The following is a 48,022-nucleotide window of genomic DNA, read 5'->3' as shown; positions in this document are numbered from 1 at the left end:
GCCGCACCCGGCCCCGGCCTGCCGGACCCCTGGTCCCTCTAGCAGATCGGTCCTAACAACAATTTTTCGTTCTTGTCAGGGCCCCCCACCCCGGCGAGTACCGCGCACGGGGTGGGCGCCCTTCTGCGTGCCGGGGCGGCCCGGGGCGGGGCCGTCCCGGCGCGGTCATCTCACGCTCTCCCACAGGACGACGGCGACACCGACGGCCGCGGTGAGTGCGCCGATGCTCGCCAGCGGCCAGCGGGACCGCTCCAGCGTGTCGAGGCGGACCTCATGGTCCGCCAGCTGCTTGTCGGTCTGGTCGCTGCGCTGCACCAGCAGCGCCAGTTGGCCGTCGGCGCGGGCGAAGCCGGCCTCCAGCGTGCCGCGCAGGCGCTCCAGCTCCAGGGCGACGGCGACCGGGTTGTTCGGATCAGTCTCGTTCACGGGCGACTCCTGGCCGTCGGGCCTCGGGCAGGTCGGCGCGCAGCCACGTCGGAAGCAGCGTCTGTAGTCCGGGCACGGCCATCACCCTGGTGACCGCCCCCGCGACGGCCAGGGCCCCGGCGACCCGGGGCAGGGTCGCGGAAAGGCCGGCCGCGTCGACAAGCGCGGGCAGGAGCAGGGCAAGGGAGAGGGACGTCTGCACGAGGGTGCGGACGGTACGCCGGGCGGCGTCGGACACGGCAGGCTCCTCACTTCGTACGGGGGACTTTCAGGGCGTTCCAGGAGGTGCGGCCGGGGATGCCGTCGGCGTCGCCGCCCCGGAAGCCGAGCTTGCGCTGCCAGGCGGCGTACGAGCGACGGTCCGCGTCGCTCCAGCGGGGGCCGGGCCCGACGGCGTACGACGAGCAGCCCTCGGCGACGAGCCGGCGGCCCATGGCGGTGATCACGGGAGAGCTGGTGCGGGCGCTGAAGAAGGAAGCTCCGGGGAACGGCTGGTGGCGGGGGGCGGGAGAGCCGTCGGCCGGCCGGCTCGGGGCAGCTCCGCCTGCCGCAGCGGCCAGCCGGGTGGCGACCCGGCCGCGCATTGACGGCATGGTGAAGCCGCGCGGGTCGACCTTCCAGTCGGACCACTCCAGGTGGCCGATGACGCTGCGGGCGCTCCAGCCGTGGGCGCGGCAGACGGCCGCGGAGACGCGTTCGACCGCGTCGAGCTGAGCGGTCGGCCACGGGTCCTTCCCGTCACCGAGGTTGACGCACTCGAATCCGTAGAAGCGGGCGTTGCCGTCGACGGAACCGGCGCTGCCGTCGTGCTCGCGGGGCGTCGGCGGGCGGTCCCCGTAGTCCTCCGCGATCACCCGCCGGAGCACGGCCGGGTCGCCGCCCCCGGCGTGGTTGGCGCGGCCGTGGCCGATCAGGCGCACGGTGCCGGCCTTGTCGATGACGCCGTGGCAGAGAGGGCCGGGCAGGCCGGCGTGACCTCGGCGGCAGAGCTCCACCGACGTGGCGGCGCCGGTGCTGACGGTGTGGTGGACCATCACGCCGTTCACGGGGCCCCAGTCGCCCTTGTGGTCGCGGTTGTGGGTGCGCCAGCCCGGGTACTCGACGACGGTGACGCCCTCGGCGCGCAGCGCGGCGAGCAGCCGGTCGGGGCTCAGGGGAGTGGCCATGGGTGGGTTCCTTTCGGTGTGGAGCGGGGACGGGGGGGGGGCCCCCCCCCCCCCCCCCCGGGGGCCCCCCCCCCCCGGGGGGGGGGGCCCCCACGGGGCACTCAGCTGCTCAGCCGCTCAGCGCGTGCGACACCGTGTAGATCGCCAGGCCCGCCAGCGCGCCGACCACCGTGCCGTTGATCCGGATGAACTGGAGGTCGCGGCCGATGTGCGCCTCGATCTTCTTCGAGGTCTGGTCCGCGTCCCAGCCGGCGACCGTCTCGCTGATCAGCGAGGTGATCTCCGTACGGTACGTCGTCACGACGTACACCGCGGCGTCCTCCAGCCAGCCGTCCAGCTTGCCCTGGAGCCGTTCGTCGCTCGACAGCCGCGCTCCCAGCGACATCAGCGAGGCGCGTGCCCGCAGCCGCAGTTCGCTGCGCTCGTCCTCCGCCGCCGAGAGGATCATCGTCCGTACGGAGGACCAGGCCGAGGCGATGACGTCCTGGACCTCGCCGCGGCCCAGGATCTCCGACTTCAGCCGCTCCACCCGCGCCCGGGTGTCGGCGTCGCTCTGGAGGTCGGACGCGAAGTCGGTCAGGAACGTGTCGATGGAGCCGCGCGCCGGGTGCTCCGGCATGTCCCGCATCTCCGTGACGAACCGCAGCAGCTCCTTGTAGACCCGCTCCCCCACCCGCTTGTCCACGAACCGCGGGGTCCAGCCGGGGGCTCCGCCCTGCACCGCGTTCATCACCGAGTCGCCGTGCTCCACCAGCCAGTCGTGCGCCCGGACGCAGACGAGGTCGACGACCTTGCGGTGGCCGCCGTCCGTGACGACCTTCTCCAGCATCTTGCCGAGCCCCGGGCCGACCTCCGCCGCGTCCGCGCGCCGGGTGATGGCCTCGCCGACCACCGCCTGCACATCGGAATCCCGCAGGACCGTGAGCGCACCGCGCAGGGCCGTCGCCAGCTCGGCGGTGACCCGGTCGGCGTGGGCCGGCTCCGCGAGCCACACACCGAGCCTCCGGCCGACTCCCAGAGCGTGAATTCGGTCACGAATGACGTCTCCGGAGAGAAAGTTCTCGCCAACGAAGGAACCGAGTGACTGTCCCAGTTGATCCTTCTTGGTGGGGATGATGGCTGTGTGCGGAATGGGCAGGCCGAGCGGGCGCCGGAAGAGCGCCGTGACGGCGAACCAGTCCGCCAGCGCGCCCACCATCCCCGCCTCGGCAGCCGCCGCGACGTAGCCCGGCCAGCCCCCCACGCCTGAGTTCTTCGCCCAGGTGGCCAGGACGTAGACGAGCGCGACGAGCAGAAGGAGGCCGGTGGCCGTGAGTTTCATGCGCCGTACGCCGCGCTGCTTCTCCTCGTCGGCGGCGGTGTACGCGAACGAGGCCAGCGGGCCCGCACCCGCCCTCGCCCCTGGCGCCTGCGCCTGCCCCGCCCCCGGCGCATGCCCCTGCGCCTCCGCCTCCGCCTGCGGCAGCGCCGCGCGCTCCGATCGCTCCGACTTCTGCACCGCGTCCTCGCCCTGCTCCTGCTCGCCGGATCCGGTCCGTTCCATCCGCTCCACCCGTCCGCGTGCGCCTCGCCCCCGTGACGTACGCATTGTCCCTACCTCCCCTACTCCCGGGCCGCACGCCGAGTTCCCGACGGCCTGTCGCATCATGGGACCAGCACGATCATCACAAGGAGAAACACCGCACATGCCCAGGCGCCAGGGGTACGCCCTGCTCATCGCCCTAGTGGCGGGCACAGCCGTACTCGCCGCCGCCGTCGCCTTCGGCACGACGCTGCTCTCCGGCCACCGGTCGACACCGCTCCCGCCCGCCGAGACCCAGGCGGCGGCCCGTAACCCGGTCGCCCCCGCGATCTCGGGCGGCAGGTGGGTCACCACCTGGGCCGCCGCGCCCGTCCGCGCCGAACCGGGCACCGAGGACGGGCTCCCCGGGCGCACCATCCGTAACGTCGCGCACACCAGCATCGGCGGAGAGGTCGCCCGGATAACCCTGTCGAACCTCTTCGGCACGGGCCCCCTGGTCGTCGACCAGGCCACCGTCAACACCCGGCCGGTCACCTTCAAGGGCTCCGCCGCCGTCACCGTCGCGGCGGGCGGACAGGTCATCAGCGACCCGGTCGTGGTGCCCGTGGCCCCCGACTCCGACCTCCAGGTCGGCTTCCGCACCCCGCGGGCGGGCGGGCCGGTCACCTACCACCCCAACACGCACCAGACCTCGTACCTGATCGACGAACGCGGCACCTGGAGCACCACCCGCTGGCGCTATCTGACCGCCGTGGACGTCCGCAGCGACAGCGCGCGCGGCGCGATCGTCGCCTTCGGCGACTCCCTGACCGCGGGCAGCGGCTCCACCACCGACGCCAACGCCCGCTGGCCCGACGTCCTCGCCGACCGGCTGGGCGGCCGGTACGGAGTCGCCAACGCGGGTATCGCGGGCAACCGGGTCGTGGGCATCGGCCGCGGCACCGGGGGCCAGTCGGGCACCGACCGGCTCGACCGCGACGTACTGGCGGTCGCCGGCGTCCGGACGGTCATCGTGGCGCTCGGCATCAACGACGTACAGCAGCGCCCCCAGGAGGCCGACCCCCAGCGCATCGTGGACAGCCTGCGCGCCCTCACCGACCGGGCGCACGCGCGCGGGCTCACGGTGATCGGCGCGACGCTGACCCCCTTCGAGGGCTTCGCCACCTGGACGCCCCAGCGCAACGCCGTGCGCCAGGCCGTCAACGAGCAGATCCGGGCGGGCACGGTCTTCGACGCGTACGTGGACTTCGACGCGGCGGTACGCGACCCCGCCGCACCGAACCGGATCCTCGCCCCGTACGACTCCGGCGACCATCTGCACCTCAACGACGACGGGTACCGCGCGCTCGGCGACCGGCTGGACCTGAAGGTCCTGGACCGGGCCGGCGCACCCCGGTCCGACGCCCTGTGAGGCGCTGAGGGGCCGGGGAGGGGCCGCCGAGGGTGCGCTGAGGGGCCGGGGGGCGCTGAGGAGCCGGGGGGCTGAGGAGCCGGGGGGGCTGAGGAGCCGGGGGCGGCGCTGAGGAGCCGGGGGGCGAAGAGCTCCATGCGGACGGCCCGGGCCCCGGCCTCTCAGAGTTTCTTGCGGCCACCGGTGTCCGGGCCGCTGTCCGGGCCACCGGCCGCACCACCGTCCGGGCCGCCCAGCTCGCGTCGGCGGCGCGCCTCCCGTTCGGCCTCCTTCGCCTCCTTCAGGCGGCGGCGCTCCGCCTTCGTCCGCTTGCGGTCCACGCCGACGCCGCCCATCAGGGCGAAGCCGGTGATCCGCACGTACGGGGCGTCCGGGGCGGGCTCGCCCTCCTCGTGGGAGCCCTCCCCGAAACCGCCCATGATGCCGACGCCCCTGACATCGACGTTCAGCTCGGGCGGCACGGTCACATGGATGCCGCCCATGATGGTGATGCAGCGGATGACGGTCTCGCGGTCCTCGAAGTGCGCCTCGCGCAGATCGATCTCGCCGCCGCCCCACATCGCGAACGCGGTGAACATCCGGCCGACCGTCCAGCGGCCCTTCCGGTTGAAGCCGCCCCACAGGGCGAACGCCCCCTTCGAGGTGGCGTTGCCGCCGATCCTCGCGGGCCAGTTCGCGGCGGAGCCGCGCAGCGGGGCGGGCGCGGACGAGCCGACCGGAGCGACTACCGAGCCCGGTGCCGGAAGGTCCTGGACGAGCGGCTCCAACTCCCGGTGCGTACGGGCCTTGTAGGCCGTCTCGAGGCGCTGGTCGAACTCCTCCATGTCCAGTCGGCCCTCGGCCACCGCCTCGCGCAGCAGTTCCGCGATCCGCTCGCGCTCGGCATCGGAGGCACGCATGTCCGGACTCTCACTTGTCATATCGCGCAGCCTATTGAACGCACCCGTTCCCGGCACAGACATGCAGGCTCATGACCTGCGCGCGCCGCTGCGGCGTCTTGCCCGTCGCGCCGCTGCCGCGGAGTGCCCGTCGTGCCGCTGCGGCGGAGTGCCCGTCAACGCCGCCGCTGCGGCGTCCTGCCCGTCGCGCGGCCCCGCGTGGATGCGCACGTCACGGCGCGGACTCGTACATCCTGGCGATGACAGCCTCGATGTCCGGTTCCCGTACCGACAGGTCGACCAGCGGGTAGTCCGCGGCGATCCGCGCCACCAGCGGGGCCGCCGACGAGGCGGCGGGGAACGCCAGCCACTGGCGCGGGCCCTCCACCTTGACCGCCCGCAGGGCCGGCCCGCCGCCCGCCTCCTCCGACTCCAGGACGATCGGGGGGAGTTCGCTCTCCAGGTCCACCACGAGCATGCGTTCGCTCTCCCCCACCTCGTGGAGGCCCGCCAGCGAACCGTCGTACATCAGACGGCCGTGGTCGATCACCATCACCCGGTTGCAGAGCTGCTCGATGTCGGTGAGGTCGTGCGTCGTCAGCAGGACCGTCGTCCCGCGCTCGGTGTTCAACTCCTTCAGGAACTGCCGCACCTTGGCCTTGGAGATCACATCGAGGCCGATCGTCGGCTCGTCCAGATAGAGCACCTCCGGATCGTGCAGCAACGCCGCCGCGATGTCGCCGCGCATCCGCTGCCCCAGCGAGAGCTGCCGTACGGGGACGTCCAACAGCTCGCCCAGGTCGAGGAGTTCGACGCAGCGGTCCAGGTTCTCCCGGTAACGCCGGTCGGGGATCCTGTACATGCGGTGCATCAGCCGGTACGAGTCGCGCAGCGGCAGGTCCCACCAGAGGGTGGTCCGCTGGCCGAAGACGACACCGATGCGGTGCGCCAGGCGCGTACGTTCGCGGGAGGGGTCGATCCCCGCGACCCGCAGCCGGCCGCCGCTCGGGGTGAGGATGCCCGTCAGCATCTTGATCGTGGTCGACTTCCCGGCCCCGTTCGGGCCGATGTAGCCGACCATCTCGCCGCGGGCCACCCGGAAGCTGATCCCGTCCACCGCCCGCACCTCGCGGCGCTCGCGGCGCAGCAGCCCGGCGCGGCGGCGGACCTGGAAGACCTTCTCGACGCCGTCGAGAGTGATGAAGCCGTCGCTGTCGCCGCCCATGCCCCCGGCCGGGCTCGTAGTCGCGCCCACACCTGTACCCGTGCCTGTGCCCGTGCCGTTGCCCATGCCCGTACCCTCTCCTCCGTGATCGTTCCCGCTCAACTGCCCGTGCTCCGGTACGCCCGCAGGCCCGCCCGCCACGCGATCCCCGCCAGCCCCCAGCAGGCCACCGCCACCAGCGGCGGCAGGAACGCCACCCACTCCGGCAGATCGACCGGGTACTCCCGGTCCAGCACGTACAGCGCGGGCAGCCAGCTGACGAAGGCCAGCGGCACCACGAACGTCACCCCGCGCACGAGATCCTTCGCGAAGATCGTGGGCGGGTACTGGAGCAGCGTCGTCCCGCCGTACGTGAAGGAGTTCTGCACCTCCGAGGCGTCCTGCGCGACGAACTGGAACGCCGCCCCCGCGACGAAGATCGCGCCGAAGATCGCCGCACCGCTCACCACCATCATCGGCAGCATCAGCACCTTCAGCGGCGTCCACGCGATGTCCAGCGAGACCAGCGCGTAGCCGAGGACCAGCAGCCCCTGCGTGATCCGCCCCAGCCGGCGCAGCGCGAACCGGTCCGCCGCGACCTGTGCCAGCACCGGGACCGGCCGCACCAGCAGGGTGTCGAACGTTCCGTCCCGGACCCGGCGGCCCACCCGGTCCATCGAACCCAGCAGCAGGTCGCACAGCCCGAACGCGGTGGCCGACAGCCCGTACAGCAGGGCGATCTCCTGCAACGTGTAGCCGCCCAGGGCGTCGACGTGGGAGAACATCAGCAGGATCGTCACGAAGTCGAAGGCCGTCACCGCGAAGTCCCCGAACACCGTCATGGCGAACGAGGCCCGGTACGCCATCGTCGAGCGCACCCACATCGCCATGATCAGCCCGTACGCCCGCACGCCCTCCAACAGCCGGGGCCGCTCCGGGAAGGGAAACGCCTCCGGCGCCCCCGGCGCCCCGGCCCTCTCCTCCGTCCGCACCACGCTCTCAGCCACCCTGCACCACCACCCTCCTGGTCGCCGCGGTCTGGAGCAGACGGCCCGCCAGCAGCAGCACCACCGCCCAGCCGCCCTGGAACGCGTACGCCTCCACCAGCCCCCACCCCGTGTGCTTGCCGAGGAACACATCGGCCGGGACCTGGAGCAGCGAGGACCACGGCAGCGCCCGCGCCACCTCTCCCAGCAACCCGGGAAACAGGTTCAGCGGCAGCAGCATCCCGGAGAAGAACAGCCCGGCCAGCGACACGATCCGCATCGCGCCCGCCCCGTCCATCAGCCAGAACGCCGACATCGCGACCAGAAAGCGCATCGCGAAGCTGACCACCACGCCCAGGAACACCGAGACGAGGAACGCCGGCCAGGTCCACGGCGATCCCGGGAGCGCCAGATCGAAGGCGAGCGCCCCGAGGAACATCGGCACGACACCGCGCCCCAGCAGATGGAACGCCGCCCGGCCCAGGTCGCCCGCCATCCACCACAGCTGGAGGTCGGCGGGACGGTACAGATCGACGGCGATGTCCCCCGTACGGATACGCTCCGCCAGCTCGTCCTCGAAGCCGCCGCCCATCATGGCGCAGGCCATCAGCAGGGCCTGCCCTAGCCAGACATAGGTCAGCGCCTCGGACGTGTCGTACCCGCCGAGCTGCGGACGTACGTCCCACAGCGCGATGTAGGTGTACGCCACGATGAAGCCGAAGACCGTGTTGGTGAACACCCCCGCGGCCGTGGCCGTCCGGTAGGTGGCGTAGCGCCGGAACGCACCCCCCGCCACCAACGCGTAGAGCCGCACGTCGTCCCCCTCTTCCCCGGCACCACTGGCCCCCGACACCAAAGCGTCCGACCCTAGTGCAGCCGTACCGGCCGCCGCGACCGGATTTCGGAACATCCGGAGGAGGGAACGATCCGATCCAAACCGAAGATTTCCCGGCGAAACGGGCACTATGGGAGAACTGACCACGCCCGCCGAGGAGCCCCACGGACATGAGCGACGAGTCACAGCACTGGGCCCCCCGCGACCCCTCGGGCGCGGCGGCCGCACCCGGCAGCCACCGGGGAGAGCCGCCGGGGAACAGCGGGAAGAACCGGAAGAACCGGAAGAACGCCAGGAAGCCACGCACCGGCTGGCGGCGTGCCGTCCCCACCTGGCGGATGGCCCTCGGGACCGTCCTGGGCCTGGCCCTCCTCCTCATCGGAGGGTTCGTCGCCGGATACCAGTTCGTCGACATCCCGGCGGCCAACGCCGCGGCCACCGCCCAGTCCAACGTCTACCTCTACCGCGACGGCAGCGTCATCGCCCGGGACGGCGACGTGAACCGGGAGAAGGTCAAGCTCTCCCAGGTCCCCGCGACCGTTCAGCACGCGGTACTGGCCGCCGAGGACCGGGACTTCTACTCCGAGCACGCCGTGGACGTGAAGGCGATGGCCCGGGCCGGCTGGAACACCGTGACCGGCAAGGGCAAACAGGGCGGCTCGACGATCACCCAGCAGTACGTGAAGAACTACTACCTCGGCCAGGAGCGGACCGTCCTGCGCAAGGCCAAGGAGTTCTTCATCGCGATCAAGCTCGACCGCGAGGAGACCAAGGACCAGATCTTCGAGGGCTACCTCAACACCAGCTACTTCGGGCGCAACGCCTACGGCATCCAGGCCGCCGCCCAGGCGTACTACAGCAAGAACGTCGAGGACCTCACCACCGCCGAAGGCGCCTACCTCGCCTCCCTCCTGAACGCCCCCAGCGCCTACGACGTCGTCGCCCACCCCGACAACGAACCCGCCGCCCGGCACCGCTGGAACTACGTCCTGGACGGCATGGTCAAGGAGGACTGGCTCGATGCGGCCGAACGGGCGACGACGGAGTTCCCCACCCCCGGCGAGGCCAGACCGTCGACCGGCCTCTCGGGACAGCGCGGCTACATCGTGCAGGCCGTCGAGGACCACCTCGACCGGCGCGGCATCCTCGACGGGAAGACCCTCGCCACCGGCGGCTACCGCATCACCACGACCCTCGACAAGGCCAAGCAGGACGCCTTCGTCAAGGCCGTCGACACCAACGTGATGTCCAGGACCAGCGCCGAACGCGAGGCCGACCGCAACGTCCGCGTCGGCGGGGCCTCGATCGTCCCCGACACCGGCGAGGTCGTCGCCCTGTACGGCGGCATCGACTACACGAAGCAGTACGTCAGCAACGCGACCCGCCGCGACTACCAGGTCGGCTCGATCTTCAAGCCGTTCGTCCTCACCTCCGCCGTGGTCAACGACTCCACCACCCAGGACGGCCGGCGCATCACGCCCAACACCGTCTACGACGGCGCCAACAAACGCATGGTCGTCGGCGCGCAGGGCCCCACCGACTACGCCCCCGCCAACGAGGACGACGTCGACTACGGCGACATCACCGTGCGCACCGCCACCGACAAGTCGGTCAACTCCGTCTACGCGCAGCTGGCCCAGGACGTCGGCCCCGGAAAGGTCCGGGACACCGCGGTCGCCCTCGGCATCCCCCCCGACACCCCCGACCTCACCGCCTCCCCCTCCATCGCGCTCGGCACCGCCAACGCCAGCGTCCTGGACATGGCCGAGGCGTACGCCACCCTCGCCGACCACGGCCGGCACGGCCGTCACGTCCTCGTCGAGAAGGTCACCAAGGACGGCGCGGAGATCGAACTGCCCGAGCGCACGACCGACCAGGCCGTCAGCCGCGAGGCCGCCGACACCACCACCGCCGTGCTGCGCGGCGTCGTGGAGGGCGGCACCGGCACGGCGGCCCAGGCCGTGGGCCGCCCCGCCGCGGGCAAGACCGGCACGGCGGAGGAGGACCGCGCCGCCTGGTTCGCCGGGTACACCCCGGACCTCGCGACCGTCGTCGCCGTGATGGGCCAGAACCCGAAGACGGGTGCCCAGACCTCGCTGTACGGGGCCCTCGGCCTGCCCCGCGTCAACGGCGGCGGCGCCCCGGCCGAGACCTGGGCCGCCTATACGGAAGCGGCGCTGCGCTCCTCCCCTGCCCAGGAGTTCGACCTGGAGACGGCACCCGGCTCCGAAGAGGAGGACGAACCCCCGGTCGACGAGAACCCCGACGGCAGCACGGCCCCGCCCTCCTCGTCGGAACCCACCACCGGCCGCTCCGGCACCACGGAGAGCAACCCGGCCGGCAGCAGCCCGCCGACGTCCGGCACGGACACCGGCGGGACGAACGGCGGAACGAACGGCGGGACGAACGGCGGGACGAACGGCACCGCCGGCGCCAACGGCGGCTCCGGAGGAACAAGGAGCACCGGCGGCACCGGCGGTGACGGCGACACGGGAGGGAACGGTGACGGCGGGGGCGGGGGCGGGGGCGGCTGAGGCTCCGTCGAGGGCGTTCGCGGCCCAGGCCCGCCGGGGGCGCCCGGTATGACCGAGGCCCGCCCGAGCCCGTACGTCAGTGCCCGGAGGTCGCCTTCAGGCCGACCACGGCCACCAGCAGCAGACAGACGAAGAAGATCCGGGCAGCGGTCACCGGCTCGTTCAGCGCGACCATGCCCACAACCGCCGCACCGGCCGCACCGATCCCGACCCACACGCCGTACGCCGTACCGATCGGCAGCGTCTTCGCCGCCTGCGACAGCAACACCATGCTCGCCACGATCCCGAGGCCGGTGAACACGCTCGGCCACAGCCGGGTGAACCCCTCGGTGAACTTCATCCCGATCGACCAGCCCACTTCGAGCACACCGGCAATGATCAACAGAACCCACGCCATGACGGGCACCTCCAACGACGAACCACGTGAACAGAAACGGGTGCGTCGTCTTTGCAGGCCCGGTACGGCGCGTCTCGTCGGGGTGGTCCCACCGTAGCAAAAAACAGGGAAAGGGCCTGGTGACACCGGTCACCAGGCCCCGGAGAGCCCTACAGATACAACCCGGTCGAATCCACCGAACCCTCGAACCGGTCGGCGGCCACCGCGTGCAGATCGCGCTCCCGCATCAGGACGTACGCCACGCCCCGCACCTCGACCTCGGCACGGTCCTCGGGGTCGTACAGCACCCGGTCACCGGGCTCCACCGTCCGCACGTTCTGCCCGACCGCGACGACGACGGCCCAGGCCAGCCGCCGGCCCACCGCGGCCGTCGCCGGAATCAGGATGCCGCCGCCGGAGCGCCGCTCGCCCTCGGACGCGTCGTTCCGCACCAGCACCCGGTCGTGCAGCATCCGGATGGGCAGCTTGTCGTCGTCGGCGGAGCCGGTGGCGCCGCGATGGCCCTCGTGGGTGTTGTCGCTCACGCCCGCAACCTACCTGCCGGGCCCCGGACCGTACGCCTCCGGGTGGGCAACACCACCGAACGCCCACCGGCCGACCACCACCGGCTACGTGCGGCGACGCCTGGACACGGTGAGCAACCCCACCACACCGACCACCAGCAGAGCCGCGGGAATCACCCGCTCCAGCCGCGGGGAGCCGTCCTCCGCGACGAACTGCGCCTTCACCTCCGACACCGAACGGTTCACCGCGACGAAGGCGCGGCCGGCCGTCCGGTCCACGGACTGGGCCGCCTTCGCCTTGGCGTCTCCGATGATCGTCTTCGGGTGTACCCGCACCCCGATCTCGTCGAGCACCACAGCGAGCCGCTCGCGCCTGCTGATGATGTCCGCCTCGATCTGCGCAGGGGTCCTGGCATCCGACACTGCGCCGCCTCCGTGGTCGTCGTCCGGTAAACCTTCGTGCACCTTCGTGAACCTTCATCGACAGTCTGTCAGCTCGAACCCCCGCACACCCGGCGGCACCCCTATTACCCTCGGTCCCGTCCGACCCGCGCACCACCCGAGGAGAACCACATGAGCGAGCGACTGAAGCCCGGCGACACCGCTCCCGCCTTCACCCTTCCCGACGCCGACGGCAACGAGGTGTCGCTCGCGGACCACAAGGGCCGCAAGGTCATCGTGTACTTCTACCCCGCCGCGCTTACCCCCGGATGTACCAAGCAGGCCTGCGACTTCACGGACAACCTCGACCTCCTGGCGAGCGCCGGGTACGACGTCATCGGCGTCTCCCCCGACAAGCCGGAGAAGCTCGCGAAGTTCCGCGACACGGAGAACCTCAAGGTCACTCTGGTGGGCGACCCGGCCAAGGAAACTTTGGAGGCCTACGGCGCCTTCGGCGAGAAGAAGCTCTACGGCAAAGTGGTGACGGGCGTGATCCGTTCGACCGTCGTCGTCGACGAGGACGGCAAGATCGAGCACGCGTTCTACAACGTGAAGGCGACCGGCCACGTAGCCAAGATCATCAAGGATCTGGGCGTCTGACACCCCCCGACGCCCGCCGGAAACCGCCCCTCCCGCGCCCGGTCTTGACACGCTCCCCGACGGGAGAACGTGTCGAGATCGTGTGATGGACATCGCATCGCCCCCCGAAGTCGGTTTGCGACCGCCATGACCGCGCAGAAGCCTTTCCTGGAACACACTCCGAGGAAAGGACCCGGCCATGGCGGCCTCCGACCCCCACCAGGCGGCCGACCCCGAAGCGGTCAAACGCCACCCCACGCTCTTCCGGGCCATCCGGAAACGGCGGAACCCGCCGCTGCGCCGGACGGACATCACGGTTACGGACGACGCGGCGGTCAAGCGGGCCGTGAAGGCCGCCTCCCTGGGTAACGCCATGGAGTGGTTCGACTTCGGGATCTACTCCTACCTGGCCGTGACGATCGGACACGTGTTCTTCCCGTCCGGGAACGACACCACCCAGCTCCTCTCCTCCTTCGCGACCTTCGCGGTGGCCTTCCTCGTACGGCCGCTCGGCGGCATGTTCTTCGGCCCGATGGGCGACAAGGTCGGCCGCAAGAAGGTCCTCGCCCTGACGATGATCCTGATGGCCCTCGGCACGTTCGCGATCGGCCTGATCCCCTCGCACGACACGATCGGCGTCTGGGCCGCGGTCCTGCTGATCTTCTTCCGGATGCTCCAGGGCTTCTCGACGGGCGGTGAGTACGGCGGCGCCTCGACGTTCATCGCCGAGTACGCCCCCGACAAGCGACGCGGCTTCTTCGGCAGCTTCCTGGAGTTCGGCACCCTGGCCGGCTACGTCGGCGCGGCAGGCCTCGTGACGGCCCTGTACGCCCTCCTGACCGACGCGCAGATGGAGACCTGGGGGTGGAGGATCCCGTTCCTCGTCGCGGGCCCGCTGGGCCTGGTCGGCCTCTACCTGCGACTGCGCCTGGACGAGACCCCGGCCTTCCAGAAGCTGGAGGGCGGCACGGCGCACGCGAGCGAGGCGGCGGACGGCGTCGAGGCCACGGCCAAGGGCGACCTGGCGAAGATCTTCCGGCAGCACTGGCGGACGCTGGTCCTCTGCATCTGCCTGGTCGGCGCGTACAACATCACCGACTACATGCTGCTGTCGTACATGCCGACGTACCTCTCCGACGAGCTCGGCTACAGCGAGACGCACGGGCTGCTGATCCTGCTGGCGGTGATGGTCTTCCTGATGACGATCATCGCCCAGATCGGCAAAATGTCCGACCGCTTCGGCCGCAAACCGCTGCTGATGACCGGGATGCTGGGCTTCCTCGTCCTCTCCCTGCCCGCGTTCCTCCTCATCCGGGTGGACGGCATCTTCCCGATCACGGTCGGCATGCTGATGCTGGGCCTCTCCCTGGTCTGCATGCTCGGCACGATGTCGGCGGCGCTCCCGGCCCTGTTCCCGACGAACGTCCGCTACGGGTCCCTTTCCGTCGGCTACAACCTCTCCGCGTCGATCTTCGGCGGCACGACCCCGCTGGTGATCACGGCCCTGATCAGCTGGACCGGCTCCAACCTGATGCCCGCGTACTACGCGATGGCGGCGGCCCTGGTCGGCCTGATCGCGGTCGCCTGCATGAAGGAGACGGCCCAGCAGCCGCTGATCGGCTCCCCGCCGTCGGTCGAGACGGACGAGGAGGCGGCGGAACTGGTCCAGGCCCAGGCCCCGGACCCGAAGTTCTGACCCGCCCCCTTTCGGTCCCCTCCCTCGGTGGAACGGCCCGCACCGCTCGACGTGAGCGGTGCGGGCCGTTCCGCGTTCTCACCGAAGTTCGGGCGTGACTGTCCGATAAGCGGTTCGTTACTCCGTACGAGGCTGCGAACGCGCGGCCGGGACGGAGGGGGCAGCCCATGGGGAACAGCCCGTACACACGGGGGCGGCTGGCGGAGGCGGCATCGTCGTCGCGCACGCTTTCGGAGGCGCTGACGAAGCTGGGGGTGGATCCGAAGAGTCCGACGCGGCGTTACGTCCACGAACGCATGAGGAAGATGGGCATAGCCACGGACCATTTCGAGCGCGAGGGCGCTCGCTGGACGAAAGAAGTTCTCGAGCCCGTGGTCGCCGTGTCGACAAGCGTCTACGAGGTGCTGCGACGTCTCGGCCTGGAGGCCGTAGGGGGCCACCACACCAACATCAGCAGACGAATCAAGGCATACGGCATCGACACGTCGCACTTCGTCCAGCCATCGCGTGCCGGGAGGAAGAAGACGCCGCGCCTTTCGCCCGAGGACTTGCTGGTGGACAACCGCTCACCACACCCTCGCCGCGTCCCCAGCTCGCGACTCAAGTCCGCCATGACCGCGCTCGGGGTGGCGGAACGCTGCGCCCGCTGCGGTACCGAACCAGTCTGGCGCGGTCGGCCGCTCCCACTGGAGGTGGACCACATCAACGGCAGGTGGAGTGACAACCGCCTGGAGAATGTCCGCTTCCTCTGCCCCAACTGCCATTCGGCGACCGACAACTACCGCGGCCGGGCCAAGGGCCGCCGCGCCGGGCTCGGCGGCAGCCGGTGAATGAGCGACAGCGGTACACCCGCGAACGGCTGCTCGATGCCGCAGAGCGTTGCTCGGACATCGACGAAGTCATCTCGCTCCTGGGCACTCGCCCCTACGCCGAGCTCCGCCGCCATCTCCTGAGGCGGTTCGCTCACTTCGGAATCGATGTCGCTCACTTCAGCCGCTGCGGCTCGGACACCGCCGCCTCACGCCCCGCGCAGGACAGACTCCGCGAGGCCGTGGCTGCCTCACGCTCCATCGCGGAACTGCTCCGCGAACTCGGACGCCGCGACAACGGGCACCAACGAAACCTGCTACGGCAGTGGATCGCCGAAGAGTGCCTGCCGACCTCACACTTCCTCGGCCAGGCTCACCAGCGTGGCCGACCGGGCCCGACCCCGGCCAGACGCCCCGAGGAATTGCTGGTGAGACACCCTGGCAGGCATCGTACGAAGACCGCGCTGTTACGCCGCGCCCTGCACGAGATCGGCGTACCCGAGCAATGCGACGAATGCGGAACCGGGCCGGTCTGGTGTGGATCTCCCATGACTCTGGAGATCGACCACATCAATGGTGACTGGAGTGATGACCGTGCCGAGAACCTCCGGCTGCTGTGCCCGAACTGCCACGCTGTCACCACCACCTGGTGCCGAGGGGGAGCACGCCGACTCACGCATCCGTGAAACTCGCTCATCGGCGCCGCCACCCGCCCGGTACGATGACATACGTCTGGCGGCGGTGGTGCAACTGGCGACACAGCAGACTTAGGATCTGTGGCCCGTGAAACGGCTTGAGGGTTCGAATCCCTTCCGCCGCACCGAGAACGGCCTGCGAACCAGATGGTTCGCAGGCCGTTTCTGTCACCGCCTCACCCCACCAACTCCCGCACCACCGGCACCAACGCCCGGAACGCCTTCCCCCGGTGGCTGATCGCGTTCTTCTCCGCCGGGGTCAGCTCCGCGCACGTGCGGGTCTCGCCCTCCGGCTGGAGGATCGGGTCGTAGCCGAAGCCGCCCGTGCCCGACGGGGTGTGGCGCAGGACTCCGTTCAGGCGGCCCTCGACCACGCGTTCCGTGCCGTCGGGGAGGGCCAGGGCGGCGGCGCAGGCGAAGTAGGCGCCGCGGTGTTCGTCGGCGATGTCGCCGAGTTGGGCCAGGAGCAGGTTCAGGTTGGCCGTGTCGTCGCCGTGGGTGCCGGACCAGCGGGCGGAGAAGATGCCGGGGGCTCCGCCGAGGACGTCCACGCAGAGGCCCGAGTCGTCGGCGACGGCGGGGAGGCCGGTGGCGCTCGCCAGGGCGTGGGCCTTGAGGAGCGCGTTCTCGGCGAAGGTGACGCCGGTTTCCTTGACGTCGGGGATGTCGGGGTACGCGTCCGCGCCGACGAGGTCGAGGTCGAGTCCCGCGTCGGCGAGGATGGCGTGCAGTTCGGTGATTTTCCCGGCGTTGCGGGTGGCGAGGATCAGGCGCTTCATGGGGCGATTATCGCCCCCGGCGCTTACGGGCTGCAGACCTTGCCGATCTCCGTCGCCGCGTCCGTCACCGGGGTGATGTCGGGGGTGGCGTCGCCGCCCTCGATGGACTCGCGGACGCCGGTGACGCCCGCCTGGAGGTCGTCGACGGCCTTGGAGAGGTCGGCGTTGTCCGTGGTGTCGTCGAGCTTCTTCAGCTCGCGGTCGATCGCGTCCAGGGACTCGGAGGCCTGGGTGATGTCCTCGGAGGCGTTGGAGACGGCCTTCTGGAGGTTGCCGACGCTGGTGGCGATGGCGTCGGCGGTGCGGACGCAGTCGAGCGCCTTGTCGAGGCCGGCGCAGCCTGCGGCCGTGGTCAGCGTGAGCAGGGTGGCGGCGGTGGCGAGTGCGAGGCGTTGGTGGCGGCGCGATGCCATGGTTCGGTCCCTCCCCGGGGATCGTTACGTGGACGGACGCACGGTTCGACCCGTGCGCCCGTATCCGTAACGACGCTCTGTGGTGCGTATTTGGTTGCTTCTTTACCCGCGGAGGGTGGGTCGCTACGCGTCCTGGGTGCGGGCGAGTGCGTCGCGCTGGAGTGCGGCGAGGTCGACACAGCCGGCGGTGGCGAGGTCGAGGAGCGCGCCGAGTTCCTTGCGGTCGAAGGGCGCGCCCTCGGCGGTGCCCTGGACTTCGACGAAGCGGCCGTCGCCGGTGCAGACGACGTTCATGTCGGTCTCGGCGCGGACGTCCTCCTCGTAGCAGAGGTCGAGGAGTGGGGTGCCGTCGACGATGCCGACGCTGATGGCGGCGACGGTGTCGGTGAGCGGCTTGCGGCCGGCCTTGACGATCTTCTTGCCCTGGGCCCAGGCGACGGCGTCGGCGAGGGCGACGTAGGCGCCGGTGATGGCGGCTGTGCGGGTGCCGCCGTCGGCCTGGAGGACGTCGCAGTCCAGGACGATGGTGTTCTCGCCGAGGGCCTTGTAGTCGATGACGGCGCGCAGGGAGCGGCCGATCAGCCGGCTGATCTCGTGGGTGCGTCCGCCGATCTTGCCGCGTACGGCTTCGCGGTCGCCGCGGGTGTTGGTGGAGCGGGGCAGCATGGAGTACTCGGCGGTGACCCAGCCTTCGCCGCTGCCCTTGCGCCAGCGCGGGACGCCTTCGGTGACGGAGGCGGTGCAGAAGATTTTGGTGTCGCCGAAGGAGATGAGGACTGAGCCCTCGGCGTGCTTGCTCCAGCCGCGTTCGATGGTGACGGGGCGGAGCTGTTCGGGGGTGCGGCCGTCGATGCGAGACATGGGCCCGACTTTATCCGGTGGCGGGGGTGGCTCCGTTCGGGTGCGGTGGCGGCCTCCGTGGGCCTGCGGTGGTGGCGGCCTCTGTGGACCGCGTACGGGGGGCGTACGGACAAGGGTGCGGCCCCGTCCTCCGGTGGGGGGACGGGGCCTGCGGTTTCCGGCGTGGGGTCAGCCGGTCACATCATGTCTTCGATGTCGGCGGCGATGGGGTCCGCGTCGGTGCCGATGACGACCTGGATCGCGGTGCCCATCTTGACGACGCCGTGTGCGCCGGCGGCCTTGAGGGCGGCTTCGTCGACCTTGCTGGGGTCGTGGACCTCGGTGCGGAGGCGGGTGATGCAGCCTTCGATCTCGTCGATGTTGTCGATACCGCCGAGCCCGGCGACGATCTTCTCAGCCTTGGTGGCCATGTCCTTCTCCCTGGTTTCGCGCGCAGACAGCCGCCCGCTGCGGGTCCTTTTCGTCACGGTAACGCACGGTTGGCCCAACTTCGCGGGCGGGTAACCGGATGATCCCGAAAGATGACGATCACCGGTGCCCTGTCTTCGGGACGGACCCCGGACCGTGACGCAACTGGTCTACACCAGTTTGCAACGACCGCCAAACGTGAAGTGTTCCGGGAGGACGCCCATGAGTTCGAGCGCCGCTGCGGTGCCGCAGCAGAAATGGTGGAACGGACCGGTCCAGGGCCTGCAGAAGGTCGGGCGGAGCCTTCAGCTCCCGGTGGCCGTGCTCCCCGCCGCCGGTCTGCTCGTCAGTCTCGGCAACCTCTTCAGCTCGTACCTGGACGGCGCCTTCTGGGACAAGGCCTCCAAGGTCCTGCTCAATGGTGGCGGCGCGATCCTCGACGGCGAGCTCGGTCTCCCCCTGTTGTTCTGCATCGGCGTCGCCATCGGCTTCGCGAAGAAGGCGGACGGCTCCACCGCGCTGGCGGCCGTCGTCGGCTTCCTGGTCTACCGGGGGGTGCTGACCGCCTTCCCCATGGACGGCACCGTGACGGAGGCCCTGCCCGACGGCGAGCCGCAGAATCCCGGCGTGCTCGGCGGCATCCTGATCGGGCTGCTGACCGCGGTCGTCTGGCAGCGCTACCACCGCACCAAGCTGGTCGACTGGCTCGGGTTCTTCAACGGGCGACGCCTGGTGCCGATCCTGATGGCGTTCCTCTGCGTGATCCTCGGCGTGCTGTTCGGCCTGCTGTGGCAGCCGGTGGGCGACGGGCTGACCTGGTTCTCCAAGCAGCTGATCGACCTCGGTTCCTGGGGCGCGGCGATCTTCGGCTTCGCGAACAGGTTGCTGATCCCGATCGGCATGCACCAGTTCCTGAACACGTTCTTCTGGTTCCAGGCGGGCGAGTTCACCGGAGCGGACGGCCAGACCGTACAGGGCGACATCTCCCGGTTCTTCGCCCAGGACCCGTCGGCCGGTCAGTTCACCTCGGGGTTCTTCCCGATCATGATGTTCGGCCTGCCCGCCGCGGCCCTCGCCATCACCCACTGCGCGCGGCCCGAGCGCCGCAAGGAGGTGGCGGGCCTGATGGTCTCGGTGGCGCTGACCTCGTTCGTCACAGGGGTGACGGAGCCGATCGAGTTCTCGTTCATGTTCGTCGCGCCGCTGCTGTACGGCGTGCACGCGGTGCTCACCGGGGCGTCGATGGGCATCACCTGGCTGCTGGGGGTGCACGCGGGGTTCAGCTTCTCGGCCGGGTTGATCGACTACGTCGTCAACTGGCATCTGGATACGAAACCCTGGCTGATCATCCCGATCGGCGCGTGCTTCGCGGTGGTCTACTACGTGGTCTTCCGTTTCGCGATCATCAAGTTCGACCTCAAGACACCGGGGCGCGAACCGGAGGAGATCGAGAGGGAGATGGAGAAGGACCTCACCAAGTAGCGAGACGCCGCACGATCCCGGGCCTTCGAACCCGGTGCACAGGGCACGTACAAGGCCCTCGGACATCCCGTCCGAGGGCCTTCGCCATGTCACCGAAAGTGTCGGATCTGCTACTGCGAATTAGCAGGGAATTGCAGGTTCCTTATCTAACCCTCACCGTGCTAAAACTGGTCTACACCACTGAGTGGTCCAGACCACGGCTGTCTGCCGGCGTCTGTCGAGTCGCCGCCTCCCCGCATCAACGACCTGGGCGGCACCGTGTCCCATGGAGGAAGTTGATGACCACGGCTGAGACCGCACCCGCGGCCGAGAAGAAGAAGGGCGCCGGCGTGATGGCCGTCATGCAGCGCATCGGCCGCAGCCTCATGCTGCCGGTCGCCGTGCTGCCGGCCGCCGCACTCCTGGTCCGCCTCGGCAATGGCGACATGCTGGGCCGCGAGTCGTTCCCGACCTTCATAACGAAGCTCGCCGGCTACATGTCCGCGGGCGGCAACGCGCTCCTCGACAACATGGCGCTGCTGTTCGCCGTCGGCATCGCGATCGGCTTCGCGAAGAAGTCGGACGGCTCCACCGCCCTGGCCGCCGTCACCGGCTACCTCGTCTTCCAGAAGGTGCTCGCGACCTTCACCGACGGCAGCCTGCCGCAGAAGGCCACCGTGGTCGACGACAAGATCGTGATGGTCGACGCCCCCGTCAACGCCGGCGTCCTCGGCGGTGTCGTGATGGGTATCGTCGTGGCGCTGCTCTACCAGAAGTTCTACCGGACGAAGCTGCCCGACTGGGCCGGCTTCTTCAGCGGCCGCCGTCTGGTCCCGATCCTCTCCGCCTTCGCGGGTCTGGTCATCGGCATCGTCTTCGGTCTGATCTGGCCGGTCCTCGGCGCGGGTCTGCACAACTTCGGTGAGTGGCTGGTCGGCTCCGGCGCCGTCGGCGCGGGCATCTTCGGTGTCGCCAACCGTGCGCTGATCCCGGTCGGCATGCACCACCTGCTGAACTCCTTCCCGTGGTTCCAGGCGGGCGAGTACAACGGCAAGAACGGTGACATCGCCCGCTTCCTGGAGGGCGACCCGACCGCCGGACAGTTCATGACCGGCTTCTTCCCGATCATGATGTTCGCCCTCCCGGCGGCCTGCCTCGCGATCGTCCACTGCGCCCGCCCCGAGCGCCGCAAGGTCGTCGGCGGCATGATGTTCTCGCTCGCGCTGACCTCGTTCGTCACCGGTGTGACCGAGCCGATCGAGTTCACCTTCATGTTCGTCGCCCCGGTGCTGTACGCGATCCACGCGGTGCTGACCGGTGTGTCGATGGCCCTGACCTGGGCGCTCGGCATGAAGGACGGCTTCGGCTTCTCGGCCGGTCTGGTCGACTTCCTGCTGAACCTCGGCATCGCGTCGAAGCCCTGGCTGCTGGTTCTGGTCGGCCTCTGCTTCGCGGCGGTCTACTACGTGGTCTTCCGCTTCGCGATCACCAAGTTCAACCTCCCGACCCCGGGCCGGGAGTCGGACGAGGAGCTCGCCGAGCTGCAGAAGGCCGAGGCGAAGTAGCCTCCGCCACGCCCGTACGCCGAAGCCCCCGCTTCCCGAAGACGTCTTTCGGGAGCGGGGGCTTCGGCGTACCGGCCATACGGTCGCGTCACATCCGGCGCTCGGGCACGTCCAGCACGTCCAGCCGGTAGAGCTGGCGGGAGCCGCCCTCCGGTCCCGGCTCGGTGGGCTCGCCCGGGCGGAAACCGAGCCGCTCGTAGAAGACACGGGCCCCGCTCTCCACGGCCCCGGGGTGGTCGGGCCCGAAGGTGACCACCTCGACGGTGCCGGGCCCGGTGACGTAACGGCGCATCGCCTCCGCCATCAGGAGCCGGCCCACTCCCGCGCCCCGAAGGCGTTCGGAGGTGACGAGCCAGTGCACGTGGTACGTGGGCGGTTCGGCGCCGAACAGCAGGCCGCCGACGGGGCCGGACGCCTCGGCGGACTCGGCGACCAGCGCCGCCCCGGCCCGGATGTGGGCTTCCACCGCGCGGTGGAAGCCCGGTTCCTCGACCATCGGGCCGAACCAGTGCTCGACCTGGGACGCCAGGGCCAGGAAGCCGTCGAGGTCGGCGTCCCGGGCGGCTCTGATCGTGATCATCCGAGCAGTCTCGCAGAGCGGCCCCGGCGCCGGCGGCACGTCCCGGGAACCGGGCCGTCCGCCATCCGCGCGGGGCTCAGAGCTCGTAGACCGCGCCCGGGGCCGCCAGCTCCACCGGGCCCGGGTAGGTCGCACGGGCGTCGGCGGCGTTGCGGCCGGCGTCGGTCCACGGCGGGATGTGGGTGAGGACGAGTCGGCGTGCTCCGGCGCGGGCCGCCGCCTCGCCGGCCTCGCGGCCGTTGAGGTGCAGGTCCGGAATGTCCTCCTTGCCGTCGATGAACGACGCCTCGCAGAGGAACAGGTCCGCGTCCCGGGCCAGCTCCTCCAGGGCGTCACAGGTCCCCGTGTCGCCGGAGTAGGCGAGGACGGAGCCGCCGTGCTCGATCCGGATGCCGAACGTGTCGACGGGGTGGCGGAGCTTCTCCGTACGGACCGAGAAGGGGCCGATGTCGAAGGACTGGGACTTGAGGGTGTGGAAGTCGAAGACCTCGCTCATCGCCCGGTCGGACGGGGTGTCCCCGTGGGCGGCGGTCAGACGCTGCTCGGTGCCCTCGGGCCCGTAGACCGGGAGAGGGACGGGGCGGGCGCCGTCGTGGCGGTAGTAGCGCACGACGAAATACGCGCACATGTCGATGCAGTGGTCTGCGTGCAGATGGCTGAGGAAGATCGCGTCGAGGTCGTAGAGACCGACGTGGCGCTGCAACTCGCCGAGGGCGCCGTTGCCCATGTCGAGGAGCAGCCGGAAGCCGTCGGCCTCTACGAGGTAGCTCGAGCATGCCGAACCCGTGGAGGGGAACGAGCCGGAGCAGCCGACGACGGTGAGCTTCATGGAGCGTGAACCTCCGGTACGCGGGAACGGGGAGGGTTCGTGCGATTCCGCCGGGGATTCGTACGGTGCCCGCGGGGCTTCGTACGGTGCCTGCGGAATGGGTTCTGCGGTTTGTCGAGCGTAAGGCGCGAAACTCCGCGTCGCTCCTCCGCTGCCCTCCGTTGTGGGGGAACTCACCTGTCCTGTCACCGGTTCGATGGAAGCGCGCCCACCGGCTGCACCGCCGCGCCCGTCGCGGCCGCCGGTACCGTCGGGGGATGAACACGTTCTGGTGGGTGGCGCTGGTCGCCGTGGTTCTGCTGGCGCTCGTGGCCGCGGTGGTGGACGGCCGGGGGCGCTCGGACCGCGGTCCCCGCTCGCGTCGGCCCCGGCAGCCGGCGGGGTCGACCCGGCCGCCGTCGCGGCCGTCGAGGCCGTCGGGCCCGGAAGGGCGTGGGGACGGGCGTACGCCTCGGGCCGGTGAGGTGTGGTGGGCCGATGTGCCGTACGAGGACGGGCCCGGGTCGAAGGACCGGCCGTGTCTGGTGATCTCGGTACGGGGGCGGGGCCGGGGGCGCACGGCGCTGGTCGCGAAGATCACCAGCAAGCATCACGAGGAGCGGCCCGGGGTGATCGCGCTGCCCGCGGGGACGGTCGGGGACCGGCAGGGGCGGCGGAGCTTCCTGGAGACGGACGAGCTGCGGGAGGTCCGGATCGCCGGGTTCCGGCGGCGGGTGGGGGTGGTGGATCCGGGGCTGTGGGAGCGGGTGCGGGGGCTGGGGGCGGGGTGAGGGGCGGGGCCCTGGTTTCGGGGCTCCGCCCCGGGCCCCGCCCCTCAAGCGCCGGAGGGGCTTGAAAAGATGTCCTCGAACGCCGGACGGGCTGGGATGGTCGGCCCAGGCCTGCCGGGGTGGCCCGGGGTTACGCCCAGAGTTGGCCGTGGAGGGTTTCGATCGCCGCTTCTGTCGTCTCCGCCGTGTAGACGCCCGTCGACAGGTACTTCCAGCCGCCGTCCGCGACGACGAAGACGATGTCGGCGCTCTCCCCCGCCTTGACCGCCTTGTTGCCCACGCCGATCGCCGCGTGGAGCGCGGCGCCGGTGGAGACGCCCGCGAAGATTCCTTCCTGCTGGAGGAGTTCGCGGGTGCGGGTGACCGCGTCGGCGGAGCCCACGGAGAAGCGGGTGGTGAGGACCGAGGCGTCGTAGAGCTCGGGGACGAAGCCCTCGTCGAGGTTGCGCAGGCCGTAGACCAGGTCGTCGTAGCGCGGTTCGGCGGCGACGATCTGGATGCCGGGGCGGTTCTCGCGGAGGTAGCGGCCGACGCCCATGAGGGTGCCGGTGGTGCCGAGGCCCGCGACGAAGTGGGTGATGGACGGGAGGTCGGTGAGGATCTCGGGTCCGGTGGTGGCGTAGTGGGCGCCCGCGTTGTCCGGGTTGCCGTACTGGTAGAGCATCACCCAGTCCGGATGCTCGGCCGAGAGTTCCTTCGCGACGCGTACGGCGGTGTTGGAGCCGCCCGCGGCCGGGGAGGAGATGATCTCGGCACCCCACATGGCGAGCAGGTCTCGCCGTTCCTGGGAGGTGTTCTCCGGCATGACGCAGACGATGCGGTAGCCCTTGAGCTTGGCCGCCATGGCCAGCGAGATGCCGGTGTTGCCGCTGGTGGGTTCCAGGATGGTGCAGCCGGGTGTCAGCCGGCCGTCCTTCTCCGCCTGCTCGACCATGTGGAGCGCCGGGCGGTCCTTGATCGAGCCGGTGGGGTTGCGGTCCTCCAGCTTGGCCCAGATCCGGACGTCCTCGGACGGGGACAGCCGGGGCAGCCGCACCAGAGGTGTGTTGCCCACGGCTGCCAGCGGGGAGTCGTACCGCATCAGCGCATGCCGCCGGCGACGGCCGGGAGGATCGTGACGTTGTCGCCGTCGCTGAGCTTGGTGGAGATGCCGTCGAGGAAGCGGACGTCCTCGTCGTTGAGGTAGACGTTCACGAAGCGGCGGAGCTGGTCGCCGTTCGCGCCGTCGACGAGTCGCTCACGGATGCCGGTGTGGCGGCTCTCCAGGTCGGCGAAGAGGTCGGCGACGGTGTCCCCGTTGCCTTCGACGGCCTTCGCGCCGTCGGTGTAGGTGCGGAGGATGGTCGGGATGCGGACCTCGATGGCCATGGCGTGGGCTCCTGTCGAAAGCGTGGAGGTGGCGTGGGGCGCGCGTTTGTGCCCCCGCGCAGGGGGTGGTGCGTGTGGGTGGGCGCGCGGACCGCGGCTCAGGCCGGGCGGCTCACGGGCAGGCTGCGGGCGGGACAGATCGCGCTGGCGAGCCTGCACAGGTCGACGTGCAGCCGCGCGACGAGCAGCGTGCCCGGCGTCTTGTCGCTCACGTCATGGGGAACCATGCGGGCATCGTATCGATTCCCTGTGCGGAAACCCGAGTGTCATATCAGATGGTGGATGATGAGCGACCACTATGTGGACAACGCGGGGCGGGCGAGTCCTCCCGGCAGGTAGACGACCGTGGGTGCGCCGGTCTTCGGGTGGGTGCTGACCTCGGCTGCGACGCCGTACACGTCGCCCAGCAGTTCGGCCGTGAGGACCTCTTCGGGGGTGCCGGAGGCGACGACGACGCCGTCCTTGAGGACGTAGAGGCGGTCGCAGTAGTACGCGGCGAGATTGAGGTCGTGCAGGGCGAGGAGGTTGGTGGTGCCGAGGTCGCGGACCAGGGAGAGGATCTCCAGCTGGTAGCGGATGTCCAGGTGGTTGGTCGGTTCGTCCAGGACGACGAGCGACGGCTGCTGGACCAGGGCGCGGGCGACCAGGGCGCGCTGGCGTTCGCCGCCGGAGAGGGAGGCGAACGTACGGGGTTCGAGGGCGGCGATGCCGACCCGGGCGAGGGCCCCGGTGACCAGGGCGGTGTCGGCGGCGGTGTCCGCCTCCCAGAACCGTTTGTGCGGGGCGCGGCCCATCGCGACGACCTGGCCGACGGTGAGCTCGAAGCCGGCGTGGCCGTCCTGCGGGACGGTGGCGATGCGCTGGGCGCGGGCCTTCACGGGGAGGGCGGCGAGGTCGTCGCCGTCGAGGAGGACGCGGCCGTGGGTGGGGCGCAGGGTGCCGTAGACGCAGCGCAGGAGGGTGGTCTTGCCGCTGCCGTTGGGGCCGACGAGGCCGACGGTCTCGCCGTCGGCGGCGGTGAGGTCGACGGCGTCGACGAGGTGGCGGCCCTCGCCGACCCCGTACGAGAGGCCCTCGGTGCGCAGGGTGGTCACGGGCGGGCTCCTCGGGCGTACGGAGCGGTCGGGCGGGCTCCTCGGGCGTACGGAGCGGTCGGGCGGGCTCCCTCGACTGGTGGCGTCTTCATACGGGCGCTCCTTCGGGTCGGCGGCGGAGCATCCAGAGGAAGAACGGGCCGCCGGTCAGCGCGGTGAGGACGCCGACCGGGATGTCCTGGGGGGCGGCGAGCGTCCGGGCGGCCAGGTCGGCGAGGACCAGGAACACCGCTCCGCCGAGGGCGACGACCGGGAGCAGTGCGCGGTGCGCGGCGCCGACGGCCATCCGGGCCATGTGCGGGACCATCAGCCCGACGAAGCCGATCGCCCCGCTGTACGCGACGAGCGCCCCGGTCATGAGGGAGGCGAGGACGAAGACGGCGGCCCGGAAGCGGGCGGTGTCGAGGCCGAGGACGGTCGCGCCCTCCTCGCCCACCAGGAGCAGGTCGAGCGGGCGGGCCAGGGTGAGGAGTACGGCGGTGCCGATGACCAGGGTGATGGCGGGGAGCGCGAGCATGTCCCAGCGGGCCGCGCCGAGGCCGCCGAGGGTCCAGTAGAGGACTTCCTGGAGGTGGTCGGCGCGGGCGGAGGTGACCAGGATCAGGCTGGTCAGGGCGGAGAGGACGTAGGAGACGGCGACTCCGGCGAGGACGAGCCGGTTGGTGGTGAGCCCGCCTCCGCCGCGCGCCAGGGTGTAGACGAGGAGCAGTGAGAGCAGCGCCCCGGCGAAGGCGGCGGCGGGGATGGTGACGGTGGTGGCGAGGGTCGCGCCGATGCCGAGGACGATCACCAGGACGGCGCCGGTGGAGGCTCCGGAGGAGACGCCGAGGAGGAACGGGTCGGCGAGCTGGTTGCGTACGAGGGCCTGGAGGACGGTGCCGATGACGGCGAGTCCGGCGCCGACGACGATGCCGAGCAGCACCCGGGGCAGCCGGACGTCCAGGACGATCGTGCGGAAGGGGCTCGCGTCCGCCCGCCCGGTCAGGATGGAGAGGACCTGGCCGGGCGGGATGCGGACGGAGCCGAGGGCGAGTGCGGCGAGCACGGCGGCGGCGAGGAGCGCGGCGAGGGCGCCGAGCACCAGGGTGTAGCGGAGCAGCCGCCGCGGTGCGGGGGTGCGGCAGCTCACGGGGTGGTGGCCCCCGGGTGGAGCTGGGCGGCGAGTTTGTCGACGGCGGCGGGGGCGCGGACGCCGAGGACGGCGTCGGAGAGCGGCATGACCGCGAAGCGCTTGTTCCTGACGGCGGGGACGTCGGCGAGGGCCGGGTCGGCGAGGAGGCGCTTCTTCTTCTGTTCGACGGTGGTGGCGCCGTAGTCGTAGATCACGATGGCTTCGGGTCTGCGGGCGACGACGTTCTCCCAGGAGGCGTCGCCGAAGGGCTTGTCGAGGTCGGCGAAGACGTTGGTGCCGCCGGCCCGCTCGATCAGCTCGTTGCCGATGCCCTCGCCGCCCGCGGTGAAGGCGGTCTTGTCGCCGCTGTCGTAGACGAAGACGGAGACGGGCTTCAGGCCGGCGAGCTTCTTCGCGGTGGCGGCGTTGTCGGCCTTGGCCTGCTTGATCCAGGCCTCGGCGCGGTCGGTGACGCCGAAGGTACGGCCGACCTGGCGGATCTCCTCGTAGAGGGTGTCCATGGGCTGGTCGCCCTTGGTGCAGCTCTCGGTGTTGAGCCGGCTCTCGATGCCGGACTTCTTCAGCGCCTGCCGGCTGCGGCCGTCGCCGGCGGTGAAGGCGCTGCTGTAGCCGCCGTAGACGAAGTCGGGGTTGGCGGCGAGGACCTGCTCGTAGGAGGGGTACTCCTCGGCGATGACGGGGACGGAGGCGTACTCCTTCGCGTACTTCGGCAGGATCTGGTCGTCGAGGTAGGCGGTGCCGACGAGGGACTTCTTCAGGCCCAGTTCCAGCATGATCTCGGTGACGTGCTGGTTCATGGTGACGACGCGCTTCGGCGGGGCCGTGAACGTGGTGGTGACACCGCAGTTCTTCACGGTGTACGGGAAGCCGTCGCTCTTCGCCGCGGCCTTGTCCCCGGTGGCGGCGTCGCCGTCCGGGGTGGTGGAGCAGGCGGTGAGGGCGAGCGGGAGCAGCACGGCGGCGGCTATGAGCGCGGGGGTGCGCTGGGACATGGCGAGGCCTCTCCGGGGGATTTCCGCGTCCCCTGGTCGATGCGAGAAGGCGGCGGGCCAGTTCCTGACTTCCGGGCCGCCCTCCGGTGCGACGTCGTCCGCTGGGGAGTCGTCCGCGTGGGAGGGGGCCCGGTCACAGTGGCGGGACCGTGCCGGATTCGCACCGGCTTCCTGGTTTCCTGCTGCCTTGATGGGTCTGGGGGCAGTGTGCCAGACCCGTGCGGGGGCCCGGCGGTCCGCCAGACCCGTGCGGGGCCCTGGGGGGCGCCCTGGTGGGTCAGTACGCCTCGACGACCCGTACGTCTTCCTCGGTGATCTCGCCGTCCACGATGCGGTACGAGCGGAACTGGAAAGGTCCGGCGTCGTCGGTGTCGGCGGTGGAGACCAGGACGTAGTGGGCGCCGGGTTCGTTGGCGTAGGTGACGTCGGTGCGGGAGGGGTAGGCCTCGGTCGCCGTGTGCGAGTGGTAGACGATCACGGGCTCCTCGTCGCGGTCGTCCATCTCGCGGTACAGCTTGAGGAGGTCGGCCGAGTCGAACTCGTAGAACGTGGGCGAGCGGGCGGCGTTGAGCATCGGGATGAAGCGCTCGGGGCGGTCCGACCCGGCCGGGCCCGCGACCACTCCGCACGCCTCGTCGGGGTGGTCGGCGCGGGAGTGGGCGACGATCTGGTCGTGGAGCGTCTGGGTGATGGTCAGCATGGCGCCAGGATATGCAGACGGCCCCCGCGTACCAGTGGGTGGTACGGAGGGGGCCGCATGCTGGACGCCGTCGGCCTTTGGGGCGGCCGGGGGCGGTCCGGGAGGAGGGCGGTGTGGGGCCCGCCCTCGGGGTCAGTGGGGGCCGGAGGCGGTCTTCTCCGGGGTGCGTGCCTGGAGCATCCGGTAGGAGACGAAGAGGATGAGCGCCCACAGCGGTGCGCAGTAGAGCGAGATCCTGGCGTCCTCGTCGATCGCCATCATCACGATGACCATGCCGATGAACAGGAGCGCGAACCAGCTCGTGTACGGGGCTCCGGGGGCCTTGAACGAGGACTGCGGGAGCAGACCGGCGTCGGCCATGCGGCGGTAGCGGATCTGGCTGCACAGGATCATGATCCAGGCCCACATGCCGGAGATGGTGGCGAAGGAGACGACGTAGTTGAACGCCTCGCCCGGCCACTGGTAGTTGATCCCGACGCCGACGAGCATCAGGGCGGCGGAGAACGTGGTGCCGACCAGCGGCAGGCCGTTCTTCGTCAGCCTGGTGAAGGCGCGGGGGCCCTGGCCGTTGAGGGCGAGGTCGCGGAGCATGCGGCCGGTGGAGTACATGCCGGAGTTGCAGGAGGAGAGCGCGGCGGTGAGGACGACGAAGTTGACGATGGCGGCGCCGACGCCGAACCCCATCTCCTCGAAGGCCTTCACGAACGGGGAGACGCCGGGTTTGAAGGTGGACCACGGCACGACCGAGAGGATCATGATCAGCGCGCCGACGTAGAAGACGGCGATGCGCCACGGCACGGTGTTGATGGCCTTGGGCAGCACGGTCTCGGGGTCCTTGGACTCCCCGGCGGTGACGCCGACGAGTTCCACGGCGAGGAAGGCGAACATGACGATCTGGAGCGTCATGAGCGTGCCGGTGATGCCGTTGGGGAAGAAGCCGCCGTCGTTCCAGAGGTTGGCGACGGTGGCGGTGTCGCCGGCGTCGGAGAATCCGACGGTGAGGACGCCCGCGCAGATCAGGATCATGCCGACGATCGCGGTGACCTTGACCATGGAGAACCAGAACTCCAGCTCACCGAAGAGCTTCACGGAGATCAGGTTGGCGCCGTACAGAATGACGGTGAACACCAGGGCGGACAGCCACTGCGGAATGTTCCACCAGTACGTCATATAGGTGGCGGCGGCGGTGACTTCGGTGATTCCGGTGACGACCCAGAAGAGCCAGTAGGTCCAGCCGGTGACGAATCCGAAGAACGGGCCGAGGAATTCCCGGGCGTACTCCGAGAAGGAGCCGGAGACCGGGCGGTACATGAGGAGTTCGCCCAGCGCCCGCATGATGAAGAAGATGACCAGGCCCGCGATGACGTACGCCAGGACGAGGCTCGGTCCGGCCCGGTCGATGGCCTTGCCCGCGCCGAGGAAGAGCCCGGTGCCGATGGCTCCGCCGATGGCGATCATCTGAATCTGGCGAGCGCCCAGACCGCGCTGGTATCCCTCGCCACTGGTCCCGGATTCCCCGGCGTCGCCGCCGGGCCGGCCCTTGTCGGCCTGTCCCTCGTCGACCTGCGCCGATGTCATGGTGGTGCGCCTTTCTCCACGCCGATCCGCGCCGCACAAGGCCGCGGATCAGGTCCTGATCCCCCCGGATATGGATGGAGTGCCGTCGGCGTTCGGCCGGTTTATGGCGCCCCCGGGAACAGGGGTGGCGTCCCCGGGCGGTCGTGAAGATTTAACACGGCCGTCCCGGGAGACGATGGGACATTCTGTGGCGCACGACACAGGAAAAAGCGGGCAAGGGGTTCTGTCCGGCACGAAAACACCGCATCATTTGGTGTGATCTTTATGCGGATCTGAGCGTCCGTTGAGCGAACGGAGGGCGCCCGCCCCGGCGTGGCGGGGGGCGCCCTCTCCCTCTCCCTGTTCACGGGATCTCGGCTTTACGGCCTAACGGCCTTACGGCCCTACGGCATAAGCGTTTCGACGAGCGTTTCCTGGAGTGCGCCGAGCCAGAGGTAGGCCATCACCATGGGCTTGCGCGGATCGGCGTCGGGGAGCCGGTAGAGCGAGCCCTCCTGACCCTCGTCCTCGTCGGAGACCTCCAGCCGGGTCCCGATGGTCAGGCGCAGGTCGTTGAGGGAGCGCAGCCAGCTGCGGCACTCGTCGCCGGTGAGGGTGAGGATGGCGCCGCCGTCCCCCGCGGGTGAGAGCGCGTCCAGGGTGCGGACGACGGTGACGGCGTCCTCGCGTTTGCCGGAGCGCAGGTCGTTCTCGGTGAAGCGGCGGAACTCGGAGGACAGCTCGCGGAGCTCCTCCTCCGGCTTTCCGCCCTCGGCGAGCCGGTCGGGGCCGCCGTAGGCGTCGGGGAAGAGCCGGGCGAGCGCCGGGTCGGACGGCGGCTTGCTGGGGCCCTCGGCGAAGAGCGCGGCGAGCGGGTCCTCGCCGTCGGCGGGCGTCTCGCCGGGGCCGATCAGTTCGAGCAGCTGGACGGCGAGGGAGCGCAGGATGGAGATCTCGACCTCGTCGAGCGCGACGGCCGCGCCGCCGCCTGGGGTGGCCTCGAAATGGCCGGCCATGGATTCTCCGATGGTGGGTCGAACGGGGCGGGGGGACGGGACGAGGGGCGGGGGCGGGAGAGGTCCTGACAGGGGCCAGGACCTCCGGGGCCCTGACCCGGGGCCCTGGTTCCTAGTTGCGGTCCTGGGTGAGGGTGGCCCACAGTCCGTATCCGTGCATGGCCTGGACGTCGCGTTCCATCTCCTCGCGGCTCCCGCTGGAGACGACGGCGCGGCCCTTCTGGTGCACGTCCATCATGAGCCGGTGGGCCTTGTCCTTCGGGTAGCCGAAGTAGGCCTGGAAGACGTAGGTCACGTAGCTCATGAGGTTGACCGGGTCATTGTGGACGAGCGTCACCCACGGGACGTCCGGCTCGGGGACCGCGAAGGTCTCCTCGGCCGAATCGGGACGTTCGATCTCTAGCGGGGTAGCAACGCTCACCTGTCCCATGCTGCCACCCGGGCGGGTTCCGCGCATAAACGGACCCCACATCTCGTCACTTTGACGAATAGGGGGTAGCATCCCAGCCATGAACTCAGCGGACCTCGGGCGACGGGTCGGCGTTCCGTCGACCGCGCTCTTCACCGACCAGTACGAGCTGACCATGGTGCAGGCGGCCCTCAAGGCCGGCACCGCCGACCGGCACTCGGTCTTCGAGGCGTTCACCCGCCGGCTGCCCGAGGGGCGGCGCTACGGAGTCGTCGCGGGCACCGGCCGGGTGCTGGACGCGGTGGAGAACTTCCACTTCGACGACGAGATGATCGGCTTCCTGCGGCAGCAGGAGATCGTCGACGAGCCCACCCTCGAATGGCTGGCCGGCTACCGCTTCAGCGGCGACATCTGGGGCTACCCCGAGGGCGAGGTCTACTTCCCCGGCTCCCCGATCCTGCGGGTGGAGGGTTCCTTCGCCGAGTGCGTGCTGCTGGAGACGGTGATCCTCTCCATCCTCAACCACGACTCCGCCATCGCCGCCGCCGCCTCACGGATGTCGGCCGCCGCCGGGGGCCGCCGGCTGATCGAGATGGGCGCACGCCGCACCCACGAGCTCTCCGCGGTCGCCTCGGCCCGCGCCGCGTACGTCGGCGGCTTCGACGCCACCTCCGACCTGGCGGCGGGCTTCCGCTGGGCGATGCCGACCGTCGGCACGAGCGCGCACGCCTTCACCCTGCTGCACGACACCGAGCGCGACGCTTTCCGGGCGCAGGTGGACTCGCTGGGCCGGGGCACGACGCTGCTGGTCGACACGTACGACGTGACCGAGGCGGTCCGGGCGGCCGTCGAGATCGCGGGGCCCGAGCTGGGCGCCGTACGGATCGACTCCGGGGATCTGCTCCTGGTCGCGCACCGGGTGCGGCAGCAGCTGGACGAGCTGGGGGCGACGGACACGAAGATCGTGGTGACCTCGGACCTGGACGAGTACGCCATCGCCTCGCTGGCCGCCGCGCCGGTGGACGCGTACGGGGTCGGCACCCAGCTGGTCACCGGGAGCGGGCACCCCACCTGCTCCATGGTCTACAAGCTGGTGGCCCGCGCCGGCTCGGCGGAGCCGGACGCCCCGCTGGTACCGGTGGCGAAGAAGTCGCTCGGCGCGAAGTCGTCGAAGGGCGGCCGCAAGTGGGCCGCCCGCCGGACCGACGCGCACGGCGTCGCCGAGGCCGAGGTGATCGGCACCGGTCCGGTCCCCGAGGAGCTGCTCCACCGGCAGCTGCCGGTGGAGCTGGTCCGGGCAGGCGAGGTGGTCGCCCGCGAGCCGCTGGACGCGGTGCGGGAGCGGCACGTGGCCGCGCGCGCGGGGCTGCCGATGTCGGCGATCCAGCTGTCCCGGGGCGAGCCGGTGATCCCGACCGAGTACGCCTGAGAACGGCGCGGGGCGGCCCTCAGGGGCCGCCCCGGCGTCCGGAGCGGCCGGGTCCGGAACCGGGCGTTTGGCGGACGGGCTTGATTGTGACGGTCCAGTGCCTAGGCTCGAACCCACGGACACACCCGGAAACCCCGGCATCCCCTCCGCTCGGCGCCACCCCGCTCCGGCCCCACGAGCTCCCACCCAGTCCCATCCGCTCCAGGCCCATCCGTTCCAGGCCCATCCGTTCCAGCCCCATCCGCTCCCGCCCCCACCGAAGGACACCCGCCATGCACCGCGCATTGATCGTCGTGGACGTTCAGAACGACTTCTGCGAGGGCGGCAGCCTCGCGGTGGCGGGCGGTGCCGACGTCGCCGCCGCCATCACCGATCTGATCGGCGACGCCCAGCCCGGCTACCGCCACGTGGTGGCCACCCGCGACCACCACATCGACCCGGGCGACCACTTCTCGCCCAGCCCGGACTTCGAGCACTCCTGGCCGGTGCACTGCGTCGCCGGTACGGAGGGGGTCGGCTTCCACCCGAACTTCGCGCCCGCCGTCGCCTCCGGCGCGATCGACACGGTGTTCGACAAGGGGGCGTACGCGGCCGCGTACAGCGGGTTCGAGGGCTCCGACGAGAACGGGGCCGGACTCGCCCAGTGGCTGCGCGACCGCGACGTCACCGAGGTCGACGTCGTCGGCATCGCCACCGATCACTGCGTGCGGGCCACCGCGCTGGACGCTGCCCGTGAGGGCTTCGTCACGCACGTGCTGCTCGACCTGACCGCGGGCGTGTCCGCGGCGACCACGGAACGGGCCCTGACGGAGATGCGAACGGCGGGCGTGAAGCTCTCCGGCACACCGGTCGTCGCGTCGTGACCCACTGCGCCCGGATCACACCCCGCATGCCTACGCGGCCGGGCGCGCCGGTCCGGCCCCGCATGCCTACGCGGCCGGGCGCGCCGGTCCGGCGTATCCGGCGGGGCCCAGCAGGGCCCTGATCGGGTGCCACAGCTCCTGGCACGACTGGGGCGACGGGGAGGGCGGGGGCGACTGGGGTACGAGGCCCGGCAGGCCGGCCGGGTCCGCCTGCGGGGCGGCCCGCCACAGCAGCCCGTCCGGATGGTGCAGCACCGCCGTGACCTCGTCCGGCGTGGGCGGCCGGTCGTTGCCGCGCAGGTAGACCGCCCGCAGCCCCAGGTTGCGCAGCCTGGTCAGGGCGCGCGCCCGGTTCGCCGCGTGCACCAGCACCCGCACCGGGGCCCCGGGCCCCGCTCCCGTACCCCCGTGGGGGCCTGCTCCGTCGGCCGGTCTGGTCAGGGTCAGGGCGACCACCACCGTGCCGTTCGGCAACCTGCAGAAACCTCCGCCAGCCATGCTCCGCGCTCCCCCGTGAGACGTCGTGTCAATAAGGATGTGAACAAGACGCACCTAAACACGATCGGCCGCCGCCCGCTAGGGGGCGACGGCCGATCGTGGTTTGACCTGCGGCTTTACTTGATCAGCGGCCCGAGGGGCTGACCAGCACGCTCATCGTCGAGCCGTTGCGGGGCTCGTGGACGATGGAGATGCGGGTGTTCGTGTCAGAAACCTTGACACTGCCCGTGGGGTTCTCCTTGTACCAGTAGGTGCCCTTGCGGTCGTCGAAGACCGGGTTGCCCAGGGCGGGCTTGATGTGCAGCGGGACGTCCGCGTTGTGGAGCGTGAAGCCCTGGTTCGGGTACCAGCTGAACGGCGCGTCGAACGGCTGGATCTTGTTGCGCAGGAGCGAGCCGTCCTTCCACTTCAGCGGCTTGGCGTGCGCGTCGATCGGCAGGATCAGACCCTGGCCCGGGTGGACGGAGGTGTTGTTGTCCTTCTGGGAGGTGTCCCAGAGCCAGACCAGCAGACCGTTCTGGTACGCGTAGTGCTCGACCCAGTCCGGACGGGTGCCGGAGAAGCCGAAGTTGTACGGGCCGACCTTGAGGGTCTCGTCGTACGACACGTACTGGCGGTTCTCCGCGATGTAGTACTGCGGGTAGTTCTGGGTGAAGGACTCGCCGATGCGCGAGAAGCCCTTCGCGGTCCAGCCGTTGTCGTCGCCCTCGGCGTTGTCCGAGAAGAGCGCGGCGCCGTCGGCCGTGACCGTGATGGCGTCGGCCGCGAAGCCCTTGCCGCCCGCGCCGCCGTCCGTCTGGTAGCGGAAGCGGAGGTCGACCTTCTTGCCCGCGTAGGCGTCCAGGGAGAAGGACAGCTTCTTGTACGCGCCCGAGACGTCGGTCAGGGCCGGCTTGTCACTGGCGTCGCGCGGGATGGCCTTGCCGTCGGCGGTGCCGTCGAGCGCGGTCCAGTTGGCGCCACCGTTGTCGGACACCTCGGTGTAGAGGTAGTCGTAGTCGGCCTCGATGTCGTACCAGCCCGAAAGGTCCAGCGTGGCCTTGGACTTGCCGGTCAGGTCGACCGAGCGGGTCAGGGTGTTCGACAGGTTGTCGCCCATGTCGCTCCACCACTGCTTCGCACCCTCGGCGGGCTTGACGACGGTGGTGGTGACGGCCTTCTCGGGCAGCTCGACGACGAGCGCCTGCGGGTTCTTGGTGTTGTACTCCGAGACGCCCAGCTTGTGCAGCGAGGTCTTGCCGGCCTTGGCCTTGTCGTAGTCGAGCCAGCCCAGCTGGAGCTTGTCCCACGAGGTCATGTCGCCCGGCAGGTTGCCGATCTCGCCCGTGCCGGTGCCGAGCCAGGAGCCCGCCGACATCAGGGACCAGAAGCCGACCGAGTTCTCGCCGCCGCCGGAGGTGTCGTACAGGTCCGGGAGGCCGAGGTCGTGGGCGTACTCGTGGGCGAAGACGCCCAGGCCGCCGTTCTCGGGCTGGACGGTGTAGTCGCCGACCCAGATGCCCGTGTCGCCGATCTGGGCGCCACCGGCCTTGTTGTCCGCGGGGCCGGTCGCACCGGCGTTGGTGCCGTACGCGTACCAGCGGTGCGCCCAGATGGCGTTGGTGCCCTCGGCGCCGCCGCCGGCCGACTCGTCCTCGCCGGCGTGCACCAGCTGGAAGTGGTCGATGTAGCCGTCGGGCTCGTTGAAGTTGCCGTCACCGTCGAAGTCGTAGCGGTCCCACTCGTCGTACTCGGCGAGGTTCGCCTTGATCTCCGCGTCGGTGCGGCCCTTGGCCTGCTGGTCGGCGACCCAGGCGTTCACGCCGTCGCGCACCGCGTCCCACACGTTGGCACAGTTGCTCTGGCCGCAGTAGTTGGAGCCGTAACGGGCCTCGTTGTAGGGGACCTTGACCCAGTCGGAGACCTCTCCCTCGACCGAGTAGCGGCCCGAGGAGGTCTTCTCGTAGTAGGTCTTGAGCGAGTGGACGCCCTTGCCCTCGCCGAAGTAGAGCTCCTGGAAGTGCGCCCGGTTGTAGTCGGCCTTCCAGGCGGTGCTGTTGTCCTTCTTCGGGTCCGGCTCGGCGATCTCGTTGTGCGCCGGGCCCGGGGCGCCCCCGAACTTCTTGACGGGCGGCTTGGGGCCGTCGCCGTCCGGGTCGAACATCGTGGTGTCGTCGACCTGGTCGCCGAACTCCAGCAGGATGGTGAAGATCTTGTCGGTCTTCTCCCGGCCGAGCTCCACGTACTTCTTGTTGCCGAGCTTGACGACCTTGGAGCCGCCCCGGTTCGTCACCTTCTTGTCCCCGGACAGCACCTGCTCCAGCGCGGCTTCGCGCTGAGCGGCCTGCTGCTCGCTGAAGGGGCCCTCCAGGTTGTGCTCCACGTGCCCCTTGGCCGGCGCCGGGTCTCGGCGGTCGACGGTGGAGACACCGGAACCTGATGAGCTGTCGTGCGCCTGGGCGGTGGCGAAGGTCGACGCCGTCGCGGCGGTCGCGGCCATGGCCACGACAACGGCGGCGGAGCGAAGCGCCCGTCTCTGATTGGTCACTTGATGCAGTCCTCCCCGGGCGTCTGCGCAGCGGCCAGGGGGGTAGAAAGCGGGCCGCGCGCGTAAACGCGTCACAAGTGACGACATTCGATCGGAGTTATGAGAGAAAAGACAGACCTTGACTTGAACAGACCAAGTGCACTATGCGGAGCGCCCTTCCGGTATGCGGACGGTACGGGGAGGGCATGGGAACGGTAAAAGAACGACGGAGGAACGGGCCGGACCCGTTCACCGCACCTCGGCAGGTCCCTTCGCCACGCCTCGGCAGGCCCGTTCGCCACGCCTCAACGGGCGCGTCCCGCTGTCCGGTTGGTGAACTGCGTGACTCCGTGCGCCCCCTGTGCACCGGTACCGTGTGTTAGGTCACGCTTACTACCGGTCCGGCTCGGGCATTCACCGTCGTAGGGTCGTTCGGCGCGCACGACCGTGCCGACCGACGCCCGCCCATCCGACGTCCCGAGGACGGAAACCGCCATGCCGCGTCCGACTGCCGCACAGTTCGCCTACGGTTCGGCCACCGTCGTCGTCACGACGCTCGCCCTGCTGCTGCTGTTCCGCACGGAGTCCGGCATCGGCGTCGCCGCCGTCGGGACGACCGCGCTGGCCCTCGGCCTCCTGGTCGCCGTGCGCCTGCCCCTCCCCCGCCACCGCGCCGCGGAGGCAGCGGGACGGACTGCGCCCGCCGACGCCGCCACCCGGACCCACCACGCCCTGGAGGGCATCGGGGCCCGGGAGCGGGTCGCGGCGGGCCGCTCGTCGGCACCGGCGAACGACCACTCGCTGCGCCGCTGAACGGGCGACGGACCGAAGGGGGACCCTCCGCTAGCGGACGGCCACCACGACCGTCTTGGCCGCCTTGTCCTGGAGCCCTTGCCGGTAGGGCTTGTCGGTGAACATCAGCACGATGTTGATCAGCCACCACAGGCACGGGCAGCACAGCAGCGCCGGGGCCCAGAGCACGACGGCCCGCATCAGCGCGGCCCCGGTGTCGGGCACGCGCCCGTCGTTGAGCATCGCGACGCGCATCTTGAGCAGCCGCTTGCCCAGCGTGCGGCCGTCCTTGTGGGTGAAGTACGTGTCGTAGGCGACGTAGACCACCAGGCCGATGATCGACCAGACCAGCTGGCTCCCGCCGTACCCGTTGGCGACGGCGTCCCCGAACCCGTCGTCGCCGTCCCCGTTGACGTCGACCGCGCCGCCCCAGGGCAGCGAGATCAGGTACAGCGGGATCGAGATGACGAGGAAGTCGATGAGCCGCGCCAGGATCCGCTTCCCCGGCTCGGCGAGCGGCGGCATTCCGGCCAGCGGATCGGGCGCTCCGAAGCCGCCGCCGCTGCCGTACGGATCGTTGGGCGGGGGCGGGGGCGGCGGCGGGGGCGCGCTGCCGTACGGCCGACCTTCGGACGGCGGCGAGGGCTCCTGCGGCTTCTTGAGGAACGGATCGTCGTCCTCGGGCGGCTGGCCGGGCGTCGGCTGGTCGTTGCTCATGGGGGCAGTGCATCCCGCTCCACCGGGCCCCGCAACGGCTCAGGTGCGTTCGGGGGACACGGAGCGGCATCCGAGTCTCAACGGGCATGTCACCGCGCGCTCGGGCGGCTCTGGCCCGGTCAGCCGGCGACGAAGGTGCGGGCCGCCTTGTCGTGCCAGCACTGGCGCCAGGGCCGGTCGATCAGGCACCAGAGAACGTTGACCACGCCGATGACGAGCAGCCCCAGCACGCCGTAGACGAGCCAGCGGCGCAGGGCCGCGCCCAGGGTGGGCGCGTCGTGGGACTCGATGTCCCGTACGTCGAGACCGCAGAGCTTCTTGCCCAGCGTCCGGCCCCACTTGGCCGTCGGCAGCGCCTCCAGAAGGAAGCCGATGAGGAGGAACGCGGCGAGCAGCGCCCCCAGCAGCGCCCCGGTGGTCGAGTCCAGCAGCCAGACGGTGACCGTCTCGCCCGTCTCCTTCGCCGCGGTGATCTTCCGGTCGATGTGGTCGAGCGCCCGGGTCGCCAGCGGAACGGCCGCGGCCCCGACGGCCGCGCCGAGCACGAGACTGTCGACCAGCCGGGCGGCGAACCGCTTGCCGAGCCCCGCGGGCCGGGCCGAGGCCTGGTTGCGGGCGAGTTGCTGGAAGGGGTCGTCGACCGGCGGCTTCCAGGGCACGACGGGCTGGTCCGCACCCGGCCCCTGGCGCTGACGCTGGTGCGGTTGCTGCTGCTGGTGTGGTTGCTGCTGCTGGTGTGGTTGCTGCTGTCGCGGTTCGGGCTGGGCCAGTTGGTGGACCTGCTGCGCCCAGGAGGCCGAGCCGCCGCCGGGGCCCGGGGTCAGCGGCGTGTGCGGGGCCACCGGGGGCGCGGGGGCGGGGGACGGCGTGGGCACGGGGGCGGGCGCCTGGACCGGCCCCTGCCGCACTTCCTGCGGTACGGGGGCGGGAGCCGGCGCCGGGGCGGCCGGCGCGGGGGTCGGCAGGGACGCCTGCTGTACCGGTGCCTGCTGTGGCCGCACCTGCTGTGCCAGTGGCTGCTGTGAGTGCTGCGGCTGCTGTGAGTGCTGTGCCTGCGGCGGCAGTGCCCGGGGCGCGGGAGCCGGTGCGAGGCTGTTCTGTGCCGCACCCACGTTCTGCGGCCCCTGCTGCGTACCGGCGTTCGACGGCGCCGGGGCAGCCGGCTGAACGGTGTTGGACTGTGCGGCGTCGGGCCTCGCGGCGCGCGGTCCCACCGCGCGGATCGTGACCGTCCCGTCGGTCGGCGGACGCGCCCCGGTCCCCTCGGCGGACCGGCCGTCGTCCCGCGTCCCCGGCAGGGCGCCGCCGGACGGGGCCTGGGCCAGGGGCGCCCTCGGGTCGGCCGACGCCGACGGGTGGCCGGCGGGCTCCTGGGCCGGCCCGCCCCAGTCGACCCGGCGGTCCCGTTCGCCGCCGAAACCGTGTCGGCGTGCGGTGTCCGCCTGCCAGACGGACGGGGAGCCCGCGTGGTCCGCGGCGGGTTCACCGGACCTGGCCGCCGGGGCCGCCGGGCCGTCCTGGAAGCCCTCCTGGGGACCGTCCTCCTCGTCGAAGAAGATCGGCCCGGTCTCCTCCACCGGCGCGGTCTCCTCCACCGGCGCACTCGGCCCACCGGCGGCGGGAGCGGCGGCCGGATCCGTCTGACGGGGCGCGGGGCGGCTCGTGCCGGGGACCCAGGAAGCGCCGTTCCAGTACCGGACGTAACCGGGAATGGAGGGGTCGGGGTAGTAGCCCTCGCGGGGGCTTTCGTCACCGGGTGCCGGAGTTGGCGCGCTCATCAGCGGGTCCCGTATCTCTTCGAGGCCTCAGGCCGTCCCCGCCGGGCGGGCGGACGGCCTCAATACAAGGGTCCACATCTATCAGACCGCCGGCCGCCCCCGGGCCGGTCCACCTGTTTGGGACCACTTTCGGGACTGCGCGAAGTTTTTTTGAGAAGTCGCGTAATAGGTGACGGGGAGGGCGCTCTCTCCTTGTGCGGGACGGTCACGGGGCCGGCCCACGAGCACCGGAAGGTTGTGCATTCGCATGATGAGCATCGTGGAACGCGAGCTGGAACTGAAGCTGGTCCTGTCCCCCGAGCGGTCCATTCCGGTACCCGCCCGGCTGACGTATCGCACGGATGACCCGTACGCCGTGCACATCGCCTTCCACATCGGCTCCGAGTCGCCCGTGCACTGGACGTTCGCCCGGGAGCTGCTGGTGGAGGGCGTGTTCCGGCCGTGCGGGCACGGGGACGTACGGATCTGGCCGACGAAGGTGGCGGGCCGCAGCGTCATCTGTGTGGCCCTCACATCTCCCGACGGCAACGCCCTGCTCGAAATGAACTCGGCGGCCGTGGCCGCCTGGGTGGAGCGGACCCTGCGGGTGGTGCCGCCGGGCTCCGAGAGCGACCGGCTCGGCATCGACGAGGCGCTGGCGGAGCTGTTGGCCCCGCTGCCGGCCGACGACCTCTGGCTGAGCGACCCGTGGCAGTCGGACGAGGCGCCGTCCCAGGACGGCGAGGCGTGAGGGCGGCCGGACGGGAGGGCCGCTGTCAGAAGAGCTTGCCGGGGTTGAGGAGGCCCAGCGGGTCGAAGGCCGCCTTGATGGAGCGCTGCAGTTCGAGGCCGGTCTCGCCCAGTTCACGGGCGAGCCACTCCTTCTTGAGGACACCGACGCCGTGCTCGCCGGTGATGGTCCCGCCCAGTTCGAGGCCGAGCGCCATGATCGCGTCGAAGGACTCGCGGGCCCGGCGGGACTCGTCGGGGTCGTGGTGGTCGAAGCAGACGACGGGGTGGGTGTTGCCGTCGCCCGCGTGGGCGCAGACGCCGATGGTGAGGTCGTACTCCTCGGCGATGGCCGCCGTGCCCGCGAGCATCGCGCCGAGCTGCGAGCGCGGTACGCAGACGTCGTCGATCATCGTGGCGGGCTTGACGGTCTCCAGCGCGGTGAGCGACATCCGGCGGGCCTGGAGGAGGAGTTCGGACTCGGCGGGATTGTCGGCGGGGACCACCTCGGTGGCCCCGGCGGCGGTGCACAGGGCTCCGACGGCGGCGAGGTCGGCCGATGGGTCGGGGGTGTCGAAGGCGCAGAGCAGCAGGGCCTCGGTGGTCTCGGGCAGGCCCATGGAGGCCATCGCGTTGACGGCACGCACGGTCGTACGGTCCATCAGTTCGAGGAGTGACGGGGTGTGACCACGCTCCATGATCCGGCACACAGCGTCACAGGCGGCGGCTGCCGAGGGGAACTCGGCGGCGAGGACGAGCTGCTGGGGCGGCTGCGGTCGCAGCGCGAGGACGGCCTTGACGACGACTCCGAGACTGCCCTCGGAGCCGACGAAGAGCCGGGTCAGGTCGTATCCGGCGACGCCCTTGGCGGTGCGGCGGCCGGTGGTCAGGAGCCGTCCGTCGGCGAGGACGACGTCCAGGCCCAGGACGTACTCGGCGGTGACCCCGTACTTCACGCAGCACAGGCCGCCGGAGGCGGTGCCGATGTTGCCGCCGATGGTGCAGGTCTCCCAGCTGGAGGGGTCCGGCGGGTAGTACAGACCGTGTTCGTCGACCGCGCGGGACAGCACCGCGTTGACGACGCCCGGTTCGACGACGGCGATCCGGTCGACCGGGCTGATCTCCAGGATTCGGTCCATCTTCACCAGGGAGAGCACGATGCAGCCGTCCGAGGCGTTGGCCGCGCCGGACAGGCCGGTGCGGGCGCCCTGCGGGACGACCGGGACGCGCAGCGCGGTGGCGGTGCGCATGACGTGCTGGACCTGCTCGACCGTGCGCGGGAGCACCACGACGGCCGGGGTGCCGGCCTCGCAGAAGCTCGCCATGTCGTGGGCGTAGGACGCGGTGACGTCCGGATCGGTGATCAGCGTCTCGGGGGGCAGTCCCGCGCGCAGCCGTTCGAGGAGATCGCTCATGATCCAAGCGTGACACCCGGGGCCAATGGTGTGAACCCGTGGGCGGCGGCGATCCGAAGGAGCGGTGTGCTCGTATGACTGACGCACAGTGATGGCCATGGATGTCATGCCGCAGCAGGGTCCGGAGTCCCGCCAGCCGCCCGAGCCGCCCCCGCAGCGGCCTCAGGGCCCCCAGGGGCCTCAGGACCCGCAGGGGCCTCAGGACCCGCAGGGGCCTCAGGGCCCGCTGGACCCGCTGGACCCGCAAGCCTCTTACGTGATGCCCGCCGAAGGCGCCACCGCCGTACCCCCGCCGCCGCCCACCCTGCGGACGACGTTGCGCCGGGCCGCGTTCGGCGCGGTCGCCGCCGGGGTGCTGCTGGCCGGGGCGCTGGTGGCGGTGGAGGACGGGGAGGGCGACGGGCCGAAGGAGCCGGGGCCGGTCGAGCGGGCCGAGGCGGCGGCGTCCGCGGGCTCCCCCGCCTCGCTGTCGGACCTCACCGCGCTGATCGGGGACCGGCAGAAGTGGGTGGAGTCCCACCCGAAGGACGCCCCGTCCCTGGCGACGCTCGGCACGGCGTACGTGGAGTGGGCGCGGCGTTCGGCGGACACGACGTACTACGCCCGCGCCGAGGAGACCCTGAAGCGTTCGCTGGAGGCGCGGGCGGGCGAGCGCGGGAACGAGGAGGCGTGGGTGGGCCTGGCGGCCCTGGCCAACGCCCGGCACGACTTCCTCGCGGCGAAGCGGTGGGGCGAGACCGTGAAGAGGCAGCAGCCGAAGGCCTGGAGCGTGTACCCGGTCCTCATCGACGCGTACACCGGGCTCGGCGACCAGAAGGCGGCGACCGCGGCGACGGAGAAGTTCGGCGAGCTGCGCAAGGGCGTTCCGGCGCTGGCCCGCACCGCCGAGCTGTACCGGGGCCAGGGCTGGCGCGAGGATGCGCTGGCCACCGCCAGGGAGGCGGCGGACCGGGCGACGCAGCCTACCGAGAAGGCCGAGGCGCTGCACCGGCTCGGCGAGCTGGCCTGGGAGCGGGGCGAACCGGAGGAGGCGGTGGCGCAGTTCGACGCGGCGCTGCGCACGGACGCCGGTCACCACGCCTCGCTGGCAGGCCGGGCCCGGGCGCTGGTGGCGCTGGAGCGCACCGACGAGGCGCTGGCCGCGTACCGGAGCGCTCTGGAGAAGCTCCCGCGCCCGGAGTACGCCCTGGAGCTGGGCGAGCTGTACGCGTCGCTGGGGCTGGACGGGGACGCCCGCACCCAGTACGCGGCGCTGCGGGAGATGGTGGCCGGGGCGAAGAAGGCCGGGGTCGACGAGTCCCTGGTGCTGGCCCGTTTCGAGGCCGACCACGGGGACCCGCAGGCGGCGGTGGAGCTGTTGCGCGGCCAGTGGGCGAAGCAGCACCGCAGTGCGGCGGTGGCGGACGCGCTGGGCTGGGCGCTGCACCGGGCGGGGGACTCCGAAGAGGGCCTGGCGTACGCGCAGCGGGCCGCGGACACGGGCGTGCGGAACGCCTCGTACGCGTACCACCTGGGCGTGATCCAGCGGGAACTGGAGGACTACGGTCCGGCGCGCCGGAATCTGGAGCAGGCCGTGCGCACCAACCCGGCCTTCTCGCCGCTCGCCGCGCCGCTGGCCCGTCAGGCGCTGGACGCGCTGGGCGAGCCGCCGCCGGGCGGGCCGGGCGACACGCGGCCGGCTCCGCCGCCGCCCGCCCCGGAGCCGAAGCCGGAGACGCAGCGGGAGACGACGCCCGAGGGTTCGGCCCCCTCGAAAGCGGCCCCTTCCCCGTCCCCGTCGAAGTCCGCGGCGAGTAGCCCGGTGGCCGGAAAGCCGGAGGCGGCCGAGGCGTCGAAGAGCCCCTGACCCGGACAGGACTCCGTGAACGACACGGCCGCCGCGGTCCGGGGTACTGCCCCGGGCCGCGGCGGCGTCATGTGCGCATGGTACGGCTCAGAGGTTGCCGCGCTTCTCCTGCTCCCGCTCGATCGCCTCGAACAGGGCCTTGAAGTTGCCCTTGCCGAAGCCCATGGAGCCGTGGCGCTCGATCATCTCGAAGAAGACGGTCGGCCGGTCCTGGACCGGCTTGGTGAAGATCTGCAGCAGATAGCCGTCCTCGTCGCGGTCGACGAGGATCTTCAGCTCGCGCAGGGTCTCGACCGGCACCCGGGTCTCGCCGGCCCACTCGCCGAGCGTGTCGTAGTACGAGTCGGGGGTGTCCAGGAACTGGACGCCGGCGGCGCGCATCGCGCGGACCGAGGCGACGATGTCGTTCGTGGCGAGCGCGATGTGCTGGACACCCGCGCCGCCGTAGAACTCCAGGTACTCGTCGATCTGCGACTTCTTCTTCGCGATGGCCGGCTCGTTGATCGGGAACTTGACCTTGAGCGTGCCGTCGGCGACGACCTTCGACATCAGGGCGGAGTACTCGGTGGCGATGTCGTCGCCCACGAACTCCTTCATGTTGGTGAAGCCCATGACCTGGTTGTAGAAGCCGACCCACTCGTTCATCCGGCCGAGCTCGACGTTGCCGACGCAGTGGTCGATCGCCTGGAAGGTGCGCTTGGCGGGCGGCTCGACCATCGGCGAGGCCGCGGCGAAGCCGGGGAGGTAGGGGCCCTCGTAGCCGGAGCGCTCCACCAGGGTGTGGCGGGTCTTGCCGTACGTGGCGATGGCGGCGAGGACGACGGTGCCGTGCTCGTCCTTGACCTCGTGCGGCTCGGTGAGGCCGCGGGCGCCGTGCTCGACGGCGTACGCGTACGCGGCGCGGGCGTCCGGGACCTCGATCGCGAGGTCGATGACGCCGTCGCCGTGCTCGGCGACGTGGTCGGCGAGGAAGGTTCCCCACTCGGTGGACGGTTTGATCACGGAGGTGAACACGAAGCGGGCGGCGCCGTTGGTCAGGACGTAACTCGCGGTCTCGCGGGTGCCGTTCTCCGGTCCGGAGTAGGCGACCAGCTTCATACCGAAGGCGGTCGAGTAGTAGTGCGCGGCCTGCTTGGCGTTGCCCACGGCGAAGACGACCGCGTCCATTCCCTTGACCGGGAAGGGGTCGGCCTGCCGGACGGTTTCGGGGCTGGTGTGCAGAGTCTCAGTCATGTTCGAAGGCTCTCCCCACATCGCAAGGTGCGCAATAGTTCGCGCATCGACTGGTCAATGTGCCCAGCGAATCGCCATGATGGCCGGACTATCTGTACAGGCTGACCATCAGAGGCGGGCTCATGGCGATCGATCATCTGGACGGGCGGCTCATCGTGCTCCTGGCGCGCGAACCGCGGATCGGTGTCCTCGAAGCATCCCGGCGGCTCGGGGTGGCGCGCGGGACCGTGCAGGCGCGGCTGGACCGTCTTCAGTCGAACGGCGTCATCCGGGGGTTCGGCCCCGACGTGGATCCGGCGGCGCTCGGCTACCCGGTCACCGCGTTCGCCACGCTGGAGATCAAGCAGGGCCAAGGGGCGGACGTACGCGCCCATTTGGGCGGGGTGCCGGAGGTGCTGGAGCTGCACACCACCACCGGGCACGGCGACATGTTCTGCCGCCTGGTGGCCCGGTCCAACGCCGATCTCCAGCGGGTGATCGACCGGGTTGTCGGATTTGATGGCATTGTCCGGGCCTCCACGGCGATCGTCATGGAGAACCCGGTTCCGCTGCGGATCATCCCGCTGGTGGAACAGGCGGCCGAGGACACCGACTGAGCGAAGGGCTCGGGAGGCCACCCGATCCGAAGGAGCGCCGTGTGAGCTTCTGGGAGTATCTGAACACCCGCCACCAGCAGCTCCTCACGGACGCGTTCCAGCACGTCAGCGCGGTCTTCCAGTGCATGGTCATCGCGACCGTGCTGGGCGTGGTCATCGGCGTGGTGAGCTACCGCAGCGGCTGGGGCGGCTCGCTCGCCATCACCTCCACGGCCACGATCCTCACCATTCCCTCGCTCGCCGCGATCGGTCTGCTGATCCCGCTGGTCGGCCTCGGCGTCGCGCCGACCGTGATCACCCTGACGCTGTACGGGCTGCTGCCGATCGTCCGGAACGCCATCGTCGGGCTGCGGGGCGTCGATCCGTCCCTGGTCGACGCGGCGACGGGCATCGGGATGTCACGGCCGGCCCGGCTGTGCCGGGTGGAGCTGCCGCTCGCCTGGCCGCCGATCCTGACCGGGATCCGGGTCTCGACCCAGATGCTGATGGGCATCGCCGCCATCGCCGCGTACGCCTCCGGGCCCGGCCTCGGCAACGAGATCTTCCGGGGCATCGCCTCGCTGGGCAGCGCCAACGCGATCAACCAGGTCCTCGCGGGCACGCTCGGCATCGTCGTCCTGGCCCTGCTCTTCGACGCCGCGTACGTCCTGCTGGGGCGGCTGACCATCCCGAGGGGGATCCGTGCCTGAGACCGAGACCGGCGCCGTCGTCGCGGAGGAGGAGGCCGCCGCCACCTCCGGAGCCACCATCCAGCTGGAGAACCTCACCAAGAGCTACCCGGGCACCCCGAACCCGGCCGTCGAGAACGTCTCGATGGAGATCAGGGCGGGCGAGACGGTGGTCTTCGTCGGGCCGTCCGGCTGCGGGAAGTCCACCACCCTGAAGATGATCAACCGGCTGATCGAGCCGACGTCGGGCCGGATCCGGATCGACGACGAGGACGTCACCGACATCGACCCGGTGAAGCTGCGCCGCAAGATCGGGTACGCGATCCAGTCCTCCGGCCTCTTCCCGCACATGACGGTGGCGGACAACATCGCCCTGGTCCCGAAGATGGTCGGCTGGTCCAAGTCGCGGGTCAGGAGCCGGGTGGAGGAGATGCTCGACCTGGTGGGCCTGGACCCGCGCGAGTTCCACGGCCGCTATCCACGCCAGCTCTCCGGCGGACAGCAGCAGCGGGTGGGGGTGGCGCGGGCGCTGGCCGCCGACCCTCCCGTACTGCTGATGGACGAGCCGTTCGGGGCGGTCGACCCGATCACCCGCGACCACCTCCAGGACGAGCTGATCCGGCTCCAGCAAGAGCTGCACAAGACGATCGTGTTCGTCACCCACGACTTCGACGAGGCGATCAAGCTCGGCGACCGGATCGCGGTACTGCGGGAGCGCTCGCACATCGCGCAGTTCGACACCCCCGAGGCGATCCTGACCAACCCGACGGACGACTTCGTCTCCGGCTTCGTCGGCGCGGGCGCGGCCCTGAAGCGGCTGAATCTGACCCGCGTACGGGATGTGGGCATCGCCGACTTCCCGACGGTGACGGTCGAGGACCCGCTCCAGTCGATCTTCAACAAGCTGCGCAGCGGCCCGCACAACGAGCTGCTGATGCTGGACCGCCGCAACCGCCC

50 protein-coding genes, 1 tRNA gene and 2 riboswitches (1 of these 53 running past the window's edge) are annotated in these 48,022 nt (G+C 70.9%); of the genes, 18 read left to right on the top strand and 33 right to left on the bottom strand.

The window, feature by feature from the left end; genetic code table 11:
• Positions 1–165: 165 nt before the first annotated feature.
• From ACH4KB_RS30625 to ACH4KB_RS30610, 4 genes are all read right to left on the bottom strand, one after another.
• Positions 166–426 carry a hypothetical protein gene (locus ACH4KB_RS30625; RefSeq protein ID WP_398069085.1) on the bottom strand — a complete coding sequence of 87 codons (261 nt, stop codon included), beginning with the start codon at positions 424–426 and terminating at the stop codon, positions 166–168.
• Positions 413–664, bottom strand: coding sequence for a hypothetical protein (locus ACH4KB_RS30620; protein ID WP_398069084.1), 252 nt, complete (start codon positions 662–664; stop codon positions 413–415). The genes ACH4KB_RS30625 and ACH4KB_RS30620 overlap by 14 nt, the downstream gene beginning before the upstream one ends.
• Positions 665–674: 10 nt before the next feature.
• On the bottom strand, positions 675–1,592 hold the full coding sequence (locus tag ACH4KB_RS30615) for a peptidoglycan-binding protein (protein WP_398069083.1): 918 nt from the start codon (positions 1,590–1,592) through the stop codon (positions 675–677).
• A gap of 109 nt (positions 1,593–1,701) precedes the next feature.
• The gene (locus tag ACH4KB_RS30610) at positions 1,702–3,135 is read right to left on the bottom strand and encodes a DUF445 domain-containing protein (RefSeq protein WP_398069082.1); all 1,434 of its coding nucleotides are present in this window, start codon (positions 3,133–3,135) and stop codon (positions 1,702–1,704) included.
• Positions 3,136–3,277: 142 nt separating this feature from the next.
• Between ACH4KB_RS30610 and ACH4KB_RS30605 the strand changes: the two genes are divergently transcribed.
• On the top strand, positions 3,278–4,525 hold the full coding sequence (locus ACH4KB_RS30605) for an SGNH/GDSL hydrolase family protein (RefSeq protein WP_398069081.1): 1,248 nt from the start codon (positions 3,278–3,280) through the stop codon (positions 4,523–4,525).
• 161 nt (positions 4,526–4,686) lie between these two features.
• On the opposite strand, the gene ACH4KB_RS30600 is transcribed toward ACH4KB_RS30605, so the two are convergent.
• From ACH4KB_RS30600 to ACH4KB_RS30585, 4 genes are all read right to left on the bottom strand, one after another.
• Positions 4,687–5,424 carry a DUF1707 domain-containing protein gene (locus ACH4KB_RS30600; RefSeq protein WP_398069091.1) on the bottom strand — a complete coding sequence of 246 codons (738 nt, stop codon included), beginning with the start codon at positions 5,422–5,424 and terminating at the stop codon, positions 4,687–4,689.
• A gap of 211 nt (positions 5,425–5,635) precedes the next feature.
• Positions 5,636–6,694, bottom strand: a complete 1,059-nt coding sequence (locus ACH4KB_RS30595; protein ID WP_398069080.1) for an ATP-binding cassette domain-containing protein — start codon at positions 6,692–6,694, stop codon at positions 5,636–5,638.
• 32 nt (positions 6,695–6,726) lie between these two features.
• The gene (locus ACH4KB_RS30590) at positions 6,727–7,614 is read right to left on the bottom strand and encodes an ABC transporter permease (RefSeq protein ID WP_398069079.1); all 888 of its coding nucleotides are present in this window, start codon (positions 7,612–7,614) and stop codon (positions 6,727–6,729) included.
• Positions 7,607–8,407 (bottom strand): ABC transporter permease, encoded by an 801-nt coding sequence (locus ACH4KB_RS30585; RefSeq protein ID WP_398069078.1) that lies wholly within the window; start codon positions 8,405–8,407, stop codon positions 7,607–7,609. Before ACH4KB_RS30585 ends, ACH4KB_RS30590 begins: the two co-directional genes overlap by 8 nt.
• A gap of 191 nt (positions 8,408–8,598) precedes the next feature.
• Here ACH4KB_RS30585 and ACH4KB_RS30580 point away from each other — a divergent pair, with 191 nt between their 5' ends.
• Positions 8,599–10,962: a transglycosylase domain-containing protein gene (locus tag ACH4KB_RS30580; RefSeq protein WP_398069077.1), complete on the top strand. Its 2,364-nt coding sequence runs from the start codon at positions 8,599–8,601 to the stop codon at positions 10,960–10,962.
• Between the two features lie 76 nt (positions 10,963–11,038).
• Here the strand turns inward: ACH4KB_RS30580 and ACH4KB_RS30575 are convergent, their stop codons facing one another.
• The 3 genes from ACH4KB_RS30575 to ACH4KB_RS30565 form a co-directional block, all read right to left on the bottom strand.
• Positions 11,039–11,359 (bottom strand): DMT family transporter, encoded by a 321-nt coding sequence (locus tag ACH4KB_RS30575; protein WP_398069076.1) that lies wholly within the window; start codon positions 11,357–11,359, stop codon positions 11,039–11,041.
• Positions 11,360–11,398: 39 nt separating this feature from the next.
• A riboswitch (guanidine-III (ykkC-III) riboswitch) is annotated at positions 11,399–11,457 on the bottom strand.
• A 51-nt stretch (positions 11,458–11,508) separates the two neighbouring features.
• Entirely contained in the window at positions 11,509–11,883 is a 375-nt protein-coding gene (locus ACH4KB_RS30570) for a co-chaperone GroES (protein WP_007450657.1), read from the bottom strand.
• Positions 11,884–11,967: 84 nt separating this feature from the next.
• On the bottom strand, positions 11,968–12,285 hold the full coding sequence (locus ACH4KB_RS30565; RefSeq protein ID WP_398069075.1) for a DUF3618 domain-containing protein: 318 nt from the start codon (positions 12,283–12,285) through the stop codon (positions 11,968–11,970).
• A gap of 150 nt (positions 12,286–12,435) precedes the next feature.
• Between ACH4KB_RS30565 and bcp the strand changes: the two genes are divergently transcribed.
• The 5 genes from bcp (at position 12,436) to ACH4KB_RS30540 (ending at position 16,207) form a co-directional block, all read left to right on the top strand.
• Positions 12,436–12,903, top strand: a complete 468-nt coding sequence (bcp, locus tag ACH4KB_RS30560) for a thioredoxin-dependent thiol peroxidase (RefSeq protein WP_398069074.1) — start codon at positions 12,436–12,438, stop codon at positions 12,901–12,903.
• Between the two features lie 178 nt (positions 12,904–13,081).
• A complete protein-coding gene (gene proP, locus ACH4KB_RS30555; protein ID WP_398069073.1) occupies positions 13,082–14,578 on the top strand; it encodes a glycine betaine/L-proline transporter ProP in 1,497 nt (498 codons plus the stop codon).
• 167 nt (positions 14,579–14,745) lie between these two features.
• Positions 14,746–15,408, top strand: coding sequence for an HNH endonuclease signature motif containing protein (locus tag ACH4KB_RS30550; protein ID WP_398069072.1), 663 nt, complete (start codon positions 14,746–14,748; stop codon positions 15,406–15,408).
• Positions 15,405–16,073, top strand: a complete 669-nt coding sequence (locus ACH4KB_RS30545) for an HNH endonuclease (protein WP_398069071.1) — start codon at positions 15,405–15,407, stop codon at positions 16,071–16,073. The genes ACH4KB_RS30550 and ACH4KB_RS30545 overlap by 4 nt, the downstream gene beginning before the upstream one ends.
• 49 nt (positions 16,074–16,122) lie before the next feature.
• A tRNA-Leu gene (locus tag ACH4KB_RS30540) sits at positions 16,123–16,207 on the top strand.
• A gap of 51 nt (positions 16,208–16,258) precedes the next feature.
• On the opposite strand, the gene rdgB is transcribed toward ACH4KB_RS30540, so the two are convergent.
• The 4 genes from rdgB to ACH4KB_RS30520 all read right to left on the bottom strand — a co-directional run bounded on the left by rdgB (position 16,259) and on the right by ACH4KB_RS30520 (position 18,575).
• Positions 16,259–16,861, bottom strand: coding sequence for an RdgB/HAM1 family non-canonical purine NTP pyrophosphatase (rdgB, locus tag ACH4KB_RS30535; RefSeq protein ID WP_398069070.1), 603 nt, complete (start codon positions 16,859–16,861; stop codon positions 16,259–16,261).
• 23 nt (positions 16,862–16,884) lie between these two features.
• Positions 16,885–17,274, bottom strand: a complete 390-nt coding sequence (locus ACH4KB_RS30530; protein ID WP_398069069.1) for a hypothetical protein — start codon at positions 17,272–17,274, stop codon at positions 16,885–16,887.
• A 123-nt stretch (positions 17,275–17,397) separates the two neighbouring features.
• Complete coding sequence (gene rph, locus ACH4KB_RS30525; protein ID WP_398069068.1) at positions 17,398–18,135, bottom strand: ribonuclease PH; 738 nt, start codon at positions 18,133–18,135, stop codon at positions 17,398–17,400.
• Between the two features lie 176 nt (positions 18,136–18,311).
• The gene (locus ACH4KB_RS30520) at positions 18,312–18,575 is read right to left on the bottom strand and encodes a PTS glucose/sucrose transporter subunit IIB (RefSeq protein ID WP_257138869.1); all 264 of its coding nucleotides are present in this window, start codon (positions 18,573–18,575) and stop codon (positions 18,312–18,314) included.
• Positions 18,576–18,765: 190 nt separating this feature from the next.
• On the opposite strand from ACH4KB_RS30520, the gene ACH4KB_RS30515 reads away from it, so the two are divergent.
• Entirely contained in the window at positions 18,766–20,025 is a 1,260-nt protein-coding gene (locus ACH4KB_RS30515) for a PTS transporter subunit EIIC (protein WP_398069067.1), read from the top strand.
• 278 nt (positions 20,026–20,303) lie between these two features.
• Positions 20,304–21,569, top strand: a complete 1,266-nt coding sequence (locus ACH4KB_RS30510) for a PTS transporter subunit EIIC (RefSeq protein ID WP_398069066.1) — start codon at positions 20,304–20,306, stop codon at positions 21,567–21,569.
• 88 nt (positions 21,570–21,657) lie between these two features.
• Here ACH4KB_RS30510 and ACH4KB_RS30505 read toward each other — a convergent pair whose 3' ends face one another.
• Both ACH4KB_RS30505 and ACH4KB_RS30500 read right to left on the bottom strand, forming a co-directional pair.
• Positions 21,658–22,149, bottom strand: coding sequence for a GNAT family N-acetyltransferase (locus tag ACH4KB_RS30505; protein WP_398069065.1), 492 nt, complete (start codon positions 22,147–22,149; stop codon positions 21,658–21,660).
• Between the two features lie 76 nt (positions 22,150–22,225).
• Complete coding sequence (locus ACH4KB_RS30500; protein WP_398069064.1) at positions 22,226–22,978, bottom strand: MBL fold metallo-hydrolase; 753 nt, start codon at positions 22,976–22,978, stop codon at positions 22,226–22,228.
• 257 nt (positions 22,979–23,235) lie between these two features.
• Between ACH4KB_RS30500 and ACH4KB_RS30495 the strand changes: the two genes are divergently transcribed.
• Complete coding sequence (locus ACH4KB_RS30495) at positions 23,236–23,748, top strand: type II toxin-antitoxin system PemK/MazF family toxin (protein ID WP_398069063.1); 513 nt, start codon at positions 23,236–23,238, stop codon at positions 23,746–23,748.
• A gap of 130 nt (positions 23,749–23,878) precedes the next feature.
• Here ACH4KB_RS30495 and ACH4KB_RS30490 read toward each other — a convergent pair whose 3' ends face one another.
• From ACH4KB_RS30490 to clpS, 10 genes are all read right to left on the bottom strand, one after another.
• Positions 23,879–24,829, bottom strand: a complete 951-nt coding sequence (locus ACH4KB_RS30490) for a PLP-dependent cysteine synthase family protein (RefSeq protein WP_398069062.1) — start codon at positions 24,827–24,829, stop codon at positions 23,879–23,881.
• Positions 24,829–25,116: a MoaD/ThiS family protein gene (locus ACH4KB_RS30485; RefSeq protein WP_398069061.1), complete on the bottom strand. Its 288-nt coding sequence runs from the start codon at positions 25,114–25,116 to the stop codon at positions 24,829–24,831. Before ACH4KB_RS30485 ends, ACH4KB_RS30490 begins: the two co-directional genes overlap by 1 nt.
• Positions 25,117–25,214: 98 nt before the next feature.
• Positions 25,215–25,343: a putative leader peptide gene (locus ACH4KB_RS30480; RefSeq protein ID WP_398069060.1), complete on the bottom strand. Its 129-nt coding sequence runs from the start codon at positions 25,341–25,343 to the stop codon at positions 25,215–25,217.
• A gap of 69 nt (positions 25,344–25,412) precedes the next feature.
• Positions 25,413–26,210, bottom strand: coding sequence for an ABC transporter ATP-binding protein (locus ACH4KB_RS30475; RefSeq protein WP_398069059.1), 798 nt, complete (start codon positions 26,208–26,210; stop codon positions 25,413–25,415).
• An 88-nt stretch (positions 26,211–26,298) separates the two neighbouring features.
• On the bottom strand, positions 26,299–27,339 hold the full coding sequence (locus tag ACH4KB_RS30470) for a FecCD family ABC transporter permease (protein WP_398069058.1): 1,041 nt from the start codon (positions 27,337–27,339) through the stop codon (positions 26,299–26,301).
• Positions 27,336–28,334: an ABC transporter substrate-binding protein gene (locus ACH4KB_RS30465; RefSeq protein WP_398069057.1), complete on the bottom strand. Its 999-nt coding sequence runs from the start codon at positions 28,332–28,334 to the stop codon at positions 27,336–27,338. Before ACH4KB_RS30465 ends, ACH4KB_RS30470 begins: the two co-directional genes overlap by 4 nt.
• Positions 28,335–28,392: 58 nt before the next feature.
• Positions 28,393–28,511, bottom strand: a riboswitch (cobalamin riboswitch).
• Positions 28,512–28,611: 100 nt separating this feature from the next.
• Positions 28,612–29,034 carry a Mov34/MPN/PAD-1 family protein gene (locus tag ACH4KB_RS30460; RefSeq protein ID WP_398069056.1) on the bottom strand — a complete coding sequence of 141 codons (423 nt, stop codon included), beginning with the start codon at positions 29,032–29,034 and terminating at the stop codon, positions 28,612–28,614.
• 132 nt (positions 29,035–29,166) lie between these two features.
• Positions 29,167–30,612 carry an amino acid permease gene (locus tag ACH4KB_RS30455; RefSeq protein ID WP_398069055.1) on the bottom strand — a complete coding sequence of 482 codons (1,446 nt, stop codon included), beginning with the start codon at positions 30,610–30,612 and terminating at the stop codon, positions 29,167–29,169.
• Between the two features lie 383 nt (positions 30,613–30,995).
• The gene (locus ACH4KB_RS30450; RefSeq protein ID WP_398069054.1) at positions 30,996–31,607 is read right to left on the bottom strand and encodes a DUF2017 domain-containing protein; all 612 of its coding nucleotides are present in this window, start codon (positions 31,605–31,607) and stop codon (positions 30,996–30,998) included.
• A 112-nt stretch (positions 31,608–31,719) separates the two neighbouring features.
• On the bottom strand, positions 31,720–32,037 hold the full coding sequence (gene clpS, locus ACH4KB_RS30445; protein ID WP_026290599.1) for an ATP-dependent Clp protease adapter ClpS: 318 nt from the start codon (positions 32,035–32,037) through the stop codon (positions 31,720–31,722).
• 79 nt (positions 32,038–32,116) lie between these two features.
• On the opposite strand from clpS, the gene ACH4KB_RS30440 reads away from it, so the two are divergent.
• Together ACH4KB_RS30440 and ACH4KB_RS30435 are read left to right on the top strand one after the other, a co-directional pair.
• Complete coding sequence (locus tag ACH4KB_RS30440; RefSeq protein ID WP_398069053.1) at positions 32,117–33,445, top strand: nicotinate phosphoribosyltransferase; 1,329 nt, start codon at positions 32,117–32,119, stop codon at positions 33,443–33,445.
• 272 nt (positions 33,446–33,717) lie between these two features.
• A complete protein-coding gene (locus ACH4KB_RS30435) occupies positions 33,718–34,308 on the top strand; it encodes an isochorismatase family protein (RefSeq protein WP_398069052.1) in 591 nt (196 codons plus the stop codon).
• A gap of 66 nt (positions 34,309–34,374) precedes the next feature.
• On the opposite strand, the gene ACH4KB_RS30430 is transcribed toward ACH4KB_RS30435, so the two are convergent.
• Entirely contained in the window at positions 34,375–34,806 is a 432-nt protein-coding gene (locus tag ACH4KB_RS30430) for a hypothetical protein (RefSeq protein WP_398069051.1), read from the bottom strand.
• 124 nt (positions 34,807–34,930) lie between these two features.
• Positions 34,931–37,333: an immune inhibitor A domain-containing protein gene (locus ACH4KB_RS30425; RefSeq protein ID WP_398069050.1), complete on the bottom strand. Its 2,403-nt coding sequence runs from the start codon at positions 37,331–37,333 to the stop codon at positions 34,931–34,933.
• A gap of 474 nt (positions 37,334–37,807) precedes the next feature.
• Here ACH4KB_RS30425 and ACH4KB_RS30420 point away from each other — a divergent pair, with 474 nt between their 5' ends.
• Positions 37,808–38,125, top strand: coding sequence for a hypothetical protein (locus ACH4KB_RS30420; RefSeq protein ID WP_398069049.1), 318 nt, complete (start codon positions 37,808–37,810; stop codon positions 38,123–38,125).
• Positions 38,126–38,155: 30 nt separating this feature from the next.
• On the opposite strand, the gene ACH4KB_RS30415 is transcribed toward ACH4KB_RS30420, so the two are convergent.
• Both ACH4KB_RS30415 and ACH4KB_RS30410 read right to left on the bottom strand, forming a co-directional pair.
• Positions 38,156–38,821 carry an RDD family protein gene (locus ACH4KB_RS30415; RefSeq protein WP_398069048.1) on the bottom strand — a complete coding sequence of 222 codons (666 nt, stop codon included), beginning with the start codon at positions 38,819–38,821 and terminating at the stop codon, positions 38,156–38,158.
• Positions 38,822–38,940: 119 nt separating this feature from the next.
• A complete protein-coding gene (locus tag ACH4KB_RS30410) occupies positions 38,941–40,599 on the bottom strand; it encodes an RDD family protein (RefSeq protein ID WP_398069047.1) in 1,659 nt (552 codons plus the stop codon).
• Positions 40,600–40,846: 247 nt separating this feature from the next.
• On the opposite strand from ACH4KB_RS30410, the gene ACH4KB_RS30405 reads away from it, so the two are divergent.
• On the top strand, positions 40,847–41,329 hold the full coding sequence (locus ACH4KB_RS30405) for an SsgA family sporulation/cell division regulator (RefSeq protein WP_398069046.1): 483 nt from the start codon (positions 40,847–40,849) through the stop codon (positions 41,327–41,329).
• A gap of 25 nt (positions 41,330–41,354) precedes the next feature.
• Here ACH4KB_RS30405 and ACH4KB_RS30400 read toward each other — a convergent pair whose 3' ends face one another.
• A complete protein-coding gene (locus ACH4KB_RS30400; protein ID WP_398069045.1) occupies positions 41,355–42,722 on the bottom strand; it encodes an FAD-binding oxidoreductase in 1,368 nt (455 codons plus the stop codon).
• Between the two features lie 91 nt (positions 42,723–42,813).
• Here ACH4KB_RS30400 and ACH4KB_RS30395 point away from each other — a divergent pair, with 91 nt between their 5' ends.
• Complete coding sequence (locus ACH4KB_RS30395; protein ID WP_398069044.1) at positions 42,814–44,568, top strand: tetratricopeptide repeat protein; 1,755 nt, start codon at positions 42,814–42,816, stop codon at positions 44,566–44,568.
• An 87-nt stretch (positions 44,569–44,655) separates the two neighbouring features.
• Here the strand turns inward: ACH4KB_RS30395 and hppD are convergent, their stop codons facing one another.
• Positions 44,656–45,801: a 4-hydroxyphenylpyruvate dioxygenase gene (gene hppD, locus ACH4KB_RS30390; protein WP_265601341.1), complete on the bottom strand. Its 1,146-nt coding sequence runs from the start codon at positions 45,799–45,801 to the stop codon at positions 44,656–44,658.
• Positions 45,802–45,923: 122 nt separating this feature from the next.
• Between hppD and ACH4KB_RS30385 the strand changes: the two genes are divergently transcribed.
• The 3 genes in view from ACH4KB_RS30385 to ACH4KB_RS30375 are tightly spaced (at most 41 nt apart) and all read left to right on the top strand, a layout consistent with a single transcriptional unit that may run on beyond the window.
• Positions 45,924–46,397: an Lrp/AsnC family transcriptional regulator gene (locus tag ACH4KB_RS30385; RefSeq protein ID WP_003968841.1), complete on the top strand. Its 474-nt coding sequence runs from the start codon at positions 45,924–45,926 to the stop codon at positions 46,395–46,397.
• Positions 46,398–46,438: 41 nt separating this feature from the next.
• Positions 46,439–47,086, top strand: coding sequence for an ABC transporter permease (locus ACH4KB_RS30380; RefSeq protein ID WP_398069043.1), 648 nt, complete (start codon positions 46,439–46,441; stop codon positions 47,084–47,086).
• Positions 47,079–48,022, top strand: the 5' portion of a protein-coding gene (locus ACH4KB_RS30375) for an ABC transporter ATP-binding protein (RefSeq protein WP_398069042.1). The gene runs 325 nt beyond the window's last position; the window shows 944 of its 1,269 coding nt (coding positions 1–944); it begins with the start codon at positions 47,079–47,081; its stop codon lies beyond the right edge, outside the window. The genes ACH4KB_RS30380 and ACH4KB_RS30375 overlap by 8 nt, the downstream gene beginning before the upstream one ends.

The organism is Streptomyces sp. NPDC017520, from assembly GCF_044329855.1.
In the GTDB taxonomy this organism is placed as follows: domain Bacteria; phylum Actinomycetota; class Actinomycetes; order Streptomycetales; family Streptomycetaceae; genus Streptomyces.
This window is presented reverse-complemented; position numbering and strand designations above follow the sequence as displayed.

Coding starts and splice junctions, on each gene's coding strand:
- ACH4KB_RS30615 (WP_398069083.1), bottom strand. CDS start 1,592: ATGGCCACTCCCCTGAGCCCCGACCGGCTGCTCGCCGCGCTGCGCGCC.
- ACH4KB_RS30610 (WP_398069082.1), bottom strand. CDS start 3,135: ATGGAACGGACCGGATCCGGCGAGCAGGAGCAGGGCGAGGACGCGGTG.
- ACH4KB_RS30605 (WP_398069081.1), top strand. CDS start 3,278: ATGCCCAGGCGCCAGGGGTACGCCCTGCTCATCGCCCTAGTGGCGGGC.
- ACH4KB_RS30600 (WP_398069091.1), bottom strand. CDS start 5,424: ATGCGTGCCTCCGATGCCGAGCGCGAGCGGATCGCGGAACTGCTGCGC.
- ACH4KB_RS30595 (WP_398069080.1), bottom strand. CDS start 6,694: ATGGGCAACGGCACGGGCACAGGCACGGGTACAGGTGTGGGCGCGACT.
- ACH4KB_RS30580 (WP_398069077.1), top strand. CDS start 8,599: ATGAGCGACGAGTCACAGCACTGGGCCCCCCGCGACCCCTCGGGCGCG.
- ACH4KB_RS30575 (WP_398069076.1), bottom strand. CDS start 11,359: ATGGCGTGGGTTCTGTTGATCATTGCCGGTGTGCTCGAAGTGGGCTGG.
- bcp (WP_398069074.1), top strand. CDS start 12,436: ATGAGCGAGCGACTGAAGCCCGGCGACACCGCTCCCGCCTTCACCCTT.
- proP (WP_398069073.1), top strand. CDS start 13,082: ATGGCGGCCTCCGACCCCCACCAGGCGGCCGACCCCGAAGCGGTCAAA.
- ACH4KB_RS30550 (WP_398069072.1), top strand. CDS start 14,746: ATGGGGAACAGCCCGTACACACGGGGGCGGCTGGCGGAGGCGGCATCG.
- rdgB (WP_398069070.1), bottom strand. CDS start 16,861: ATGAAGCGCCTGATCCTCGCCACCCGCAACGCCGGGAAAATCACCGAA.
- ACH4KB_RS30530 (WP_398069069.1), bottom strand. CDS start 17,274: ATGGCATCGCGCCGCCACCAACGCCTCGCACTCGCCACCGCCGCCACC.
- rph (WP_398069068.1), bottom strand. CDS start 18,135: ATGTCTCGCATCGACGGCCGCACCCCCGAACAGCTCCGCCCCGTCACC.
- ACH4KB_RS30515 (WP_398069067.1), top strand. CDS start 18,766: ATGAGTTCGAGCGCCGCTGCGGTGCCGCAGCAGAAATGGTGGAACGGA.
- ACH4KB_RS30510 (WP_398069066.1), top strand. CDS start 20,304: ATGACCACGGCTGAGACCGCACCCGCGGCCGAGAAGAAGAAGGGCGCC.
- ACH4KB_RS30505 (WP_398069065.1), bottom strand. CDS start 22,149: ATGATCACGATCAGAGCCGCCCGGGACGCCGACCTCGACGGCTTCCTG.
- ACH4KB_RS30500 (WP_398069064.1), bottom strand. CDS start 22,978: ATGAAGCTCACCGTCGTCGGCTGCTCCGGCTCGTTCCCCTCCACGGGT.
- ACH4KB_RS30495 (WP_398069063.1), top strand. CDS start 23,236: ATGAACACGTTCTGGTGGGTGGCGCTGGTCGCCGTGGTTCTGCTGGCG.
- ACH4KB_RS30490 (WP_398069062.1), bottom strand. CDS start 24,829: ATGCGGTACGACTCCCCGCTGGCAGCCGTGGGCAACACACCTCTGGTG.
- ACH4KB_RS30485 (WP_398069061.1), bottom strand. CDS start 25,116: ATGGCCATCGAGGTCCGCATCCCGACCATCCTCCGCACCTACACCGAC.
- ACH4KB_RS30480 (WP_398069060.1), bottom strand. CDS start 25,343: ATGGTTCCCCATGACGTGAGCGACAAGACGCCGGGCACGCTGCTCGTC.
- ACH4KB_RS30465 (WP_398069057.1), bottom strand. CDS start 28,334: ATGTCCCAGCGCACCCCCGCGCTCATAGCCGCCGCCGTGCTGCTCCCG.
- ACH4KB_RS30460 (WP_398069056.1), bottom strand. CDS start 29,034: ATGCTGACCATCACCCAGACGCTCCACGACCAGATCGTCGCCCACTCC.
- ACH4KB_RS30455 (WP_398069055.1), bottom strand. CDS start 30,612: ATGACATCGGCGCAGGTCGACGAGGGACAGGCCGACAAGGGCCGGCCC.
- ACH4KB_RS30450 (WP_398069054.1), bottom strand. CDS start 31,607: ATGGCCGGCCATTTCGAGGCCACCCCAGGCGGCGGCGCGGCCGTCGCG.
- clpS (WP_026290599.1), bottom strand. CDS start 32,037: ATGGGACAGGTGAGCGTTGCTACCCCGCTAGAGATCGAACGTCCCGAT.
- ACH4KB_RS30440 (WP_398069053.1), top strand. CDS start 32,117: ATGAACTCAGCGGACCTCGGGCGACGGGTCGGCGTTCCGTCGACCGCG.
- ACH4KB_RS30435 (WP_398069052.1), top strand. CDS start 33,718: ATGCACCGCGCATTGATCGTCGTGGACGTTCAGAACGACTTCTGCGAG.
- ACH4KB_RS30430 (WP_398069051.1), bottom strand. CDS start 34,806: ATGGCTGGCGGAGGTTTCTGCAGGTTGCCGAACGGCACGGTGGTGGTC.
- ACH4KB_RS30420 (WP_398069049.1), top strand. CDS start 37,808: ATGCCGCGTCCGACTGCCGCACAGTTCGCCTACGGTTCGGCCACCGTC.
- ACH4KB_RS30415 (WP_398069048.1), bottom strand. CDS start 38,821: ATGAGCAACGACCAGCCGACGCCCGGCCAGCCGCCCGAGGACGACGAT.
- ACH4KB_RS30410 (WP_398069047.1), bottom strand. CDS start 40,599: ATGAGCGCGCCAACTCCGGCACCCGGTGACGAAAGCCCCCGCGAGGGC.
- ACH4KB_RS30405 (WP_398069046.1), top strand. CDS start 40,847: ATGATGAGCATCGTGGAACGCGAGCTGGAACTGAAGCTGGTCCTGTCC.
- ACH4KB_RS30400 (WP_398069045.1), bottom strand. CDS start 42,722: ATGAGCGATCTCCTCGAACGGCTGCGCGCGGGACTGCCCCCCGAGACG.
- ACH4KB_RS30395 (WP_398069044.1), top strand. CDS start 42,814: ATGGCCATGGATGTCATGCCGCAGCAGGGTCCGGAGTCCCGCCAGCCG.
- hppD (WP_265601341.1), bottom strand. CDS start 45,801: ATGACTGAGACTCTGCACACCAGCCCCGAAACCGTCCGGCAGGCCGAC.
- ACH4KB_RS30385 (WP_003968841.1), top strand. CDS start 45,924: ATGGCGATCGATCATCTGGACGGGCGGCTCATCGTGCTCCTGGCGCGC.